Here is a 57671-nt window from a genome sequence, read left to right on the forward strand (position 1 = left end):
ATAAACATAAGGGGTATCATGTTATGAATCCCATGGGGTTTGATTCCTTTGGTCTTCCTGCTGAGCAATATGCCATTCAAACAGGGCAACATCCTGCCATTACTACAGAAAAGAATATAAGCAAATACAAAAGGCAGTTCCGACAAATGGGCCTAGATTTTGATTGGGATAGACAAATAAATACCAGTGAACCAACTTATTATAAATGGACACAGTGGATATTTTTACAACTATTCAACGCTTGGTATAATAATACCACGCAAAAAGCTGAGCCTATAGAAACTTTGCTACAAGCTTTTACAAGCAATGGTAATCATACTGTAGAAGCTGCTTGTGATGAAGATACGCCTCTTTTCTCAGCTCAAGAGTGGAATGCTTTTACAGCATCAGAACAACAAGCAAAATTATTGCACTATCGGTTGGCTTACTTGAAGTATAGCATGGTAAATTGGTGCGAGACATTGGGAACTGTTCTAGCCAATGAAGAGGTAAAAAATGGGTTTTCTGAAATAGGAGGTTACCCCGTTACCAGAAAGAAAATGAAACAGTGGAGTTTACGAATGACTGCTTATGCAGAGCGGCTCCTGGAAGATTTAAGCAGCCTAGATTGGCCTCTTCCCACTAAAGAAATGCAACGCAATTGGATTGGTCGTTCTGAAGGGGCAGAAATTACTTTTAATGTACAAGGAGCATCCAATCAAACCATTAAAGTATTTACTACACGACCTGAAACCATTTTTGGAGCCTGTTTTATTGCACTAGCGCCTGAACATCCTTTTACAAGCTTTATAGCCAATACAACAGGAGATACCCTACTTATCGATTATATCCATAAAGCTAGAAATCAATCCGATCGAAACCGACTAGCAGCCCCCACCTCTTTAAGTGGTATGTTTCTGTCCGCTTATGCGATTCATCCATTTACAGGAGCTAGGCTCCCCATATGGGTAGCAGATTATGTACTCCCTAACTATGGAACTGCTGCTATAATGGGTGTTCCTGCACATAGCAGACAAGATTATCTTTTTGCACAATCTTTTAAGTTGCCATCCCTACCTGTTATAAAAAGTGATAACCCACTAGAAAGTGAGCCTTATGAAGGAACAGAGGGTAAATTGATTAACGCTAGTTTCTTAAATGGGCTATCTGTTCCAATGGCTTTTGCAAGCATTATACAGGAACTTGTAAGAAAGAAAATAGGAAAATATAAGATCAATTATAAAGTTCGTGATCCTATTTTTAGTAGACAGCGCTACTGGGGAGAACCTTTTCCAATATATTACAAGGAAGATGGATTGCCTTATGCACTTTCGGAAGATCAATTACCATTGGTTTTACCAGAAGTAAGTAGTTATCAGCCTAATAAATCTGGAGAACCACCCTTAAGCAATGCTTTAAACTGGACCACACCAGAAGGATATCCTTTAGAGCTAACAACCATGCCAGGGTGGGCAGGGTCTAGTTGGTATTTCTTGCGTTATATGGATGCCTATAATGCAAATGATCTTGTAAGTAAAGCAGAAGAGGAATATTGGAGCCCTGTAGATTGCTATATAGGTGGCGCAGAGCATGCAACAGCTCATCTGCTTTATGCACGTTTCTGGACCAAAGTACTCTATGATTTGGGACATATTCGTAGGAAGGAGCCATTCGACAAATTATTTCATCAGGGCATGATTCTGAATTTATCTGCATTGGCTTATAGGATAAAAGATAAAAATGAATTTGTAAGCTTTCATTTAAAAGAGTCCTATGATGTAGTTGGTATCCATGTCCCTATAAAGTTCGTATACAATCATATTTTGGACATTGAAGCATTAAAAAAATGGCGTCCTGAGTTTGCAGATGCTACTTTCATTTTGGAAGACGGTAAATATATATGTGGTAGTAAGATGGAAAAAATGTCCAAATCTAAACACAATGTAGTCAATCAGGAGCGTGTTATTGCCCAATATGGAGCAGATGCTTTACGACTTTATTTGATGTTTTTGGGACCGTTAGAAGAATCAAAACCATGGGATTTGGCTGGGATAGAAGGATGTAGTCGATTTCTCCATAAAGTATGGCGTTTTGTACACTATGCACAAGATAGTTGGACTACTACTGAGTGTATCAATGCTAAGGAGATAACTAAAACCATGCATCAAACTATTCAAAAAGTAACTGAAGCCATTCAGAGGTACTCATTCAATACGGCTATAAGTAGTTTAATGATTTGTTTGAATAAGCTGTCCGCACACAAAAAAGTAGAAAAATCTATTGTAGAAAATTTTATTTTACTTTTGGAGCCTTTTGCGCCTTATATTGCTACTGAGTTATGGGAAAGTATTGGAAAAGAAGAAGTTATTAAAACATTTCCCTTTCCAGATTGGGATAAGGATTCTTTAGTAGAAACAAATTATGCCTATCCTGTTGCTATTAATGGCAAAATACGTACTAAAATTATTTTTGATTGCCCTACACCGGATACAATAATAGAAAGAGCAGTATTAATGGATGCAGTAATTCAAAAATGGCTTTCTGGGAAAACAGTTAAAAAGGTAATAATCATCCCTAGAAAAATGATCAATATAGTAACATAAGGTATAGAATGTGGATCGATATCCTCAACCAAAAAGCTAAAAAACAACCTAATTATTTTTAGCTTTTGCACGTTTCATCTACCTCGCCGCCATGGACCATTACCACTGGATGGCCCATGAGTGCCTTCCAGTTCAATAAGTCTCTCCTTTCTTGAACGACATAATACCAAGCCTTCTGCATACCATTATGAAATATAACAGTATGTTTTAAAATCGAAAGCCTAGACCCTTTCAAAAGAATTCTTGACTTTGGTCACCTACTTCCACGCCTTGTGTAAACTATAACCTAACGCAACAGTAAAATAGTATTGGCTCATCTGATTACATTTATAATGAAGTTTTGTGTATGCCTGATTTGCCTTATCCAAGGCTGAACTATTGAATGCATCAACTTTATAATGTTTTGTACGGAACAGACTCTTTAATCCTATGGCGGCCTTCATATCTATAGAGAATCCACAAGCCCATTCATAACCTGTACCGAGATACAAGGCTACATCTGTTATATTCAATAAGGTTTTTACTTCATCAGAAGGATTCATTTCTTTTTCTGAAGCCTGACCAGGCTTTTTGACCATCCAAGTTGTTTTAGGAAATAAATTCAAAGCTAAACCACCAGCTATTTTCCAAATAGCCTTATCTCTTTCGAGCTTTAATGGATATATACAAACGCCTATCGGTATCGTTATGGTATGGCGGGTAATCTTTAAGTAGTGTTCGCCTGGCTGCTGTGTTATATTTAGAATCCCTCCTTGACATAAGTAACCCACACCTATTTCCGTACCAAGGTAACCGACGCCAATTTCCGTACGGACCATACCGAAGCATTTTGGTTTTCCAAAGAAATTGCCCTTTTCTACCTTTCCTCCTAGTTCAAAGTGCTTTGGCTCTAAGGATGTCCAACAATTTCGAAAAGAGGTGCTACTGATACCAAGATTTACACCTATTTTATAGAGACTTTCGTCTTGATTTGCTTGAGCTTTATAGGGGCAACTCGTGCATGCCAGTATACTTATCAAGAGCACACTGGCTATCTGATATAGGAATTTCATTTGAAACAGTGATTTATATTTTATTTATTTATACAGGTTGCTTAGCACTGCCCAATTAAGCAGCGTATTCTATACACCATTGAAGATAACGCAATTTATTACTTATTTCCCAACTAATGCAATAATATACTAATGCAATAATATACTAATGCAATAATATACTAATGCAATAATATACTAATGCAATAATATACTAATGCAATAATATACTAATGCAATAATATACTAATGCAATAATATACTAATGCATACACTTTAAAGGTAGGCATTTAAAAGATATATAGCAGCTGTACGACTATTAATTAGCATCGATCCGCTCGATACCGAACAAAAACAGGTTGTTCCTTGTGACATTGCTACCAAGGAATAGTTAAACAGCCATCCAATTATGCAACCGTTTAGTAAGCCGCTAATATGTGCGGCATTGTTTATTTAGCTGTCTATGAAGCTACCAACGCTGATTGCGGAATAAGAAAAGAGCCTATGCTTTTTTTCTTCGAGGAGGATCTTTTGTTGTGGTACTACTTCGCTGCTGCATAAAGTTAAGTATATTTTATATCCTAAACGTTTTCTCCTGGAGAATTCCATGAGAATCCCATTTTACTGGTGATTTTCCTTCAGGTTTCTTTTTTTTAGCGAAATACCTAACGGCCATCCAATTATGCAACCGGTTAGTAAACCGCCAATATGTGCGGCATTGTCTATGCAGTTGTCCATAGAGCCTTGTAATAGGTTATACCCAAGAAAGAATAATGTGTTTGATAAGAGTTCTTTATTCAATTCTTTATCAAATGTTTTAAATAACAGTAAGGTAACTAATACACCATACAAACCGAAAATAGCGCCGGAAGCACCAACGCTGATGGTTTCCGGGTGCCACCACATACTGATACTGCTTGCAAGCATGCCGGTAGCTATATAAGCAATCACATACTTAAACCGTCCAAGTAGTGGCTCTAACAAGGCACCAACAGAAAATAGTGATAACATATTGCATAAAAGGTGCATGGATCCGCCATGAATGAAAGTACTCGTAAGTAAGCGCCACCATTGACCATTCCCAATGGATGGTCCATGATTGGCCCCCCAGTTTAATAGGTCTCTTGCCTTGAACGATGTAATACCAATTCCTTTGCATACCATTATGAGGTATAGCAGTATGTTTAAATCGAGGATGATGGGGGTTACAAAAAAATCTTTCCTGGGAATAAGAAAAGAGCCTTTACCTTTTTTTTCTTCGAAAGGATCTTTTGTTTTGGTATCTTTTTGAAAAGTTGCCATGTCTGTTTCATTTAATTCCACACAAAGAATCGTAATAGCAAATCTTGAAAATTAGTGCTATCAAATTCCTGTTGTGCTGATTGTACCAATGCGTTATATTCAGTTTCCTTTTTCTCTTTACTTAGCACATTGCTGATTGTTTTTGTATACTTTTTCCCAAGCCAGTAGGGAGATCCTTCTTTTGCACTATCGGTCCGACTGGTAAAAATTGGAAGTGTTACATAAATGCATAAATCCAAATCTTTGTTTTCGATATCGGTAGTAATGTTTATGTTGTAACCTATATGCGTTTTGTCAATGTAATAGTGATCAAGCGAATAGTATTTTGTTGATGCCGATTTTTCAAACAGTGTAATGTTATCCAGCCGTGTTAATTTTCCTGTTACTGTTACCAAGTATTTTTGAACAAAAAGCGTTGGTATTCCTGTAGCCAGCTAGGCAACAAAACAAAAAGTTAAATGTTTACAATGTAATAGCTCGATTCTAGGTTTTAACCATATGTATATAAGCATCCCGGATAGCACCATCGTAAGCCAAAATACAACTAGCTCTTCTTTTTTAACGGAATAAAGTTTGTTTGGATAAACAGTAACCAATGCCAAGCAGCTGTACAATACTAAAAAGCCAATGGCAATAGCCAGGAAAGGGAAGTAAACAAGTGTAAACGTAACATTACTTTTTGGGGTGCTCATTTAAAAAGCAGGGTATTTTTTTGTTTTTTTTACTGAATATATGATAAAAAATTAATTTTCACCTTCATAAACTATTTCATCTGCCTAATAAAATCCATGTCCATTTTTACTGTAAAAGATAAGCCACTTCACTACTGCACAAAGTAAGGATATTTATATCCTAAACACTCTCCCTCTTTTTGGAGCATGTTATGGAGAATCCCATAGTTCTTTTAAATACAACCTATTGTTTTCAGAATCAATTTCGCCAGCAATTGTCATAAGTTGTTGTCCATAGGTCAATGGCTCATCTGCCAATTCGTTTCCCCAGCCGGGTTTTTCCATAATCATAATCATAATATTGTATAAAGCCATATCATTAAGGAAGACGCTTTTATTTTTTGTAGCCTTTCTCAATAGGCTATTAGCAGATTCGATTATATGCGTGGTATAAGTAACGAATACCTATTGTAAACGGTTTTTGATTTGTGGCGTAAGGCAGAGGCGCCTAGTTATCCGGGTTCCTTCATACGGCTTTCCGATGATCAATGCGAATGGCAACATAAGCATGAGGTATGGCAATAAAAAATGGAGAAGCCTTTATTACGCGCTGTTTTGATCACGGAAGAACTGCTGAATTATTTCTGGTTCACAGAAGTAATGTTTTGTTCCTTTGATTTCTTCATAATGCTGGTGTCCTTTTCCAACTACTAAAACGATATCGTTCGGTTGGGCAAGCAGGCAAGCAGTTTGAATGGCTATCGTTCTGTCCATTACAATCAACAGTTTGGTACGGGCTGCTATCGGTACGCCTTGCTGCATGGCATATATAATTTCCTGTAGGTCTTCCTCACGGGGATTATCACTGGTAAATATAGCTAAATCACTATGATCCACTAATAGTTTGCCGATGAGCGCTCTTTTTTGTTGGTCGCGGTTGCCCCCACAGCCCATGACAGTTAACAATCTGCCATTAGCAGGCAATAGGGACCGCAAAGTAGTCATCACTTTTGCCAATGCATCTGGTGTATGCGCATAGTCTATAATGACTTGGGGCTGCTTCCGATGCTGCTTCTTTTTTTCGTTTTCTGGCACGGTTATCTGCTGGCTTAACTTGTGCGGTCCACTGGTTATACAATTCATCCTACCTAAAATGGGTGGAATAGCCGATAAAGCGAGTAAGCTTTGTTGGCTATCCCATCCTAATAGCTGTGCCATAGCATAAGCCGCCAATATATTGCTTGCATTGAATAGACCAATCAATCGAAACCAAATCCGTTGTTGCGCTATTTCCATTTCTAGGCCCTGTAGCGTATGCGTGATAACTTTGGCGCTAAAGTCTGCCGCATTGCCCACTGAAAAGGTAAATTTCTGCGCTTTACAATTCTGTAGCATAATAGCACTATTGCGGTCTTGTTGATTTACCAGCGCAAGTGCTGGAGCAGGGAGCCTATCAAAAAGCTTTTTTTTAGCTTTAATATAAGCTGCAAAATCAAGATGGTAGTCTAGATGCTCATGTGTAATATTAGAAAAAATAGCAGCAGTACAATGCATACCTGCTAATCTTTCTTGTACAAGCGCATGGGAGCTAGCTTCCATAAAGCAGTACCCACAGCCTGCCTGTACCATTCGCTGTAACGCTGCTTGCAGCTGTAAAGCATCTGGTGTGGTATGGCTAGCCGGATAGATCTGATCCAAAATTTTATTGTGTATGCTTGAAAACATACCTGCTTTATGGTTCATTTGTCTGGCCATACCATGCAATAGGTGTACGATAGTAGTTTTGCCATTGGTACCTGTAACAGCTATTACTTTTAATTGTTTGCTAGGATGATCATAAAAATTTGCGGCCATTTTACCTAAAGCTTGTTTGCTATCCTCAACCACAATATAGGTGACAGCTTCCTGTAGCACAGTAGGTAAAACAGTAACTACAATGGCAGTGCTACCGGCTTCTACAGCAACTGATATATATTGATGGCCATCTACTTGGGTACCTGTTAGGGCAATAAAACAGGTATGGGCCATTGCCTGTCGGCTATCCAAACAGAGCGCAGCAATAGGCTTATCTGTGGAGCCTACCACTTCTTTTACTGTTAAGCCTACGAGTAATTCTTGTAATATTTTCATGGTTATTATTGTATGGTAATAGTAATAGATCGATTCGCTTCTATTTTCTGATAGGGAGGGAGCGATTGTTTGCATACATTGCCTTGTATCGGTCCTACTACGGTAACTTCTAACCCATGCTTTTCTAGTAAAAAGAGGGCATCCCGTAGTTGCATGTGCAATACATTAGGAACTTCTTGAGTGGAGGATACTTCCCTAGCAGGTTGACAGGTAGCATGCGCCGCAGTTACAGCTATGGTTCCCCATGATACCCCCTTCTGTAGGGTAGTAGGGAGCGGCAGCTGTAGGGATTGGTATAAGAAAACCAATTCATTGATAGCGCCCTTATTGGAAAGTTGCAGCGGTTTGGTTGCTTGGATTCCCCCTAAACCATTAATGGGAATTCTTGCTTGCAAGTCTTTGCCTGCTAGTCTATCTGCGATATCCTTAAAGATAGGGGCCGGTACTTCTGCCCCAAAGCGTGTTTTTTCACCTTGGGGACTGTCTACCATAATAATACAACTATAGCGGGGATTATTCGCGGGGAAATAACCGGCAAATGAGGTAAGGTGATTATTGGTATAGCGTCCATTTACTAATTTTTCTGCGGTTCCTGTTTTGCCAGCTATTTTATAAAACCCATGTTTAATGCGCTGGGCAAGGCCCCTTTCCACGGTTCCTTCTAGCATAATTTTAAGCTTACCTAATGTTTCCTCTGAACAAATCTTCTCTTTTAAGGTAACAATGGGCGTGCGTTGAATGGTTCCATCCGCTGTTTGTATAGATTGCACCAACCTAGGTTTAACCATTTTGCCCTTATTGGCAACGGCATTGTACAATGCCAAGAGCTGCAGAGGGGTTAGTTGAATATTGTAACCAATGCTTAACCAAGGCAGGGTAATAAGGCTCCAGGATTTACTTTTAGGGGTAACCATATAGGGCCTTCCTTCCCCCATTAATTCAATACCTAGCGGCCGGTGTAGATTCAGCTGTTCAATATAATTAATGAATTTCTGAGGATTTGTACCAAATTGTTGTTGGGTAACTAGGGCAAAGCCCACGTTAGAAGATTTTTCAAACAACTCCTGTAGGGTAAGCAGGCCATACCCCCCTTTTTTTACATCACGCATCCAGCTATTATAGAATTTAACCTTCCCCTCACCGGTATCAATAGGTTCTGTGAGCGCCCATCCTGTTTCTTCTAATAAAGCCAGCATGGAAACCAATTTAAAAATAGAACCCGGCTCTATACTACCCTGATGTCCTACTGCATAGTTATAGGCTTCTATGTATTTTCCGGATGGCATGCGGGATAAATTTGCCATAGCTTTGATAGCGCCTGTAGCTACCTCCATGACGATAGCGCAACCATGTTGGGCATTGGTTTGCTCTAGGACAGTTTGCAAACTATTGTGTGTTACATCCTGTAATTGAATATCAATAGTAGTAGTAATATCGCCCCCATGCATAGGCTGTACCGTAGTATGTCCCTCCACCGGTTTCCAATTTCCGCCTGTTATTTTTTGGTAGAGCGCTTGTCCATTGCGTCCACTGAGCCATTTATTAAAAGCATATTCTAAGCCAGTGCTAGCTGTTTCTTTATGGGTTCCAATAGTTCTTCTAGCTAATTCTTGAAAAGGGTTATAACGTTTATATTGTTCCTCAAAAATTACCCCCCCTTTAAATTTTCCTTGCCTAAAAATAGGCCATTGCAACATTTTTTTCTTCTCCTGGTAGGTAATGCATTTCCTATTTAGGCATACATATTTGCGTTTTGCGTTACGCGCCTCTGTGATGCGCATTTTGTAGTAAGTTGGGGGAGCGTCTCCATAAAAATCAGCTAATTTTTGGCTAAGCGGCACGATTGCTTGTTGAAAGAGTGCTTCTGAAACGATAGTAGGATCCAATGCAACGGTATAGAACGGCAGAGAAGTTGCCAGTAGGGAGCCATCATCCGCATAAATGTTTCCACGAGATGCGGCAATAGGTTTATAAGCCAATTGCGTAGTTTGGACACGATGATACCATATACCTTTTTGTAAAAACTGCAAATAAATTATTTTCCCTGTGATAACTAGCATAACCAGCACTACTGACAGCAGGGTTACCCTAGCACGCAATACTATATCTTTGGGGGCTGCCATTTAGGGAAAACGGAGGGTTTGATTGTAATGATATAAGGCGGTATGCTGCTTTCAACGATACCCAAAGGTGCTACACGTTTGGCTATGGTTGATTGTTTGCTGTGTAACATGTAGTTGGATTGTAGGCGCATATATTTTACCCGAAGGTCATCTACGATAGGCTGCAGCTGGTTGATGGTATATATCATTTTTTCATGGTAGTGTGCATTCCAAATATAAAACAATCCCAAAAACAAAAGATACAACAGCCGACGGGCATAATGCGTAGCAATGCGTTGACGTAAAGCAACGTTCAAATGAAAAACCTGCGTTAGCCAACCGAATAAAGTTGTGTTTTTAATAGGCTTATAAGTATTTTCTTTCATACGTATGCTATAGCTATTGAATGCATCCTAACCCCATTTGACCTTCCCAGATTTCCCGTCTCTTCTATAATTTTATGCCATACCAGTCTGCTATCCGGATAATAGTACCTATAGCAGCTGCTTGTCTTTTGCTTAAGGAAGAATACCGCATACATGCTGTATGAATCATGCTATGCTTGCTGCATAAAAGTAGTAGCTTTATAGCTGCACCCCGCTTTTTACATTGGTTGTAACAACCGCAGCAGGACGAATAGAAGCAGCTTCTCCTATGGTTACCCCAGGCATAATCTTAGCACCCATTCCAATGGTAACCCGCTCTTTTATTGTCACCTCTTCCCCAATAATACTACCCGCACCTATGCTTACCCAATCATGGATAGTTGTTTGTGGTTCAACTATAACACCATTATATAGGATGGTATAGTTTCCTATGGTTACCTCTGCTGCTAAGCAGACCTGAGCACCTATATAGTTGCCTGCACCCAATTGCATAGCATGGGTTATAGTAGCGGAGGGATGGATGGCAGAAATAGCGGTTGATTTTATTTGTGCTGTTTTTGTTAAATAGTTTAAGCAATATTGTCTTTTCTTAGGATCCCCATGGGCTAGGAAGAAGGGAGATGCTTCATGGAGTAGCGTTAAGAACGCTGGATCATTTGTACTACCTAAAATGGGGACCCCTTCTATTTCTGTGCGGTGCCATTTTTCTGTATCCTCTAGGATGCCATAAACGACTAAGTTATTTCTTTGAAAGATATCCAAGGCACCCTTTGTAAGCTTGCATAGACCAAAAATAATGATCCCCTTATGCATATAATTTAGCATATGTATATTTTTTCCTGTTATTTTTTTCTTTCTTATGGCTTCCCATTACCAACCAATCAGCTAACAATTTTTTTAAAGGCACATTGCTTGGGTTTTGTTATGTTGCGTAGGCGCTAGTAGCTTTTTAGCTGTAGTGTATAGGTGAATAAGAGCAATGTGATTCCGGAAGGATTCGAACCTTCAACCTACTGCTTAGAAGGCAGTTGCTCTATCCATTGAGCTACGGAACCGTACCATACAACTTTCTTTCTATTGCGCCTTTCCCTAATCCTAAGGAAGGGGAAGGGAAGAAGTGCGTCGGGGCGGCAGGATTCGAACCTGCGACCTTCTGCTCCCAAAGCAGACGCGATAACCGAGCTACGCTACGCCCCGTATAATTACACAGTTCTATATAGGTAATACAAATGTGCGGATGGAGGGGGATTCGAACCCCCGGTACAGAATAAACCCGTACGGCAGTTTAGCAAACTGCTGGTTTAAGCCACTCACCCATCCATCCCTACGAACGCCTTACGTATACTGGACGTTCATAACTAGTGGTGAATTTACTAAAACATAACGAAAATAGAAAAACAGTATAATTCGATCCGCTATACGCTTTCTAACGTTTGGTTTCTTGGATGATACATTTGCATCACTTGTTTAAGGTAATCTTTATCTAGATGGGTATATATTTCAGTAGTAGTAATAGAGCTATGTCCTAGCATTTCTTGTATAGCACGCAGATCGGCACCTCCTTCTAGCAAATGGGTAGCAAAAGCATGCCTAAAAGCATGCGGACTCACTTCTGCACGGATACCGGCCTTTCTTGCTACTGTTTGTACCATTAAGAAAACCATTACTCTGGTTAGGCCCTTTCCTCTTCGGCTTAGAAAAAGGCAATCATGGTATCCTGGTTTAATGGTTTTATGTGTACGTATATCTTTTATATACAAGGAAATATACTTTAGTGCTGGGGCGCCAATGGGCACCAATCGTTCTTTATTGCCTTTGCCTATAATACGTACAAAGCTTTCTTCGAAATAGATATGGCTAATGGGCAGTGTGACCAATTCAGAAACGCGCATGCCTGTACTATACAAGGTTTCTATAATAGCGCGATTGCGTATGCCAATGGGTGTGCCATCTTCTATTGTCTTTAGCATCGTGTCGATTTGCATGGGGGATAGAATAGTAGGGAGGGAGCGACCCAGTTGCGGGTGTTCTATATGCAGCAGCGGGTTTACCACGGGATGCTCCAGCGCTATAAACCTATAAAAACTACGCAATGCGGACAGTAATCTTGCTTGGCTAGCAGCTTGTATGTTAGCTGTATGTAATGTTTCTAAAAAGGCACGGACATGTAAGGGCGTAACAACAAGTGGAGAGAGGCGTTGTTGTGCTATAAACTGTGCAAATTTCCTTACATCAGTTAAATAAGCTATAATAGAATGTTCAGAAAGCGAACACTCTAAACGTAAATAAATTGCGAATTGTTGTAGAAATATTTTCCATTCATCTGTCATATAACCATAGGAAACCCTTATCTCCCTCATTTTTCTGTAAGGGCGCAAACCTTAGGTGGCTCCCCCTGCAGGACTCGAACCTGCGACCCTTTGATTAACAGTCAAATGCTCTAACCAGCTGAGCTAAGGAGGAATTTCGCACATGCAATTTGCTCATTTTTTTGGATAAAACCAAAATTATACCCTACTACTATGCCCTTTTATACGCTTTTTAGTTTATTTAGTACTTTTACGCTAAAGCTGAGTAGTCAAAAAATAAAACAAAGATACTTATATTTGTTTTAATTGATTTAATATATTGAATTCACATGAGGTATAGTATAAGCCGTTTACTGGAGAGGTGGGCACAAAAGTTAGCCATTGCGCTGGTACATCGGTTAGGTTGGAGCATACACAACCTATCCCATCCAACAGTTAAGAAGGCAGTTGTCGTATTGGCGCCGCATACTAGCAACTGGGATTTCTTTTACGGTATGTTATTTAGATTTAGTTGTCCCTCTCTACCCATTAGATTTGCGATTAAAAAAGAGGTGATGTTTTTCCCACTTTCCTACCTTATGAAGGCATTAGGTGCTATTCCTATAGATAGAAGCGGTCAGCAATTAGGTAAAAAGCAATCCAGTAGGGTAACTTTTATGGTAGAGTTGTTCAATAGAGCGGATAAACTTTTATTAATCATTGCGCCAGAAGGTACAAGAAAGTGCGTAAGGCGTTGGAAAACAGGGTTTTATAGGATAGCTGAAGCAGCCAATGTTCCCATTATTTTAGGATACATAGATTATGCACAAAAAACGATGGGATTGGGCCCTTTTTTTTATCCTACAGGTAATATAGAAACAGACATAGCAACCATACAAGATTTTTATAGGCCCATATCTGGTAAACATCCGGAGCAGGGGGTACGTTGACAGCAGGCGATGGGGACCGATTTGTTTTTGGGAGAGGAGGCGTAGCGCGTTAACTATTTTTTGCGGTACCAGGCATTGGCTTTTGAAAAGAGGAAGCGTAAACCAGAACATGTAGTAAGAAAATTGTATATTTCGTGCTAATTAACCTAGGTTATAAGTTTACGGGGTTATAGCAGTTAGAGCTGATTTTACAATATTAGTATTACTTTATATAACACATTATAGTATTATGATAGAGCAAGAAGAAATGGGCACCAAGCACACAGGTTGTTGTGACGGGTCAGGTAGGCAGGACGATACAGGTTGTTGTGACGGGTCAGGTAGGCAGGACGATACAGGTTGTTGTGACGGGTCAGGTAGGCAGGACGATACAGGTTGTTGCGGCGGGTCAGGTAGGCAGGATGATTCAGGTTGTTGCGGCGGAGGGATGATGGAAGATGATGGCGGTTGTTGTAGGGGAGATTCGGTAGAGGATGCGTCAGGTTGTTGCGGTAATATCCTTGATTCAGAGATCCCAGATGGCTCTCAGGAGGCGCATTTAGAGTCAGATTCATTGGAGCAGCTTCAAAAGATAGTAGAGGAGATAAATGACAAATATATTCGTCTTTATTCTGAATTTGATAATTTTAAGAAACGTACTGCTAAAGAGCGTATGGCGCTTATAGACAAAGCCAACGAACAAGCGCTGAAAGAGCTTTTGCCTATTATAGATGATTTTGAGCGTTGCCTTACTGTTTTACAAAAAGACAAGGAAGTTGTACAGCAGGCCACACAGGAAGGTATTCAATTGATCCACGATAAGCTAATGCGCTTCCTGCAAAAGTTTAACGTGGAAGGGATGCAATTAGAACCAGGCACTCCATTCAATGCTGATTTACATGAAGCGATTATGCAGCAAGTTGTAGAGTCGGAGGAGATGAAAGGGAAGATCATCTCAGTAGTAGAAAGCGGTTATTTGATTAATACCTATGTATTGCGATTTGCTAAAGTTGTAATTGGAGTATAATTTTTACAATGGAAAAAGATTATTACAGTATACTAGGCATAACAAAGCATGCCACAGCTGATGAGATTAAAAAGGCTTATCGTAAGATAGCCATGCAATACCATCCTGATAAAAATCCAGGAAACAAAGCTGCGGAAGAGAAATTTAAAGTTGCAACAGAGGCCTATGACGTTTTGAGTAACCCAAGAAAGAAAGCAAAGTACGACCAATTTGGTGCAGAAGGGGTACAAAGTGGAGGTAGCTATGAAGGTCATTTTTATGAAGGTGACCTGAGTGATTTGTTTGATAATTCACCCTTTGGAAGTTTTTTTGGGGGGGGGAAGCATGCAGGTCGGAAGGAGCGGTATGGGGAAGATTTACGTATAAAAATCAAGCTAACCCTTAAAGAGATTGCCAATGGTACGGAGAAAAAGGTAAAAGTTAAGCGTTACATGAGCTGTGGTACATGTAGTGGAAGTGGAGCGGAAGGGGGAACTGCTATGGAGACGTGCGGTGCCTGTCAAGGGAAAGGTAGTGTACGTAAAGTAACTCAGACTTTACTAGGGAATATGGTTACAGAATCTACTTGTGGCCGTTGTTGTGGTATGGGGAAACAGATCAAGACACCTTGTAGCAACTGCCAAGGGCAAGGCAGAAAGTTAATGGAGGACCTTATTACCTTTGAGGTACCGGCAGGCGTAAGAAAAGGTATAGAGCTTACCCTACGCAACAAGGGGAATGTTCCACCGCGTGGCGGAATGCCAGGCAATTTAATTATTCAGGTGGATGAGGAGGAAGATGACTATTTAAAACGGGAAGGGAATAACATTTGCTATACGTTGCACATCAGTTTTGTAGATGCAGTGTTAGGTTGTGAAATGGAAGTTCCCACTTTATATGGCAGTGTTCGGGTAAAAATTCCAATGGGGACACAAAGTGGGAAAGTACTTAAGTTAGGTGGGAAAGGAGTTCCCAATATAGATGGCTATGGTTTTAAAGGAGATCAGTTGATTTTTGTACAGGTTTGGACCCCGCAAGAATTAACCAAAGAAGAAAAAGAGCTCTTGCTTTCCCTTCGGCATGCGCCTAACTTTATACCCAAGCCCAGTAAGAAGGAACAAAGTTTTTTTGAGCGAATTAAGTCTTTTTTTCAAGGGTAAGCTATACAAACAGCTCTTTTTATAGCAACCATTACGATGAGTCAATTTATAGTTTCTGCGCGGAGATACCGTCCTACTCATTTTAAGGATATTATGGGGCAATCCCATATAACTACTACTTTACAGAATGCCCTAGCGTATGGAAAGCTCGCTCATGCTTTTCTTTTTTGCGGTCCACGCGGTGTAGGAAAAACGACCTGTGCACGTATTCTAGCCAAAGCAATCAACTGTCTACACATTACAGAAGAGCGGGAACCTTGCAACGATTGTAGGCATTGTGTAAGCTTTAGCAGTAGTAATCCTATGAATATCTATGAATTAGATGCCGCTTCTAACAATGCAGTAGAGGATATTCGCGAATTAGTGGATCAAGTACGCTATGTTCCCCAGATGGGCAAATATAAGATATACATTATAGATGAGGTCCATATGTTATCTAATGCAGCCTTTAATGCCTTTCTTAAAACATTGGAAGAGCCTCCTAGTTACGTTTTATTTATATTGGCTACTACAGAACGGCATAAAGTGCTTCCTACTATTCTATCACGTTGTCAAATATTTAATTTTAATAGTATCAAAATAGAGGCTATTGCTGATCAGTTAGCATCCATAGCTATGCAAGAATCTATTGCCTATGAAATGGCTGCCTTACAACTTATTGCACAAAAAGCGGAAGGTGCCATGCGTGATGCACTTTCCATGTTTGATATAATAGCTACAGCTACGGGTCAAAAGGAAACCATTACGTATGCTGTAGCAGCTGCTCATTTGCAACATTTGGACTATGCTTATTATTTTAAATGCACGGAAGCCTTTGTAAGGAAAGATATTCCTACGTTGCTTTCCATTTATGATGCTGTTTTACGTGCTGGGTTTAACGGACGTCATTTTTTAGTAGGGTTGGGCGAGCATTTGCGTAATTTACTAGTCTGTAGAGATCCCGTTTCGCTTCCGTTATTAGAAGTTCCTGACCCCATCAGGCCACAATATGCTGAATATGCTGCTAAATGCAGCATGCATTTTTTATTAGATGCCTTAGCGCGCCTCAATCAGTGTCTATTGCATTACCAAGCCAGTCAGCATAAGAGGCTGCATGTAGAGCTTTTTCTTATTGAGCTAGCAGCAGGCACTCCAACAGTAGTACCTGCTGGAACAGAGGGTACCCCCCAAAAAAAACAGCTTCCCTCTGAACCCAATAGGTGCAAGCAATCCGCTGCAGCGGTGCAGGAAGCGGAATCTTCTATGCCATGCAAAAAACCCTCCAGTAATCCTTTACCAGGCGATAGGGTAATGATACAAGAAGCTGTAACAGAGCGGCTTCCTACTTTAGCAGATCTCAAAAAAACATTAACCGGAACGGAAGCATTGGATACTGTTGTACAGATATCTCCTCTACAAACGAAAAAAACGCTCCCTCTATTGGGGGAAAAGGTAGCAATAGTGTTAGCTGATTATAAAGAATATCTTAAGAATAAGGGAGATTTAGCTGCCTATCAGCTTATGCGTCAGCCAATAAAAGTAGAAGGTAGGGTTATTTCTATTACATTGATTCATCCCGTTCAAGAAGCCATGCTGCAAAAGCTTAAGGGAGATCTTTTAAATTTCCTGGGTGAGGCGTTACAAGATTCTGATATAACCATTCAGGGTGTTTTGGTAGAGGAAGTTGTCCCTAAAAGGCCCTATACGGATCAGGAAAAGTTGAACTATTTAGGTAAAAAAAACGCTGCTATAGCCTTTCTACAAGAAAAATTAAGGTTAGAACTTACGTATTAGGGATGTTGCGCAAAGCATTTTAAGCAGGCGTAAAAGGTCTTTCCATATCTTTAGCCATTGATTTCAGCTGGGTAAAATGAAAATTATCTATAAATTAATGCCTAGTGCATGAAGTATTTTTGCGTAAGTGTTCGCAGCGCTCTCTTCTCTTTAGACTAAAAGTAATGCATTATTGGTTGAATACTTAAGCTCGTTTTATAATTATACGAGACAGTAGCCAGTAGGCTTCCTATTTTATAAAATAAAAAATAGTATTTTACACGGGCATGTTATAAGCAGATACCCTAACAAAAAAATTTTACTAGCTATGCTTATTAAAAACACTTTTTCTCTGTTTTTTTTAATCTTTTGTTGCATCTGTAATGTAAAGCGAAGTAAAGCCAATGTTTGGTATCAAGACAAAGCTTCGGTTTGTAGGGTAGCAGCTGTAGCCGCTCAACAATCCAATAAGGAGGCATGTGCATATGCCAAGTCTTCTTATATAGGGAAAAATAGATGGCCGGTTGCATTATGCAATAGCCAATGCTGATATAGATACTATAACAAGGTTACTTAAACAAAATGTGGATATAAATGCCTATGATGCAAATTACACTACGCCCTTACACCAAGCAGTTTATTATGGTCATATAGCAATCGTCCAACTACTCATTGATAAGGAAGCTGCTATCAATAAACAAATATTGTATAACAATTACTCATCAATACGTGGTTTTACACCGCTCCATATAGCCATATGGAAAAGGGATATAGCCATGGTAGCGTTGCTTTTAGCCAAGGGAGCTGACCCAACCATTACCACAGAAGAACAAACGTGTGGTTGCTGCGATACGCCATTACATAGAGCAGCAGCAATAGGCCAGCTAGATATTGTAAAATTATTGATAGAGAGAGGGGCTGATATAAATAGAGAGAATAAAAATGGATACACACCGCTGCATAAGGCAGTCCAAGCTGGTAATTTACTGATTGCGCAGTTGTTCATAGCTAGAGGGGCTAATGTAAACATAAGAAGGCAAGATCCATGTTGTCAGACCCCACTGACTATAGCTGCTGGGAAGGGAGACCGCATCATGGTACAATTGCTATTGGATAATGGGGCAGCTATAAATGTAATGGATTGGGATTATAGTCGTCCATTGAGTGCAGCCGCTTGTAGCGGTCATTTATCCATTGTACAGCTATTGATTGAGAAAGGAGCCGATGTCAATTTAGGTTGTAGGGATGAAGCTACCCCTTTATATAGGGCCGTTCAATATAGTCACTCGGAAGAAGTCATACAATTTTTAATTGAAAAAGGGGCTACCATAAATGAATACTTATTACATGTAGCAGCAGAGAGAGGCCATTTAAAAATCGTTAAATGTTTGCTTAAGCAACATTGCCCTATCAATAAAACCAATCAGGATGGCTATACACCATTACATATTGCAGCCCAATGTGGGCATGCGTCAATTGTTACCTATTTGCTTAATAAAGGTGCCGATTAGGCGTAGTGGAACAGCTAGGCAGCATTGGATGCAATAGATAACCGCTGCATAAATTTACGAATGGCGTGGTTGAAGCATTTTTTCGCAAATGCGTTCCATTTCTTCTAACCAATGCAGGGGTCCTTTGTTTCTTTTACCCCATGGAATATAAAAAGTTAAGGTTTCTTCCGCTATACGTTGTTGATCTTTCGACTTTTGAACACCCAATGTGCGCAAATTATGCAACCTATCTGCTAGCTTAATTTGTATGACCCTACTATCCTTGCATTTATTTAATAGTTTTATATTTTTATTTTTACTTAATTTCCACTTAAATCCACTGGTATTATAATGGGTAACTGTATCCACTATAGTAGCCACTTCCATTCCATACATCAGTGCTATTTGATTTAACGTAATAGGGGTATCCTCTACAACATCATGCAATAATCCAGCTAAAAGTGTTATAGAATCCTGGGTAACCTCCAGCAATATTGTGGTTACAGTCATCGGATGGGTATAGTAGGGATCCCCCGATTTACGAACAACTAACCCATGGGCATTTTTAATAAATGAAATAGTTTTGATTACAACTTCTTCTGAAAGTGCAGTTACTTTAGGCAACAAAGTTATGAGCTCTTTTTCTTGTGCTAAGCTCTTAGCTGTCTCCGCTAACTTATTTTAACAACCAAATCAGCAGGCTTATAGTTTTTAAAGCGCATCACTTTGTCTCCCTGAATAGGTAATACATAAAGACAAGTTAAACTTGATTCATTTTCTATAATTTCAACATAACCACCATGTGCTTCCGTGATTTGTCTGCTTTCTATTTGGTAAAATGTTTTTGCTGCAGTAGGCAAAGGGGCATTAACCATTCCGGAAACAATATAAACAGGCAAAGCGGTATGTACTATTGTATCCGTACTAAAGCAAAAACACAAAGCAGGTAAAACCAATGGCACTTGATTAGATAATTTATCCATTGCATAACCATACTGTAGTGTAGTGTCCCTAATAGACAAACTTACCATATGATCTATAGCTTGAGCACTTTTGCTAATTTCCCATAAATTTAGCATAATTAAACACTCAAACAATGCTGGATCTGCTGACAGCTGCGTTGTCTTTACCTGGTTCCGCAGCAATAATTGTACAGGTTCTCCTATGGCTTGTATGTGATCCAGAACTTTTAAAATAGTGGACTTAAATGATACGGTTGTTATACAATTTGAATCAAGTTCTATACTATTTTCTATTTTAGATTTCTGCAAAAACAGCTCATGAAAGCCGTGCATGCTTTGCCGAAGCATAGCTATATCCTGGATAAGTTCTTGCTGACCATGTTTAACCAAATAATCATGAGAAGCTTCTAATTTTGCTATCATTTCCTGGAATAATTGATTTCCGTAGTAGCTATCTATTCTGTGACAATTGGCTTTATTATAAATAGCTTCTATTCCAATAGCATGCGCATAATTCCTTGCTAAGTTCATAACCTTGAACTTAGAAGCTGATAGGTCACGTAAATATTTATATGTACCAAACCCTACTACAACAGCTGTAGTAAGGAGCATAGCCAAGACATGCTCCATAGAAAGCATCGTACCATTAAAAAGCCTTACAATGTGTCAATATAATAATAATACATCAAAAGAAATCAGACGAAGTAGCGCAAACGACCGCTATACTTAGACACCTCCATAAAAGAATGCTCTTGCATGGCGCAATATAATAGGAAATAGTTCTTTATTAGGTGTTGCCTTTGTTGCTCCTTTAATAATGGTTCCACCTACAGCACCTACACTATGGCTATCGGTATGCTTAAGATGCTTGGGATAAAATTCAAATAAATATTGTACGAGCTGGCCAGCTGCTGTTTTCCCTTCCCCCATAGGAATGGATAGGATATAATTCAAATTTGCAGGAATTTGATTGTTTAACATAATCAAATGACCTTGGGTAGAAACCATGTCATGGTCATCATTGAGCGCTATAGCACCCAGTCCACTACAGTTGAAAATAAATTTTTCATGGATGTCATTAAATAGTGTAATCTTTCTCAATTCAAATGTAATGTTCGGTTGTTGTTTTAAAAAGTCATACAAATTGCTTAGCATGACTGCTACATCTATAAAAAGACTCTCATCATAAGCTACCAATGCTCTTGTAACGCCATTGTTAAAATCAACTATAACCGGTTGAGGTGGCTGGATGATTTGTCGATGAACAAGAGGTTCATAGTTAGCCATTTCATTTTTAAAATAGGCAGGGAGCAGCTTAGCTCCCTCCTTAAAATCGCTATGCGCTTTACAAGCAATTGTTTTGTAAAACCAATAGCTATCAATCGTTATACCGCTAAGCACTGCTGGGTCTATGCTAGCAACAGCTGTTTCTAATGGTGGTATAAAAAGCGCCCCTGCATAGCATGATGTTATATGATCAAAATGCTCCGCAATAATTGTAATATGCGTATAGCCTCTTTTTTGCAAATAATAAGCGGTATATAAACCCAAAGCCCCTGCACCAATAAGGGCTATAGGGGTGTCTTTTTGCAATTCCCATCTTTCTGCTTGATTAACCAATAAATCAACAATATATTTTGCGGAACCAGGCGCTAAAGACCATCCAAATGTTTCATGCCCATAGTTATGGGCAATAACTTTCTGATTTTTTTCTACTATGCTTATATTGGGTCCGTCTAGCCTGCTAGGTCGATAGCAACAGATAGCATTTCCTAAATCTTCTGATTGTAAGCTAGGAAGTATGATTTTTCTAATTTCTGGCTTATGCATGTCATGGTTCGTTAAATAGTTGGCACAACCATATAGACCCATTAGCATACTACCATAAGCAAGCCTAATTTTTATAGGTAGCTGCTTTATCATCTGTTTCTTCCTGATACAAAGTTTATACAATCCTTTAACAAGCTACTTTCCCTACCTGCTAGGCTATAGCCTTCTTTTTTAATAGCTATTTATAAAATATATTATATAACATTAAAGCAAAAGATTCGCAAACATTCAAACCAAATAAAATAGAATAGAGTAGAATATTTTTGAAAATCCACTACTATGGAAAAAGTATAACTTAAATTTGCTTATCTTCCTCTGAAGGGAAGTATAGCTAAAAAGACAAAAAATTACTTTCCTTATAGGTATCAAAGGAACAATCATGTGTTTTAAAAGTGCCCATAATACGAGGACAAATAAGCATAGCATCAGCCGATCAGTTATGGTAGGTATGCTATTGTTTATAGGGGGCTGTAATAAATTTACTACAAGCATGCTGCATTCAGATACACAAGAAGCAGGTAGTGTGGAAAATAATCTCATACAAAACGTACCAAGCAAAACAGCTATTAAAGTTTTGGATTTAGCTTCTGTATCACACGATCAACAAGAAACATATCTCAAACAGATTGCCCAATGGTACTACGACGAATGGGGCAAATATTGTGCGTCGGATAAACCAAACGTACAAAGTTTTCAAATAGAAAAAAGCGAACTAGTAGCCAATCAATTACCTGTAACGCTCATAGCATGCGAAGGTACGCCCCCTACAGACAAGCTGGTAGCGGTAGTCCGTTTAAAAAAGGATGCGATAGAAGATGCCAACAAGGAAAAGATATTCCCAGAAGGAACCTATGCATTATCTGGCCTATATGTTGCTAAACATTACCGCGGTAAAAATATTGGCAAAACCCTAGTGGCTCAAGCGCTAACTATAGCCATTAAGCAATACCACGCAGAAGCTTTGGGTTTTTTTAGCCATTCGAAAAAAGCACAAAGTCTATATGAACATTATGGTATTCCACTATGTGGTAGGAGGAAAATACATGACAAAGAAGCAGCTCTATACTTCATGGATAATCCTGCGCTTCTTCTACAAAAGTTGAGCATGCCCCCTTATGAGGAAGGAACATAAAAATTTTTTCCCTAATGGTCTTAACTAGGCGCTATATTTTTAATACAAGCTACTCCTTAAGCGATCACATGCTCCTTTACATTTGAATGGATGGAGCTATCCTTGTTAGTATCCTCTAGCATAGCTTCAATGGCATTTGGATCTGCATTAAATTTTTTTTCATCAATAGTAGCTACATAAGCTAGTGCCTTTTTTTCTTCTTCAAGCAGTGCTAGTTTAAGATACTTAGCTAATCTTTCCGAATTATTAAAGTAATCAGCAGATAAATTGTCAAAGCCAAGGTATAGGTATATCCATCGCATTCTTTCTTCTGTGGGCATCAGCAGCATATCTACTGGCTTCTTACCAATTTTATTGACCATATGTAAGCTATCCTTAGCGCCATGCTTTAGCAGCTGTTTTATATTGGTAAGGTCTCTTCGAACGCATGCTAAATGAAGTGCAGTATCACCATATATGGTTTGGTCATTAATATGTGCTTTAATAGCTGGATGCTGTTGGATAACATTTATAATACATTGTTGTACATCATGCCCTTTTAGCAATAAGAAATGCAATGCATTCTTTCTATCTCTGTAATTGTATACAAATGGATCTGCTTTAAAAGTACGTAAGTACATTAAAGGAAGCATTTGGTCTACAAGATCTCTCCCATTTGAAATGACCTGCATTAGAAGGGTGTTACCGTTATCTAATTGCAGTTCTACACTATCTAATTTTGTATTATCATTTACATCAATGCCTTGCTTGTAAATAAAATCCAATATAGTACGGTATACCTGTAGCTGCTTTTTACTGAATTCCTTTTCTCTTCCTTTACATTTTCCAAGTGTAAGCCAACCGGTTACCTTTGCAAATAGGACGTATCTAATATGTGGATTCCATAGATCAGTTTGTGCCAATGCTTTTACTTCTTGTAAAGTCAAATTATTACTGATATTGTGTAGGAATGTATCATCTACACTAATTTCCTTACCTTTTGTCTTTATAAATGTAATCAAGTTTTGACCTCTTTTTTCAACAGCAGTATGTTTGGAGGAAGCATCTTCCCTAGCCTCATGCGATCCTTGTATCTTAACGGTATTACTTGCAAATGCCCCAAAAGGATACAAAAAGAAAAAAAACAATAAACCGTTCCGAATGGATTTTATTTGTTTCATTTTCATTATTGTTGTGTTAAAGTTGAGTGAAATTAAATAAATGAACAATTTTTCTTGTTAAGAATAAGCAACTTAAGCAAAAATAAAAAATATACTTTTTTATACGCGCTTGATTTAATCAAGGAAATACTATTTTATTATTTTTAATCAATAAAAACATGATTTACTGTTTAAGCTGGTTGAGATAATGTTTTTGTATGTTGTAATTTCTCGAGCTGTTTTTCTATCGCGCTGTCTTCTATTTTTTCAAATAACACTACAGCTTTTGCTAACGGTTCTCCTGCTTTTATGAGATTACTTATATCAGTAGCACCCCATCCATTTTCTTTCAATCCAATCATATTAGCTATTGTAGTACTGGTTTTAGGTAAGAAAGGGTTCAATAATAAAGCAAGCGTGGCAATAAGCTGGAGGGCATGGTAGAGTATGGTTCCAGCGGCTGTTGGATCGTTTTGGATCATATGCCAGGGTGCTTGCGTTGTTAGGTATTTATTGCCCAATGTAGCATATCCCATGCATAGTTGCAGTGCTTCCTTAAACTTGAATTGCTCAATCGATTCCCCTACCCTTGTAAAAGCAGTACGCAATGTGTTCAGTAGCGTTTCCTCTGCAGCGGTAGGTGCCAGATTAGCAGGCACTGTTCCATCAAAGTAACGATGTACCATATGGAGGGTTCTGTGTACCAAATTGCCTAAGTTTGCGACCAATTCATTATTATTTTTTTCTTGAAAATCTTTCCAAGTGAAATCACTATCCTTATTTTCTGGTGCAATGCTACAGAGCACATAGCGCAATACATCTGCTCCATTCGGAAATGCTTCCAAATAGGTGTGAAGCCAGACAGCGTGGTTGCGTGAAGTGGAAAATTTTAGTCCCTCTAAGTTGAGGAATTCGTTAGCCGGTACGTGTTTGGGTAGAATAAATGTGCCATGTGCTTGCAGCATAACAGGAAATATAATACAGTGGAAGACAATGTTATCCTTCCCAAGGAAATGGATAAGTGTTGTGTTGGGATCTTTCCAGAAAGGTTCCCAATCCACTTGATGGATTTGGGCCCATTCTTTGGTAGCGCTGATATACCCAATCGGTGCTTCAAACCATACATAGAGCACCTTATCTGTTCCTTCAGCGAGTGGAAGCGGGACGCCCCACGTTAAATCACGGGTAATAGCACGTGATCGCAATCCTTGGTTAAGCCAGTTCTTGCATTGACCATATACATTAGATTTAAAGTCTTTATGTTCTTCTAAAATCCATTTTTTAAGCCAATGTGTATATTTATGTAAGGGAAGATACCAATGCATGGTTGGTTTTAAAATGGGTTTTGCACCGCTAATAGCAGAAGTAGGATTCTGTAGTTCCTCTGGACTTAAACTTGTACCACAAGCTTCGCATTGGTCTCCATAGGCACGCGCATGTCCACAATATGGGCAACTACCTATGATATGACGATCAGATAAAAATTGGGCTTCTATAGGATCATAATATTGTTCTTTTGTATGCTTTTCAAAGACCCCTTTTTGATGAAGTGTCGTAAAAAAATCAGCCGCAGTTGCATAATGCAGGGGAGAGGTCGTACGAGAAAAAATATCATAGCTAATCCCTATGGCCTCTAGTGATTTTTTATTTAACGCATGGTACTTGTTTACAATTTCTTGAGGCGTACTCCCCTCTTGTTTAGCTTGGACGGTTATAGCTACACCATGTTCATCTGAACCACTGACGAAAAGGACTGTTTCTTTTTTTTGCCTTAAATAACGTGCATAGATATCAGCAGGTAAATGGGCACCTGCTACATGACCTAAGTGAATAGGTCCATTGGCATAGGGAAGTGCAGCTGTAATCGTATAGCGTTTGGTTTCGTTCATAGATGCTCTGGTAAATAATACATGCTTAATCAATATAGCTATATCTTTTTGCTTTTTTACTATTTTATTCTATTTTAAAGGTTAGTTTTTCTATTAGGTTTAGATACTATTGTTTTTTATTATCTTTCCTTACATTCTACGTGCCAGTTGGCCCGTATGGGATGTAGGCAGGGTAAGCTTAGGTGTGTTCTGAGCACTATACAAAAAATATATATAAATTTACAGTTTAAGCGAAGTTCCTTCTTGTTATAAAAAGGGATTCCCTTTAGGAAGGATAAAGCCCCTGTTGCTTGTATAGGGTTTAACATATGCCTACTGCTTATCTTGATAAGGTTTGATTTAGACCTTGCGTGCGTTAAGTAAGCAGGTCATATATGTCTTTATAGTTTAACGTGTTAAGTTTACAATTATGTATTGGACTCTTGAATTGATATCTTATTTAGAGGATGCCCCTTGGCCAGCTACTAAGGATGAATTAATAGATTATGCAAAGCGTTCGGGCGCTCCTTTAGAGGTAATTAGTAATCTGGAAGAGTTGGATAATGATGATTACCCTTATTCTTCTGTTGAGGAAATATGGCCTGATTATCCAACAGGGGATGATTTTGTTTTTAATGAGGATGAATATTAAGAACTTTAAATCATCAGGAAACAGATAGGCTTATGAGCGTATCATGGCGTGCAATATCAGGAAGGGGAGTCTTGACTTGGTACCTTTGGCAGGGCAGGCAGCATTGCTAGTGACTTTTAAACAGTAAGGTATGTTACGGTGGGTACATTTACCAGTTAAGGTTATCCTATTTTTGTCGGTTTCACTTCCCTTTCAATTGGCAGCTATGGATGCCATTGATGAATCAGCCCTAGTTGATAAGTGCGTACAAACAGCGAAGCGTTTCCCTATAGAAGTAGCTATGGATCTAGAGGGAGGTCCTTTGCTTACGTTAACGCATGACATTTTATGGGGATGTGGGCATAAGATGAACCATTATCTTTTTTTCAACAAGAAAAGTGGGTATGGATTAGACTATAGGTTGCCTACTGTAGAGGAGATCCCTCTGATAATAGGGGGGCAGTGCTATAAACAAACAGCTAAAACGTATGCTTTTTATCTGAAGGACATATGGTTTAGCTGTCCGTTTGCCCCGTCAAAACTAAAACGAGGGAAGCCTACCTATTACTTTGCGGCAGTTAGTGGCTATGATAAACAATTTACGAAGCAGCCTGCAATAGCTGGTTCTGGTTTTGGTATATCGTATATGGATTCTCGATTGTTTTTATGTAAGCTAGGATTGGTTTCAGATGCTTATCAAGCAAGTAGGGGAGGGGTATATACGCTTCATAAAGGGGAACATTTACCCAAAGGGGGGGCTATAGAGGTAACGTATGGCTATCAAAAGGTGCCAAAAAATACCCAGCTGAACAGGCATTATGTAGCCATAAGCGGTATTAAAAATATAGTGCATGCTTCCTGTAGATACCTCTATGTAGCGTTTGCGACTGCTGCATTTTTACATAGAAATCATTGGGAAGAAGGAATACTTAAAGGTACCTTAGCCTATGCCCCTCCTCTGTTGCATACGGGGCGTAATGCTATTACGCCTTTTATACGTATGGATTATATAGCTGGATATCGGCTGCCTAAAACGAAACGATTGGCTATTTTCTATCGCGATCCAGAAGAACTAGAACTTCCTGATAAGGCTGACCTTGCGGGCATTACCCAGCCCATTCATGCACGGTTTAATCTAGCGTTGCATAGTAGGCTGCATCGACCGATTAACTATGCGTTTATTCGCTTTGCATTGCTTGGGTTTGTTAACTTTATAGCATTGTATGGCCGAGACTATGCATTGCTCAATAGTACGCTGGTTGAAGCGTATGGCATTGGTTTGCGCTTGGCGCATAATACCATACGGGAGTGGCCAACAATAGAATGTAAGATAGGTTATAGCCCTCTATTTCAACAGTTGGTACCCTCCATTGGATTAGCCATTTGTACATTCAAGAATTTATCAAACCCTAAGCCGATGCTTGTGGCTTACAGTTAAGGTAAAAGTAACCCTATGGTGGTATTTACTTTAGAGGTACTTTATCAAAAATACCTTTTAGTACGGTCTGTTACGATTGATTCAAGGCATGTTCCCCCTGGGGCGCTTTTTTTTGCTATTAGAGGGCCTCGCTTTAATGGCAATGCTTTTGCTAGGGAGGCATTAGAGAAAGGGGCAAGCTATGCTATTATAGATGACCCAGCCTATGCAGGGGTATCTGCTGCTTGTATTTTAGTAAAGAACACGCTCCTAACGCTCATGCAGCTGGCTGTTTACCATCGCTTGCAGTATGGCAAACATTTTCCCTTTATAGCCATAACAGGCTCTTATGGCAAGACTACTACCAAAGAACTTATATACAGCGTCTTGCGCACTACGTATAGTACGGTGGCAACGAAGGGAAACTTGAATACCTCTATTGGTGTATGCCTAACGATTTTAGCTATGCTACCAGAAACGGAAATAGCTGTAGTAGAGATAGGAGCTACCCAATTGGGTGATGTTGCCTTATGTTGTCAAATAGCCCAACCTACTTATGGACTTATTACTGCTATTGGGGAAGCCCATTTGGAAGGATTTGGTAGCATAGAAGGGGTCATGCAAGGGAAGGGGGAGCTATATGATTACTTATATGCTACGGGAGGTAAGCTTTTTTTGAATACGGCTCAGCCCTTATTGGTTGCCTTAAGTCAGCGTTGTAAGGATCCGATTACCTATCCACAGCCTATGGATTTTGCACCGCTTGATTTAGTAGCGGAAGATCCTTACTTACACTATACCTCTCCAGGAGGTAGCATCGTAAAGACCCATCTATTGGGGAGGCCGCATATACATAATATAGCAGCTGCCCTTTGTGTAGCCAGCTATTTTCAGCTGCCTAAGGAGGTAGCGAATCAAGCCATCCAAGCTTATATTCCGCGCAACCGTAGAATGGAGCTGGTGCAGCAAGGAAGCAATCAGGTTATTATGGACAGCTATAATGCAAGTCCAGCTTCTGTTCAAGCAGCATTGGAGACATTGTTACAACTACAGGTAACCTATCGGGTGGTTATCTTGGGTGATATGGCCGAGCTAGGTAGTCAAGCTGCTATTTGGCATGGTAGAATTGTTGAGCAATTAGTACACCCTGGATATGATTTAGTTTTATTGTGTGGAATCCTTTTTACAGCTGCTGCTCGGCAACACCCTGCTGCTAAAATACATTGCTTTGACAAGGTAGAACAGCTAACACATTATTTGGCCGATTGTTGTTTTCAGCATAGTGGCTTTTTAGTAAAAGGTAGCCATGCATGGAAGTTAGACAGCTTACTAGCATTTATACGATAATAGTATGCTTTATTCCTCTTGGGTTTCGCTGGTTTCACTTTCTTGTTTTGTAGAAAATGGATCGCTGCATGCATCTAGGTAGTGTTTTTGCGTATGCATAGCATCCAATAGCTTAGAGGCAGACCTGTATTTTTCTAAATGGTAATACGTATAGTACAAAGCTTGTGCTACTACTTTATCTTTTTTATTCTGTGTACGAGCTATTGTTAAATAATGGGCCGATTGCTGTAAGCATTTTTGTAGATGAATGATCTTTTGCATTTGTTTATGTTGGGTTAGTGCCGCTGTAATTTGTTGTTTAATCAGCAAAAACAAAGGAGCTGTATAGGGTATGGTATTTGCTTTAATTTGATCGCTTATACGGGGACCTCCTAGCCAGTTCCTTGTTTCCGCATGGCAATCCATTATTTCATAGGCAGACGTAGGGTAATAGATCGCTGCATAGCGATCCACTACAGGAAGTGTTAGTCGAGGAATTACCCAAACCAAAGGTTGAGTACCCTTATGAAGCTGTGCCGGTTGCTTCTGTGCAATCAGTTTGCGGATGGTTGTATATGTTTTTATCGCTTCATTATACCACAAGATACCCATCTGCCGCCACCCTGCGTATTGCCTGGGAAGTGCTTTTAGCATTTGCTGGTAAAAATAGCTTGCCTCTTCTATTCTATCCTCATTTTGAAGAAAATAAGCATACGCATATTGCTTATCCCATTGGTTAGGTTGTGCCAGCATAGCCTGGCAGAGTAACGATTCGTAGAGCGGAAGCTGGTTGGTCGCCTTATACAAGTTATATTGCTCTTCTAGCAGGCTATCCTCAAAGGGAAATTGGGTTAAGCCATGATCCAATAAAGCAATGGCTTTATCAAAATCTTTAAGCTGATTGCCATATATATCTGCCATGGCTCGTACAATGGCAGGTTGGGGTTGTTGGCATTGCCCATAGGTTGTATAGGTATGGAGTGCGGCTTCTGGTTGTGCATTACATTGCTGTACAATAGCCATGTAGAACAAGGGGGTAGTTTCTTCGGGTAGTATCCGTCTACAGACTGTAAAATGTTCAATGGCTTGTTCATAAGCATGCTGCTTAGCATATCGGATTCCTCTTTCTAGGTACAGCTGCCATAGAGCAGCTATATTAGCTGAGGCGAAGCTATAGAATTGGCTAGCAGGTTGGCTTAATTGTTTAACTTTTTCATAAGCCATTAAAGCTTCATCCAGTAAAAATGAAGCAGAAGTTACGGATGCAGCCGTAAGGGTATGCTTTAGCATCTGCTCATAAATCCGTCCTTTATAATACCACGTAGCAGGGTGCACAACCAATGTACTATCCTGGATAGCTTCCTCTATATGCAAGCAGGCTTGCTCTAATTGCGTAAGGGGAGGAGGTAGGGCTGGTTTATCTATTGGTTCTACAGCTGCTGTAACTAGCGGCTTTGACAGCGGACTATCAGCAGGCTGTGGCGGTATCTTCTCTTCAGCAGCAGCGGTTGCTACCTGTTCTTGGCTGGCTTTTTTTTGTTTTTTGTTCGCTTTAGGCTTTTTAACCTTTTGTACGGTTTCTAACTGCTTGATGATCTGGCTGATAGCAGCAGGTATGGCTCCAAGCCGATGGGGCATTGCTATGCCAAGCAATAGGACGGTAAGTCTGTACAATAAACTCATTTATAAATCATTATTAGGATATTACTAGCTATTATTCTTCCCTTACTTCTTCCGTTGCTCTATCCATTTCCTTTTCGTCATTGCATAGAGGAATTCCCTCCTTGTCCGCTGCTATTACTTCCGCCGTTAGAGGCAGCTGTTCTTCCGTACAGCGTATGCTATTTTCCGTTTTGTCTGTTATGGATTTATTAGGTATGGGTTCTTTACTATCCGCATTATCTGTCTGTTCGAATACATCTATTTTGGCTACAGAGGCGATGGCATCCCCTTCTCCCAATCGAATCAAGCGGACGCCTTGCGTAGCCCTTCCAATAAGTGGCAATTCCCCTACTTTTATTCGAATGGTTATACCAGATTGATTAATAATCATTAATTCATCCTGGTTTTTAACCGCGTGAATGGCTACCAGGTTACCTGTTTTTTTAGTGATATGCATGGTCTTTATACCTTTTCCCCCTCTTTTGGTAATACGGTAATCCTCTAGGGAAGAACGTTTCCCATATCCATGCTCAGACACTACCAATAAATCCAAATCTGCTGTAGGGAAAGAAGCCATACCGATAACCTGGTCCTGTGCATGGGCCAATGTAATACCTCTGATGCCAGAAGAAACCCGCCCCATAGGACGTACTTCCGTTTCATGAAATTGAATGGCTCTTCCAGATTCAAGCGCTAATACAATATGATTGGATCCATTGGTTAAGGTAACCTCTAGGAGGCAATCCCCTGGCCGAATTACAATAGCTTGAATACCATTCGTACGTGGGGTAGCATAAGCCCGTAGAGGCGTTTTTTTGATGATGCCTTGTTTGGTACACATAAGCACATAATGGGTATCTATATAGGCATCATCTTTTAAATTCCTAACCTGAATGATACTGCGTACCTGATCGCCAGCTGCTATCTGGATTAGATTTTGAATGGCCTTCCCTTGTGTATTTTTTTTATTTTCTGGTATGGTATATACCCGCACCCAATAGATTTTACCATACTTGGTAAATATAAGTAAGTATTGATGTTCAGTTGCAATGAATAAATGTTCCGTAAAGTCATCTTTCTTAGTAAGCACGCCCTTAGCACCTATTCCCCCCCTACCTTGCACACGGTAATCGGCTAATGGTGTTTTCTTAATGTAGCCTTGGTTAGAAACCATGATAACCATTTCATTATCTGGAATCATATCCTCCACTGTGAATTCATCCGCATCGTATTCTACCGTTGTCTTACGTGCATCCCCATAGCGATCCCTAAGTTCCAGTAATTCCTCCTTAATCAGCTGCATACGGAGCATTTTATCAGCCAAAATAGCTTGGAGACCCGCAATAAGTTTAGTGACTTGTGCGTGTTCCTCTATAATTTTATTTCGTTCGAGGTTGGTTAAACGCTGCAAGCGCATTTCCAAGATAGCTTTAGCTTGTGCTTCACTAAGCGAAAAAGCCTCTATTAAGGCTGTTTGTGCAATATTTGGGTCTTTTGACCCACGAATTAGGGCAATAACCTTATCTAAGTTTTGTAATGCAATAAGGTATCCTTCCAATAGATGTATGCGTTTTTGCGCTTGCAGGAGATCGAAATTGGTTTTACGCACCAATACATCATGTCTATGCGCTACAAAATGCGCAATAAGCTCCTTAAGATTTAAAAGGTTAGGCCTGCCTTCTACTAGCGTTACATTATTCACACTAAAGGCATGCTGCAATTGGGTTTGCTTGTAGAGATTGTTCAGTACAATGCTGGCTATGGCATCCCGTTTGAGTTCATATACAATACGCATTCCCTCTTTATCCGATTCATCTCGGATATCTGCAATACCCTCTATCTTTTTTTCATTAACCAGCTGTGCTGTTTTTTCAATCAACATAGCTTTATTAACCTGGTAAGGTATTTCGGTTACGATGATCTGCTCTTTGCCGTTCCCCATTGCCTCAATAGTAGCTCTTCCCCGTAATAGAATACGCCCCCTGCCCGTTTCAAAAGCTTGCCGTACCCCACTATAACCACAAATAATACCCCCTGTAGGAAAATCTGGCGCTATGATATGTTCCATAAGGTCCACAACGGTCATAGCAGGCTGGTCAATGTAGGCTATAATAGCTGTAAGCGTTTCGTTTAAATTATGAGGGGCCATGTTGGTAGCCATACCTACTGCAATTCCAGAAGAACCATTTAAAAGCAAATTAGGTAGCTTAGCAGGGAATACCACCGGTTCCTGTAAAGATCCATCGAAATTAGACTGGAAATCAACTGTTTCTTTATGGATTTCCTTCATTAATTCCTCTGAACTTTTCATCAAGCGTGCTTCGGTATACCGATGGGCAGCTGGGGCATCGCCATCGATAGAACCAAAGTTACCTTGTCCTTCTACAAGCGGATAGCGGAGGGACCAATTTTGTGCCATACGTACCATGGCATCGTACACAGAAGCATCCCCATGTGGATGGAACCTCCCTAATACATCTCCTACAATTCTAGCAGATTTCTTATAAGGTTTATTGTGTTGTAAGCCCAGCTCGTACATGCCATATAAGACCCTTCTGTGTACGGGTTTTAAGCCATCTCGCACATCGGGCAATGCTCTGGCAACAATTACAGACATCGCATAATCGATGTATGCATCACGCATTTCATCTTCGATGTTTATGGGAATAATGCGATCCGTTGTTAGGTCATCCATAAATAGCGGTTAAATAAGTAGATACCTTACAATAAAGATACAAATAAAAGAGAGAAAAGACTAGCTATTTGCATTGCCTGTCTGGTGAAAAACGTTTATTTTGTGCGACTTAGCTGGCTTCATTTTATTTTACCCTTTTTAGGGAAGGGCAGCTATTGTTAGGCTATCCTTTATAGGTAATACATTAGCTACTGTAGAGCGGATAGGGGATAGGTTGCATAGAATAATTTTATCAGTTGAGATAAAGCAAAAAGTATTAGCTTGGTTTGCAATTAAGCAATTTATACGTTACCTTCTTTGGAGGAAGTTATAGGAAGCATTTGGCAACAAGTAGGGGGGCAGTAATTTTCTAGAGGGGATATAACGATTTACGGGCATGGCAAGTGTAAATAAAGTAATTCTGCTAGGTAATTTGGGAAGGGATCCGGAGGTTCGTCATTTAGAGAATGGCCGTTTGCGGGTTCAGCTTATTTTGGCTACGCATGCTAATTATAAAACAAAAGAGGGCGAGCGGGTAAGTCATACAGACTGGCATGAAATTGTTCTATGGACACCGCATGCAGAGATCGCGGCTCAATACTTAAGCAAGGGGAAGCAGGTATACATAGAAGGGAAATTAAGTCGGCGTGCTTACGTAGATAAGGAGGGGCAGCATAAGTATACTACCCAAATTGTCTGTCAGCAGTTGGTATTATTGGGAAATAAGGCCAATCATGCGGGAGAGGTGGAGGTGGTCCATCCGCGGCATAAGCCCTATGAGGATGATATGGGAGAGTTGCCTTTATAAGCCTTTATAAGCGTGCTTTCAATCGTTTCAATAGGACAGAAGCATTTAAAAAGCCTTCCTCTTTTCTTGTTTCAAGGGAGCGTTTAATGATAAACGTTAACAATTGGGTAGGATTTAGGCCAATGGTTGCTGCTTGATGAAACAGATGAGAAGAGGGATGTATACCTACTGTGGTATTGGGATCATTTAAGAAAATCTGATTCTCTTTAGTTAAGAATCCATCTATACGGGCATATACTTGGCAGTGCAGCAGTTGGAAGGCGGCGGTTACTACGGCACGGATAGTTTGTAACAGAGCTGGTTCTACGTTTATGGGCGTTTGTTTCCCTATTATGCCGGGCAGGTATTTTGCTCTATAATCAAAAAGCATTCCTCCTTTTAGAATTTCAGTAGGGGGTAGTGCGATGGGTTTTCCTTTTTCATCTTCCAATACCACGCAAGAAAACTCTCTTCCTTCTATATAGGCTTCTAGGAGGATAGCTGTTTCTGCTTGTGCACTCATGAGCCATAGGGGTTGTTTGGTATTTTGAAAATGGGTTTCTATATATTCCAATAGGGTAGCAGGCTTATAGAAAATTTGTTGGTCAATCAGCAAGGGAAAGCCTATACCGTTACGTATATCTATAAGTTTGTGCAGCCATTCTTTTTTAGCCATAGTTTGCCAGGTAGTATAATCGAGTTCCTCCATAAAAAATGCGCTATTGAGGGCAGCAGCAAAAGCAGTCGGGTCTGCTTCTTGTACAATGGTTACCCCTATGGAAGAGCCTTGTTTACTGCTTTTCACGACAAAGGGAATTCCTATTGTAGCGATGACTTGTTCCAGTAGACCATTTGTAGTGTTAGTAGCGGTAGTATGCAGCCATTGCTGCTGAGATAAGGGATAGGAGGGGGCTACTAAAAAACCTGCATTTTTTAGCAATGGTTGCTGTACTATTTTATTCAATCCTAGTGCAGCAGGCAATAAGCCAGAGCCTGTATAAGGCATTTGGTACCATTGCAATATACCTTGTATGCTACCATCTTCTCCATACGGTCCGTATAAACAGAGAAAGGCCACATCAAAGTAGCTTGCGAATTCCTCGGGGGCTATTTTTTTTCCTATGGTTGCAGTGTAGGCTTCTGCTTCATCCTTACTAACGCAAGACTCCACATACAATGGAATTCCCCAAAAAGTAGTGTTAGGAGCGGGAGGGGGGTAGCATTCCCTAATGCTACCATGATAAAGGTATTGCCAGTGGATCAATATAAAATTCCCCAAGCTGTCTACAAAAACAGGCACAGGCTCAAAGCAGTTGCGATCCAAGTAATCATATAAGGTACGCCCCCCCAAGAAAGAAGCCTCCCGTTCCCTAGAAGCTCCCCCAAAAAAGAGACCTACCCTAATAGGCGTACTTTTCATCTTATTGTTGAGATACGCGTGAATCCATTTTTCCTTTAGCAAAAACCTTAGTAAGCCATTTGCAATGGTTTAGTTTGATCGGGCAGTGTATCCTTTTCTATTGTTTTTGTTGGCGGGTAGGTGGCTGTTTTACGCAGCTGTTCCATGGCATATGCTTTATCAATGATCACCTCTTTTTTATCTGGATCAGAAGGTGCGGTATACATTGCCTCATGCATGATACTTTCACAAATGGAGCGGAGGCCTCTGGCTCCTAGTTTCAAGACAATAGCTTGTTCAGCGATGAAATCCAGCGTCTCCTCTGTAAAGATCAGCGTTATATCGTCCAACTCAAATAGTTTGGTGTACTGCTTAATTAAAGCATTTTTAGGTTCCGTAAGGATACGCCGCAAATCATGCTGTGTAAGCAAGTTGAGTCCTTTTATAACGGGGAGACGACCTGTTAATTCAGGAATAAGGCCATAGCCCTTTATATCTAACGAAGAAACATATTGCAACAAGTCTTTTTCTGCTATTTTAGTGGTGGGTTGTACAGAGGAAGCGAATCCTATCGATTGGTGATTGATGCGCTTATTAATAGTCCTACTGATACCATCAAAGGCACCACCGCAGATAAAGAGAATTTTTTCTGTATTAACAGCGGCCATTCTCTGATCCGGATGTTTTCTTCCCCCATGCGGAGGTGCATTCACAATAGAACCCTCCAGTAACTTTAGCAAAGCCTGTTGTACCCCTTCTCCGCTTACATCACGCGTAATAGAAGGGTTATCTCCTTTGCGTGCAATTTTATCTATTTCATCCACATAGACAATACCTCTTTCCGCTGCTGCCACATCATAATTAGCTGCCTGTAGTAAGCGTGTAATAATACTTTCTACATCTTCTCCTACGTAGCCCGCTTCTGTTAGCACTGTTGCATCTACAATACAGAAAGGCACCTCTAATAACTGGGCTAAGGTACGTGCCAGGTAGGTTTTTCCGGTACCTGTTTCACCCACCAGAAGGATATTTGATTTTTCAATAGTTACCCCCTCCGAATCATTATACGGTTGCATTAGCCTTTTATAGTGGTTATAAACCGCAATAGCCAATGCCTTTTTTACCTCATCTTGGCCAATTACATGGGCATCTAATGCTGCCTTTAATTCCTGTGGCTTTAAGAGGTTAGGCGGCTTAATTTCATGGAGTAGTGTATCTTCCTTTTGAAGCTGAATAACTTGTACAGCTTGGGTTACACATTGGTCACAAATACGCCCTTCTGGTCCTGTAACCATCATGTTGACCATCTCACTACTCTTCTTACAAAAAGAACAATAGGTTTTCATAGTTGTAGCAATAGGTATTGCTTTATGTTTGTTTTTTTTCTAAAATGGAATCAATAATTCCATAATCTTTTGCTTCTTTTGCGCGCATCCAATAGTCTCTATCTGAATGTTCTTCCACGGAAGTATAATCTTGACTGGTGTGCTTAGCTAGAATAGAGTAGAGATCTTTTTTAAGCGCAATAAGCTGTTGTATAGTAATCTCCATATCAGCTGTTTGCCCTTTAGCACTGCCTAGTGGCTGATGGATCATGATTCTAGCATGCGGAAGCGCAGATCGTTTGCCTTTAGCCCCGCCAGCTAGCAATACAGCCGCCATAGAAGCAGCCAATCCCGTACAAATGGTTGCCACATCAGGTGAAATATATTGCATGGTATCATACATCCCTAGTCCTGGGTATATAGAGCCTCCTGGGCTATTGATATACAGTATGATATCTTTTTTAGGGTCTACTGATTCTAAGAAAAGCAGTTGCGCAATAATAATATTTGCGATAGTATCATCCACAGCAGTCCCCAAGAAAATAATGCGATCCATGATCAACCTTGAGAAAACATCTACTTCCCGAAAATGAACGGGCCGTTCTTCGATTACTGCTCTGGTCATATTTTCACAGGTAGAAACATAACCATCCAGCTGCGTAGCCGTAGCATACCTGTTCTTAACCACAAACTGCTTAAATTCTTTTTGATCTAGCATAACATACAACTTAAAATCTAATCCACTTAACCCTTTATATGGCCGAATCTTCCCATTTACATGATCCCCTTTGTTTTCGAGGTCCGGTAAAGAAAAGTTACTAAAATATAGTGTAAAAAATAAAAAGAAAAAAGTTTAAAGGGGGCCGTATAGGTTTTTTCATCTATTATGGGAGAAAATCATCCTAATTGTTCCAAAGGTAGAAATTTATTTAATATATTTCAAACAAATTAATGCTATGCCATAGGGTAATTTTCTTATTTCTTATCATCTTATGCTCAATAAAGCAGCTGGTCTGTTCCTATTACAGTAAGTTGCTATTATACCGTATAAAGCAAAAGGGTTGGCAAGCCTGTAATGTAATAATGTATTACATCTGTTTTGAATAGCATTTCACAAAGGCAAGGCTATCGGTTAAGTTCTTCGAAAGAACTTAACCGATAGCCTTATGAATCAGCGCGTAGAGTTATACCTGGATATCTTCTTTTCCTTTTCATTTCTCCATGAGATCCATTGTAAGATTCGGCTTCTCTATTTTAAGAGAGTAAGGCTGGTGAGTGATTCTAGTAAGTGATTTACGAGAATCACTCCGATTTATTTTCCTTGTTTAGTTTGGCTTTACTTGCCTCAAGCTTATTTTAAATACTCAACCAAATCTTACTGAGAAAGTTATAAATTTTTGCTCTTCTTACTATTGGTGCTGATTGCTCTTCTTCTGTATTTGCTTCTTCTTCTTCTTCTGTATTTGCTTCTTCTTCTTCTTCTTCTTCTGTATTTGCTGCTGCTGATTGATTTTCTGTATTTTCTTCTTTTTCTATTGCTGCTGCTTTTTCTTCTTCTGTTTTTGGCTCTGCTGCTGGTTCTTCTTCTACTGCTTTTGCTTCTTCTTCTTCTGTATTTGCTGCTGCTGATTGATTTTCTGTATTTTCTTCTTTTTCTACTGCTTTTGCTTCTTCTTCTACTGCTTTTGCTGCTCCTACTACTTCTGCTCCTACTGCTACTACTGCTCCTACTGCTCCTACTACTTTTGCTCCTACTGCTCCTACTGCTCCTACTACTTTTGCTCCTACTGCTACTACTACTTCTGCTCCTACTGCTCTTGCTCTTTTTACTCCTTCTACTATTGTTGCTAGTTTTCCTTTTTCTTCTGGTTTTGGACCTTCTATATTTGGATCTTCTTGATTTGCTGCTGGTTGATCTCCTGTATTTTCTTTTTCTGCTTTTGCTTCTTCTTCTTCTGTATTTGCTTCTTCTTCTGTATTTGCTGCTGCTGATTGATTTTCTGTATTTTCTTCTTTTTCTACTGCTTTTGCTTCTTCTTCTACTGCTTTTGCTTCTTTTTCTACTGCTTTTGCTTCTTCTTCTACTGCTTTTGCTTCTTTTTCTACTGCTTTTGCTGCTTCTTCTACTGCTTTTGCTGCTGCTGCTGCTGCTTTTGCTACTGCTGCTTGTGCTGCATTGTCCCTGTTTTTTATATTTTCACAATTCGATGCGAACGTCAGCGTGGAAAGAAACAATAAAGGTACAATGTTTTGTATATATTTTTTATTTTGCATATATTTAATAGTATAGTTATGTTATATGTAAAGTTTAAAACGACTGTTTACAAAGCGTAAGTAACAGGCAACTTTTTTGTTGCTCCATAGGTATATGCGTAGTACTTGCCTAGTGAGGGTAGTGGTAATACCCTAATGGCCTTAGCAGTACTATGCATTTGTTCTAATTTTGCTCTCTGCTAAAAGTTCGAGATTAAGGACTAAAGTGCATATCTCCCTATTACTTGTAGCAAGTTTAAGAAATTATTTTGTAAACTCCTAATAAGTTGCGGGTAGGTAAGTGTATATTTGAGATAAGTTTAACAATTGCCATCGTTGTATTTGTTAGTAGAGGCAAAGCCGCAGCTGGCTTATTATACATTAAAATATTACAGCGCGCTTTGAACAGCGTTAGACAGTGAAAAATAAAAAATACCATGCTTGTTTATTGCCATCTTCTATGAGACCAAAGCCAAAGCGCTGGCTGCATTACAATGGCTTGCTCTAGTGGTTTGGTATATAAATGTACGATGGATGCAACCGGCAATGAAGCAGGTTGCTCGGCTAGTAAAATGGGTTTAACGCTGTAGTGCCCACGCTTGATTTTATTTATTTGTATATAAAAAAGCGGATAATTGCATTTTTTTGCTAGCCTTGCTGCTGTGGGCTCAATACTGCTAGAGGTGTACTTTCTGCTAGAGGTGTACTTTTTAGACACGCAAGCACAACACCTGGATCATAACCATAATAATAAGCTACTGTTCCTATCCCTACTACTGTTCCTATTCCTCCTACTGTTTTTGCTATTTTTACTGATTCTGCTGCTTTTAGTTTCAAGGAATTCACCCAGCTTCTCCAGTTCCACATTTTTGAACCTTCTGCTGCTTTTTCTTCTGTTGTCTCTTCTGTTGTCTCTTCTGTTGTCTCTTCTTTTTTCTCTTCTGTTGTCTCTTCTTCTTCTACTGCTTTTGCTGCTTCTTTTCTTTCTTGTGCTGCTTTACTTGTTTTTTGTATTTTTATTTTATTTTTCTGCATATATCCTTGCTGTTTTTCTGATCGGCAGCGTTCTTTAGAAGCATTACATGCGAGCATTGTTGTAGAAAGCAATAATAAAAGCGCTATACCTTTTTTAAATCTGAATACCTTTTTTAAATCTGAATGTTGCATAATCCTTAATATGTTTAATTGTTAATTATTAAATAACTTATACACGCTCCTCATAGGAGACATGCTACTTTGAGAGAAAAATTTTTTATTTACTTCCTTCTGAATATGAAATAAAATGTAAGTACTTCTTTCTTATATTCCAAATGAATTAATATTATTCAGTGCTACAGAACAGTATTTTTATACTTTACGCCCGCAAATAGGAAACGGCTACAACCCAAGTAGGTGCAGAAATAAGTGAACTTCCTTTGCTAGGGGAAGTGGATACTACGGGGGAAAATGTTTTAAATGATGCTTTCAGTATATGGATCAATCTTTAGCAGAAGAGATATATCTTTTACACCGTAGCTATTTTGTAAAATTGTATAACGTACGTTTGTACAAATTGTGGTGTAGAATATATGCAGTGGCAAGGGAAATCTGGTACCTGTCAGACATGGCGTTTACTAGCATCATAACTGCATCAACTAAACGCAGTGTTCTGCCTGGTATAACGGAAAATAAACCATCTATTTCTATCAACCAGCCTATAAAGATAGAGGACATATCCGTAGCTACTTTAACTCCAGGTGGATAGCAATGCATATTTTTAGTACTTTCCCTAAAGTATTTAAAGTTTTTATTTTAGTTTTTTTTTTTATAATCTCGGAAAGTTATTATAGTTATGTAATAATCGTTTTAAGATGAAAAAACTTATTTGATACATTATAAATTCTGGGTATATGCACCAGATTAAGCGTATGCTAAATAAAAATAGAAAGAAGGGCATTGCGCCTTTATTGCTTCTTGCTGCAACCATGTTAGCAGTGGATTGTAATAAGTTATTGCCCCACACAGATTAATCTGTTTATATGCATCAGAATATATTGCTTATTACCATTGAGGACAGGAGTTTTGCACATAGGGCAGTTAAAATCAGTAAAATTTTTCATTAATATTTCTTGCAGACAATCCAAATAAAAAGCATGCCTACACTGCTTTCCCTATTTCGGCATACCCTGGATTTCAAGGTTTTGCTTTTTTAGCGTCCATTTGTTCAAGGCATACCGCACAGTTATTTTCTTTTACTTTTTCTGCTGATTGGACTTGTTGTTTTGCTTGCTCTGTTGTATTCCTGTCAGGAATGGACGCTTTACTATAATTTCCTGCTAGCACTATGGTAGAAAGAAGTAACAAGGACATAATGCTTTTTTAAAGGTGATGGCATATGCTTTAAGCATTTAATTGCTACAAGGATTTATCAATCTATAATTTTTCTCTATTTTTTTTAGGAAACCATATTGGGATGTCTTTCATATCCATTGCTTCGTTTTCCAAGTGCAGTATCCTTTCTGCTAGATGACTCCCTTCCTAATACAAGCGTGATGGCATTTGGGGTGTACGGCTTTTGGTTAAGCAACGTATGCTGACATATGCAATGCCTGTTATAAAAATCTTCATTTAACCGAAAGCAATTTGAAGTGCTTAATAGCTTTCTATTTACTCCCCCTCCCAATAAATTTAGGTTATTACATACAATGGCGTAATATTGTCTTTTAGAAATTACCTATATCAGCTATTGCATGTCCCAAATCGCTTATTATTTTTGTTAGGTGATTCCATGAGAATACAACAATAGTTGATTCTTCTCTTCATAGGGGAAATGACCTCTTCCCATCGTGCCATCCTGATGCGGCATGGAATAGGATGGCATGTTTACGTGGCATGTCCTCTAGGCTCAGTCATTCTGTAATATACATAATTCGTCAATCTGTTTTGTATAGAATTACGAAAAATGGGGAACTATCGGTTAAGTCCCTTTTAGCTACTTAACCGATATAATTCCGTGCATAAGCGTTTGCCTGCTTTATATTTTCTTTTACTATGCCTCTTAATATGAGCTCCAGAAAGGAATATACCCCCTGTTTCCAAATTCATTTTTTTATTCTTCATTTCCTTCTTTCCCTATTTCATTTTCTCCCTCATTTGCTGCTTTTTTGTATTATATACTACTTTTTCTTGTTTTTCTTCTTGCTGCCTTTCTTGCTTTTGTTGCTGCCTTTCTTGCTTCTGTTGCTGCCTTTCTTGCTTCTGTTGCTGCCTTTCTTGCTTCTGTTGCTGCTTTGTTTGCTTCTGTTGCTGCCTTTCTTGCTTCTGTTGCTGCCTTTCTTGCTTTTGTTGCTGCTTCTGTTACTGCTTTTGTTGCTGCATTTCTTGTTTCTGTTGCTGCATTTTCTGCTTCATCTGCTGCATTATTTGCTATTTCTGCTTTTGTTGCTGCTTTTGTTGCTGCCTTTCTTGCTTTTTTTGCTTTTGTTTTTGCTGTTTCATTTGCTTCTCTTCTTGCTTCTGTTACTGCTTCATTTGCTTCTGTTACTGCTTCATTTGCTTCTATTGCTGCATCGCTTGCATTTTTTGCTGCCTTTCTTGCTTCTATTGCTGCTTCTGTTGCTTTTTTTATTGCTGCATTTCTTGCTTTTTTTATTTCCGCATCTTCTTCTTCTTCTGTATTTGCTGCTGCTTCTGATTTTCTTTCTACTTCTTCTCTGCTTTCTGGCTTACTAAATACTATGTTGCTTGATGCTTTTGCTTCTGTCTGTTGATGTTTTGGTTTTTTTTCTCCTCTTACTTTTCTTACTAATGCTCCTGCTCCTAGTACTGCTGTTCCTAGTGCTCCTACTCCTAGTACTGCTGTTCCTAGTGCTCCTACTCCTAGTACTGCTGTTCCTAGTGCTCCTACTCCTAGTACTCCTGTTCCTGTTGGTTGTTTTATTAGTGCTAGAGCTGTTGTTTCTAGTAGTTCTATTTGTGGTGTTCTTGTTCTTTCTGCTTCTATTATTTTTGTTATTTGTGGTGGAAAAGGATTAAGTGCTCTTATTGCTTGTTCTATTGTTAGCAAAGGCTTAAGTATTGGTTGTTCTATTAGTGCTAGATCTGTTGTGTTTACTGTTTCTACTGTTTCTGCTAGATACGAAAGCGCATCTAGACCATAATAATAATAATAATAATAAGCTCCTGCTACTGCTCCTATTCCTACTACTGTTGCTGCTATTTTTGCTGATCCTATTGCTTTTAGTTTTGCACTTGCTGCTCTTGCTAGATACAAAACCGCTTTTCTTACTCCTGCTAGATACGAAGCTGCTTCTGGTTTTCTTTCCTTTTCCTTTGTCTCTAGTTTTTCTTCTGTTTTTGGATCTGCTGCTGGTTGTTCTTCTTCTGTTTTTGCTGCTTTTGCTACTGCTGCTGCTTTTGTTGCTTCTGCTACTTCTTCTGTTTTTGCTGTTTTTGGATCTGCTGCTGGTTGTTCTTCTTCTGTTTTTGCTGTTTTTGCTGCTGCTACTGCTTTTGCTACTGCTGCTTGTGCTGCATTGTCCCTGTTTTTTATATTTTCACAATTCGATGCGAACGTCAGCGTGGAAAGAAACAATAAAAATAAAGGTACAATGTTTTGTATATATTTTTTATTTTGCATATATTTAATAGTATAGTTATGTTATATATGTTACATGTAAAGTTTAAAGCGACTGTTTACAAAGCGTAAGTAACAGGCAACTTTTTTGTTGCTCCATAGGCATATGCGTAGTACTTGCCTAGTGAGGGTAGTGGTAATACCCTAATGGCCTTAGCAGTACTATGCATTTGTTCTAATTTTGCTCTCTGCTAAAAGTTCGAGATTAAGGACTAAAGTGCATACCTCCCTATTACTTGTAGCAAGTTTAAGAAATTATTTTGTAAACTCCTAATAAGTTGCGGGTAGGTAAGTGTATATTTGAGATAAGTTTAACAATTGCCATCGTTGTATTTGTTAGTAGAGGCAAAGCCGCAGCTGGCTTATTATACATTAAAATATTACAGCGCGCTTTGAACAGCGTTAGACAGTGGAAAATAAAAAATACCATGCTTGTCTATTGCCATCTTCTATGAGACCAAAGCCAAAGTGCTGGTTGTTGCATAATAGCTTGCTCTAATGGCTTGGTGTATAAATGTACAATGGACGCAACAGATAAGGAAGCAGGCTGTTTGGTGAGTAAAATGGGATTAACGCTGTAGTATCCGCGTTTGATTTTAGTTATTTGAATATAAAAAAGCGGATAATTGCATTTTTTTGCTAGCCTTGCTGCTGTGGGATCAATAGCAGTGGGTTGGTTTAAAAAAGCAATGGTATCTTTTTGTGTTAAGGGGACTTGGTCTATGAGTAGGGTAATGGCTTGTAAGGGTCCGGTATAGGTTAAGCAATGCCGCAACAATGCACGAATAGGTAATGCCTTGCGCTGGAACCGATTGCGTAAACGTAAGGCAATGGTATCTACACTTTTCTGATGTAACGGTTGATAACCCGCATATAATGTATAATCTGTTTGAAGCGCTAGGGCATTGGCTGCCCATTCCCAATTGCCAAAGTGACCCGCTACGAACATAATGGATTGCCCCTTCCTATAAAAGGATGCTAACGGATGCAACGGATTGATCACTACCCGCCTATTGAGCTCTTTGGGTGATAGGGTTAAGGCTTTGATATGTTCTATGAGTAAATCACATAACTGCTTGTAAAAATCTTTGGCCATTTGTTTTCGTTCGGCTGCTGTCTTGGTTGGAAAAATGCGCGCTAAATTCTGCTCTACTACTGTTTTCCGATAACCAATGCCGTAGTAAATGCATAAATATAATCCATCTGAAAATAAGTACAATAGACGCAAGGGCAATAGTGAGAATAGATAACATATGGGGTATAAGAAAGACATCTCATTAACGCAATAGTAGTAAAACGTTCTATACAAGCTTTATTTTGTTTTCTACTTGGCTAACCTGCGCGGTAACCATTCCATTGGATTAACATCCTTTAAACAATGTGCCATAGTATGAAAGTATACAGGCGCTTTGCCAAAAGTAACAAGAAAAATGTAAATTCTTTACTAGAGGATCCTTATTAAAAGAGCATGTTCTATGGTACGTAGTAAGGCAGCATGCAAAAAGCATATTAGAAAATGACGGAAATCGTTTAGCATTGCATTGCTTTTTCAATAGTACGGCTCCATAGCGCTACTTTCTCTAGGTAGGCAGCTGCTGCAGTAGCCTCTGTGCTGCGTATTTGTAAACTTTCTACTAAGCAATCAAATGCTACCATAGCTAATAGATCTTGTTGATCTTGAATACGTAGCTTTTTTTTGTAGCTGCTGATGCGCTCTTCCAATAGCTTACTAGCTTTTCTCACGGCTGCTTCATTAGCCGATGCGACCTTCATAGGATACATGCGGTCTGCAATTTTAATTTTTATGGAAAGTGCTGTCATGGCTTAGGTTTGTTCAAAATAGGTCAAACAGAAATCTATATCTTTGATACATACATTAATTTGTTGAATAAGCTGCTGCTCCCATGAATCGAAAGAGGATACGTTTTGGGTAGTTTTGTTCGGTTGTATAAATGAGTCTGGGGAGTGTTGTGCATCTTGTAATTGGCTTTTGAGTAATGCATTTTCCTTGGTCAATTGTGCTATGTGTTGTTGGTAGGCTGTATGGTTTTCTAGTAATGAGTTAAACAGCTCTTCAAAATGCGTTATAATATGCGCAGCTTCCTCAAGAGTAGCTGTTTTATTTTCTGATGATGGCATGGAGATCACGTTCAAGGCATTGAATGATTTGATGCATGATTTGATCAATGCGTGCATCAGCTAGCGTTTGCGCTCTATCCTGCAGTGTCAAACTAAGCGCATAAGCCTTTTTATCTGTGGGCAAAGGAGGTCCCTCATACACATCAAAAAGTGCTATGCTTTTAATTTCTGTATGTCCTTGTTTTAGAATCAAATGTTGGATTTCTTGGAATAAAACAGCATGGTCTATTAACAAGGAGAGATCCCTTGTAACAGTAGGAACTTTTGCAATAGGTTCATATAACTTATGCAATTGGCTAATGGCCAGCAATTTTTTCCAACAGATAGCTGCAAAGAAAACAGGCTGCTTTATAGGAAACTTAGCTAGCATAGTGGGAGCAACTTCCCCGAATAGCAGGAGGGGGACTCCTTGATGCGTGGCTTGTACGGCCTGTACATAAAATGGATGCGTTATGCTTGCATAAGACAATGCTATCCTCCCTAATTTTTGCGCCAATTGTTCTAGCGTAGTACGCAAAGTAAGTAAGGTTACAGGACCTAATTGACGCACCCAGTTTTTAGGTTCTATTTGACCTGTTAGCCAGATTCCCAATTTTTTTTCTTCTTTATATTGGCCATTTTCTTGTCTATAAATGGTTCCAAATTCAAAAAGCTTTATATCCTGTTGGCGGTGGGCTAGGTTGTAGGCTATAACTTCTAACCCGCTAAAGAGCAAGGTAGGGCGTAGTATGCTTGCGCTGCTACTAAGTGGATTCAATAAGGTAATTGCCTCTTGGTCTGCTAGGTAAGCTTCTTTGAGTAGGGAATTGGTCCATATTTCATAGTATCCCTGTGCGACCAGTAGTTTACTGATTTCTTGTTCTATTTTATAAGCATAGTTTGTAGCAGTTAAAGGGGCTATGTAGGTAGTAGACAAATGGGTGGTAGGTAGGAAACTGCTATAACCATATATGCGTGCAATTTCTGCAATAAGATCAATTTCCCTTGTTACATCTACTCTGTAGGGAGGTACCTTAGCTGTAAATCCTTCAGCTGTTTCTGTTTCAATGGTTACTTCTAAATCTGTTACAATTTGTTTTATAGTGACTGGCGCAATAGAGAACCCTAAACAGTGTTGCACCTGCTTGTAGGAGAGTGGAATGGTACAATGGGATATAGGAGTAGGATAAAACTCAACTATTGCACCTAGGATAGCAGAAGGGATCAATTTTTGTAACAGTAAAGCAGCTCTTTTTAATGCATAAAGCGGCATGTTAGGATCACTACCGCGTTCAAACCGAAAGGAAGCTTCTGTATGCAAATGATGGTATTGTACGGCGCTTCGTATAATGGCTGGGTTAAAATAGGCACTTTCTATAAAGAGATGTTGGGTTTTAGCTGTAACACTTGTGTGCAGCCCTCCTAAAATACCAGCCATGGCTATGGGCGTTGCTCCGTCACAAACCATTGGTTCATGACCTGCTAGTTTCCTTTCTACCCCATCTAAACCCATGAATAGCGTACCAGCTGGTAAAGGCGTAACGTTGATTGTTTTATTTACAATACTATCATAGTCAAATGCATGGATGGGTTGTCCCAATTCATGCAGTATGTAGTTGGTTATGTCTACTACATTATTAATGGACTTTATGCCAATATGCGCTAACTTGTTGCGTAGCCAGGCAGGAGAAGCATCTATAGTTACCTGTTTAACGATCAATCCACAATAGCGAGGACATGAAGTTTGGTCTATGGAACGTATGGTAATAGGAGGTAAGCCAGTAACAGTAGAAGCAAAAGCATCAACGGTAGGGAGATGAAGCGGTAGATGTAAAATAGCTTTTAATTCCCTTGCCACACCCAAATGAGAACAAGCATCTGCCCTATTAGGCGTAATGTCAATTTCTAGGATCTCATCCACTTCTTCTTTAAAATAATCCCTAGCTGCGGTTCCAGCAGATGGGGTAGTATCCACTAGTAGGATCCCTTCTTCTGTTGCTGCTCTCTGTAATCCAATTTCACTGGCAGCACAAAGCATACCTTCAGACCATTCTCCTCTAATTTTTCTTTTTGTAATGTGCAAGGGCGTTTGGTTCAGCGTATTGTAAATAGTAGTGCCAACGGGCGCTACTACTACTTTCCATCCAGCTGTCACATTAGGGGCACCGCAAATGATGGTAAGCGGCTCTGCTAGTCCTACGTCTACTATGGTTTTTTTGAGCCTATCTGCGTTGGGGTGAGGTGCACATTCTACCACTTCTCCAATGATAAGCCCTTCCAGTGCACCCTGAATGGTAGGACGTATTGCTGTAACTTCTAAGCCGCGTTGGGTTAAGTACTCGGCTACTGTTGAGCTACCCAAAGAAAAATCTATATAGTCTTTTAACCAGTTTAGAGATATTTTCATGCCTTTAAATTACAACTGTTGCACAATTATTGTATGATACTAATGCGACCAATATAAATGTTAGTAATGGAAAATGATATGCATTGTAGCCTACTGTTTCATTTCTATCGATGTTAATTAGTGCGGATAATTTACGCGTGCCAATAATTCCAGTTTATAGCTTTCCCACGCTGTAATGGCTTTTTGGGCTACACCGGAAGTGATAGCTGCTTGTGCAACGGCTGTAGCGACATGGGTTAGTAGACGAAAGTCCATAACTTTAGGTAATAGGTATGTTTTACCAAAGTGTATGTTCGTGCCATAGTATTTACGCATGATAACAGGAATCTCTTCATGGGCTAATGTTTGGATCGCCTCTACAGCTGCTCGCTTCATAGCTTCATTAATAGCCGTAGCCTGCACATCCAATGCACCTCTGAAAAGATAGGGAAAGGCAAGTGCATTGTTAATTTGATTCGGATAGTCCCCACGCCCTGTGGCAAAAACCACATCTGTTCTAGCAGCCATAACAGCTTCATAAGCGATTTCTGGTAGAGGGTTGGATAAGCCAAAGATAATAGGATTTTTGGCCATTTTTTTTACACTTTCCGCCATTAAAATATTTCCAGAGGAGAGCCCTATAAAAACATCCGCGTCTACTACAGCATCGTGTAGCGTATGTACAGGGCGGTCTGTAGCAAAAGGTTCTTTGATGGGATTACTTTCTGCTCTGTCCTTACGAATGACCCCTTGTCTGTCGCATAGTATAATTTGTTCAGGAAGCACGCCTAGTGTTAGGAGCAGCTTAGCCGTAGCGATAGCACTTGCACCTGCTCCACTAAAAACTATCTGAACCTGTGTAAGCTCCTTATTTACTACCAGTAGAGCATTTAGTAAAGCTGCGCAAACTACAATGGCCGTAGCATGTTGATCGTCATGCATAACAGGTATGTCTAGCGCTTTGCTTACCTTTTCTTCAATTGTAAAACATTCAGGTGCTTTAATGTCTTCTAAATGCAAGGCCCCAAAAGTAGGCGCGATGGCCTTTAGAAAAGCTATAACTTCTTCTGGATCAGTCACATCTATTTCAATATCAAAAGCGTCTATCCCAGCAAAATGCTTGAATAACATTGCTTTTGCTTCCATAACGGGCTTAGCCGCCAATGGACCAATATTACCATAACCTAAAACAGCAGTACCGTTCGAAACTACACCTACTAAATTGCCCTTACCTGTGTAGTGGTAAACCTTTTCATGGGATGCCATAATTTCTTCACAAACAGCTCCTACACCTGGGGTATAGGCAGTATTGATATCACGCGGTGTGGTTAGGAATTTGGTAAGAGAGGTTCCGATTTTCCCAGCGGGAAATTGGGCATGGTACGCCAAGGCTTCTTCCTTTGTAACGGTAGTTTTAGACATAAATGTTCTTAATTTAAATATTATACGATGGTCTGTTTATAGTCCTGTTGTTTAACTGGCAAGGTATCCATCTGGGTAGAGGTAAGTGATTTAAGCTACACCATTAAATTTAGTAATTATGTACGTTATTTAAATAGCATAGTTGGCTAGAATAGGTAATTAAAGGAATAAACATGAATAATTTGGGCAGTATACAAAATATAATCCTTATTATCAATAAAATTATCCAATAAGTTTTAGTTTTATCGGTACGCTAATTTGACGGATCGGTATGGTTGGCAGCTGACACAGGTTTGCATACCTTTGCAGGGTAAGCACGCGCAACCAGGCTCCCTATAGAAGAGCGACCTCCTTGTAAAAGGTAAACGCTCGCAAATTCCTTCAGGCTAAACCATAGCTTTAATTTTCGCAAGCACTTCTTCTGCATGTTTCGATACCCTTACTTTAGGCCAAATAAAAGCAATACTTCCTTCTTTATCAATTAAAAAAGTAGACCTTTGGATACCCATATACTTTTTACCTAGAAAAGATTTTTCCACCCATACGCCATATTGCTTACAAATATGTGAATCTACGTCAGCAATAAGTGCAAAGGTTAAGGCATGTTTTTTTTTAAAACGTTCATGTGAAGCAGTATCGTCTGTAGATACCCCAATGATAACCACGTCTAATGCTTTAAATGCAGCTTGCAGATCATTAAAGTTTTTTGCTTCAGCAGTACATCCTACTGTATGATCTCTAGGGTAGAAATACAATAGGACCCATTTACCCTGCAATGCTTTGAGCGTGCCCTCTCCCTTATCCTGTGTAGGTAAAAAGAAATCAGCTGCTTTATCTCCTATGCTTACTAACATTATGTTTACATTTTATTTAGATCCTATCTTTTCAAGATGGGTAGCGGAGCAGTTTCTAGGAAAGCAATATTTCCTGTAGGTCATACCGCTATAGTAATATAAAAAACCTTATGTTATTGCTTCTTGGGCAAGATGTAATGACTTTTACTGTTTCAATGAGCGTGTGCGTGCAAGCAGAAATAGACATAGCGTTTATCCAGATCGCAGCTTTTGATCGATACCTTTACGCTATCTCCCAATCGGTAGCATTTTTTTGTGTATTTTCCTATAATCTGGAACTGTTTTGCTTCAAAGCGGTAGACATCATCTGTAAGATCTGCCAATCGCACGACCCCCTCACATCCATTGGTTACAATTTCTATGTAGAGGTTCCATTCCGTTATGCCACTAATAATGCCATCAAATGTCTCATTCTTTAGATTTTGTAGAAACTCTACTTGTTTATATTTTATAGAAGCTCTTTCTGCGCTAGCTGCGATGTATTCTCGTTCTACCGCATATTGACAGTTTGCTTCCTCCAATACCATCTGTTCGCATAGCCATTTACCCTTTAAGTAAAGTTTTAAAAGGCGATGTGCTACTATATCTGAGTATCTTCTAATAGGTGAGGTAAAGTGACTATAATGGGAGAAAGCCAATGCAAAGTGGGGATTTGGTTTGGTTGTATATAAAGCTTTTGCCATAGAGCGGATGGCGAGCGCTTGTATAATAGGCTCTTCTGGTTTGCCTCGGATAGCCTCTTCCAAATGATGCATTGTTTTAAATATAGGTCGGTTACCTGGTTTAATGGTATAGCCCAATTGCTGTACAAATAGAAAGAATTCGCTTAATTTGCTTGGATCTGGTTTATCATGTGTCCTATAAATAAAAACAGGTGCTATTTCGTTCTTTTTTTCATTCTTTTTGCTTTGAATTTTTTTTGCTACATAAGTAGCAACCTCTCGATTGGCTAGTAGCATAAACTCTTCAATAAGCTTATGGGTTTCTAAGGTTACTTTTGGTACAATCTGCAATGGCTTACCATTGGGATCGAGCGTAAAACGCAGTTCTCTGGTTTCAAAGTTTATGGCACCCTTTTTAAAACGTTTTGCCCGCAGTTGTTTGGCTAAAGCGTTTAATGCTACTAGCTCTTGATAGAACGCAGCTGTTTGGTTATCCAAGGTTGCTTGGGCTTCTTCGTAAGTAAATTGCTTATGGGATGTAATAACGGTTTCACCGAACCATTTATTATGCACTTTTCCCTGATCATCTAGTTCAAAAATAACGGAAAAAGCTAATTTAGCGCTACCTGGGTGTAAAGAGCAGAGTTCATTGGAAAGTAGTTCTGGTAGCATAGGGATACAACGGTCCACTAGGTATACAGAAGTATTACGCTTATAAGCCTCTTGATCAAGTAAAGTAGCTGGCAATACGTAGTAGCTTACATCCGCAATATGGATACCAACCTGATGATAGCCATTGGGCAATTTTTGATAGGAGAGTGCATCATCTAAATCTTTCGCATCAGCTGGATCTATTGTAAAAGTAGGTATGGCACGCAAGTCTCTTCTTTTGGTTATTTCTGTTTCAGGAATAGCAGTAGGGATAGTTTGTATACTGGCCAATACTTCCTCCGGGAATGTATTACATAGGCCAAATTCAGCCATAATGGCATGCATCTCTACCTCATGGAGGCCTGCCTGTCCCAGATGCTGCACAATAGTACCGGTTAGCTGGTTGTCTATACCATGGGAAGCAGTTAGTGCAATGACTGCTTTATCGTTTTCTTGTAAAGACATACCCTCCGTTTCTTCCAATAAAACTATATGCGTAACATGCCGTTGCGTGATGGTAGCTTGCGCTTGTTTACCAGTTGAAACCACACGTCCAATAACAGGGGTAGGGTTGCGTTCCATAATTTCCACTACCACACCCTCTGGCCGATGGCGGCGTTTGCTTGCGCACAAACGTACCTTTACCAAATCTTTATCTAGGGCAGATAGTAAATCTTTTTGAAATACCAATATATCTTTTGGTTGATCGGGAGCTATAATGTAAGCATATTCAGCTCGTACATAATCTACCCGTCCTATTACATAGGTAGATTGCTGCAACCATTGGTAGCGTCCTTTATTGATTTTTTTTACCTTACTATGGTGTATAAGATCTAACAAAGCTTTTTTTACGGCTGCTTTGTCCTTTTTTTCTGTAAGCTGTAGGAGGGTACAGAGCTGCTGAAAGGTATAGGATTTATCTGGAGCTTTTTTTAAAGCTTGTAAGATTTGTTCAGCCTGTTGTGCTGCTTCTTTTTTATTTGGCGTATTATGCATAATTCTAATCATGGTTATACCCTTTTAGGTATGAAAAAACATACCACATGCCAAGGCTTGTGCCCTTCTGGGAATAGGTGCCAGAGCCTGGGACTATATGCCAAATGTATATAAGCAGTTAGCCTAATATAGCATTAGCTTACTATAAGTAGAATGGGCTAGTTATAATTAACCTTGCAGGGCTAGAAATTCCACAAATTCCACTTAAAATAAAGGTAACGATATTATGCTATAAAAGCAGTAGGGAAACCATTGTAATAAAATAAATTATTCAAGAAACCATTATGCAAAACGATAGTAACGAAATGAGTACTATTAATCCGTGGAGTGGTTTCTTGTCAAATGAATAGGCAAAATAGGTACGCTACGCTTTGGATAGTTTGGCAGGTAACAAAGGGAAACTGCATGGGTTAATACGCTATGTTTTTGCTTACATATTTTTCCTTTGTAATTGCATGACAGAATCAACTGGTTTAAGTTACTGATCGATGCGTAGTATTGCAGTTTATTTATAATAAATTTCATTGTAAATGAGTGTAATTAAAGAGATTTTAGGCTACTATTGGCGTCAAACGGCATGGGAGGATTGGCGGAGTGCTGCTGCTACCCGCTTGCTGGTAGTAAGTTTATCTCCATTAACATAGCAATAATTTTAATTTTATAGGTGAGTAGGTTAACAATAAGTTGTTTTACAGCACGATGTATTGTATATTATCTGTATGCTTGATTATTGTGCCTAATTATTGTGCCTATTTAGCTGAGGTTGAGTTGTGGTTTGCTTTTTTAAGCAAAGTATATTATTTAAATATAGGCCCTTATGCAAAATAATTTTAAATAAAATATTAGTAAGATTATTATTTATTGTTAACCAGTGGAGTAGTTTTTTGTCAAATGAATAGGCAAAATAGGGGGAGCAACTGCGGCATCATATCGTAAATCAATTAAATACAGAAGATAAAAAAGCTATGCTCAATTAGTTGATTGTTATACCGAGCACTTTAAGCAGTTCGAGGTACTTTGTGATAATGATGCGGTCTTTTTTATTATTAAGGACCCAATGAAAAAAGCTGCTGTTATTGAAGCATTAAAAAACAATAAAACAATTACAGCGATTGCCTTATGCAACTATTGTCTTAGCGCTGAAAGTGCGGAAGTGTTACTTAAAGCATTTTAGCATACCAAGATTTGGCTATTTGTGGATAGTGTTGATTTTACTTAGTAGCAAACGTTTCTAAGGCCATCTCTGCTTCTTCTTCAGTAACTTCAGTGTAAATTGGCTTTAAGTTACCAGTTAATGACTTTTTATGTTTATAAGAAACATATTGCAAGCTGTTTCTAATTTGGTGCACAATACAGACTTGATGTTCAGTTTTAGGGTATACAGCAGCGATGGCTTCAGATATACCTGATAAATTAGCTGTACAAGTAATTAGCATATCGTTCATACCACGATTTTTGAGCTTTGTTAAGTTTCCTAACCAAAATTTATCTCCTTCATTTTTATTCATTCACAGTTTTAAAACATCTTTCATGCCTAATCTGTCTATACCTAACGTGACATAGACTGCCTTATTAGGAATATTGCGTAATCTGCTTAATCTGTTCTGTAGATAATCCAGTTAGTGAGCTAATAGCTTCTATAGGGTAACCATGCTGAAGCATAGCCTTAGCTATAGAAAGGGCTTTTGCCATTTCTCCCTCTGCTTTACCTTCTGCTTTACCCTCTGCTTTACCTTCGTTTCTAGCTTTCTCTAGCGTATTCGCTTCTATCCTTAACCATTTCAAGCGATCTTCATAAGCCATTCTTTCCTCAGCAGTGAAGTTTATCGTATCTAAAACATGCAACGCCTTTTTTAAGCTGTTGCTATTTAACGGTTGGGGCAAATTATCTTTGTTGAGTAAGTCATGTCGGGTAAGAAAAGCTATCCAAATGTCTAACGAATTCTTTATTTTTTTTAATAATGTTTCTAGGTCTTCCTTTGGATCGTTACTGAACTTAATCAGCTCTATGGTATGCAATTCCAGATCGGTAAAGTAGGGCAGTCCACTCTCTTGTTCTCTGATATGGAATACATTATGATACTTATTGCTATCTGTTATAGAAATAAAATTAAGAATATGAATTCCTATTGCTTTGTTTAAAGAGGAGTAAGTCTCAGAAGATTTTAATTGATCAGTATACAGCTTAGCCCAATAATATAAAGCGCGTTTATCATAATCTGCCTCATCTGTAATTTGAATTTCTATATTAAACCTTTTCCCTGTTTCTCCTATGGCTTTCACATCTAGTATGGATAGTTTATCACTTCTAAAATTTTTTGGGTTATAGGGATTTAATAGGGTAAGATCTACCACTTGGTCCTCCGAAGAAACAGTAGCATTTATTAATGCAATTAATAAATCCTTATTTTCTTCTACCCCAAAGATTTTTTTAAAGGCCAAATCTATTTTTGGCGTAATTTTTTCCATACTTTATTCTATTTTTTAGTTGTAAAGCGACAGCTTGTATAAGCGTAATACATGTTGTAAGATAATAGTTTTCTATAGAATGTAAGGGGAGTGTCTAAATGGTTTAGCCATTGCAATGGCTGGTACGTTTAATGGACAATATGCGTTCTATTGGGTTGGCAAGATTCGCTTGGTAGGGAAGAGGATATTTACAATACTTACTGACTGCTTGCTACAATGCATCAATGCTGTCTATAGTATTGCTGGTATTTCATTAGGAATATTGCGTAATCTGCTTAATCTGTTCTGTAGATAATCCAGTTAGTGAGCTAATAGCTTCTATAGGGTAACCATGCTGAAGCATAGCCTTAGCTATAGAAAAGGCTTTTGCCATTTCTCCTTCTGCTTTACCTTCTGCTTTACCCTCTGCTTTACCCTCTGCTTTACCTTCTGCTTTACCTTCGTTTCTAGCTTTCTCTAGCGTATTCGCTTCTATCCTTAACCATTTCAAGCGATCTTCATAAGCCATTCTTTCCTCAGCAGTGAAGTTTATCGTATCTAAAACATGCAACGCCTTTTTTAAGCTGTTGCTATTTAACGGTTGGGGCAAATTATCTTTGTTGAGTAAGTCATGTCGGGTAAGAAAAGCTATCCAAATGTCTAACGAATTCTTTATTTTTTTTAATAATGTTTCCAGGTCTTCCTTTGGATCGTTACTGAACTTAATCAGCTCTATGGTATGCAATTCCAGATCGGTAAAATAGGGCAGTCCACTCTCTTGTTCTCTGATATGGAATACATTATGATACTTATTGCTATCTGTTATAGAAATAAAATTAAGAATATGAATTCCTATTGCTTTGTTTAAAGAGGAGTAAGTCTCAGAAGATTTTAATTGATCAGTATACAGCTTAGCCCAATAATATAAAGCGCGTTTATCATAATCTGCTTCATCTGTAATTTGAATTTCTATATTAAACCTTTTCCCTGTTTCTCCTATGGCTTTCACATCTAGTATAGATAGTTTATCACTTCTAAAATTTTTTGGGTTATAGGGATTTAATAGGGTAAGATCTACCACTTGGTCCTCCGGAGAAACAGTAGCATTTATTAACGCAATCAATAGATCCTTATTTTCTTCTACCCCAAAGATTTTTTTAAAGGCCAAATCTATTTTTGGCGTAATTTTTTCCATGCTTTGTTCTATTTTTTTAGTCGTAAAGCGACAGCTTGTATAAGCGTAATACACACTGCAAGATAATAGTTTTCTATAGAATGTAAGGGGAGTGTCTAAATGGTACAGCCATTACAATGGCTGGCACGTTTGATGGACGATATGCGTTCTATTGGGTTGGCAAGATTCGCTTGATAGGGAAGAGGATATTTACAATACTTACTGACTGCTTGCTACAATGCATCAATGCTGTCTATAGTATTGCTGGTATTTCATTAGGAATATTGCGTAATCTGCTTAATTTGTTCTGTAGATAATCCAGTTAGTGAGCTAATAGCTTCTATAGGGTAACCATGCTGAAGCATAGCCTTAGCTATAGAAAGGGCTTTTGCCATTTCTCCCTCTGCTTTACCTTCTGCTTTACCCTCTGCTTTACCTTCTGCTTTACCTTCTGCTTTACCCTCTGCTTTACCTTCGTTTCTAGCTTTCTCTAGCGTATTCGCTTCTATCCTTAACCATTTCAAGCGATCTTCATAAGCCATTCTTTCCTCAGCAGTGAAGTTTATCGTATCTAAAACATGCAACGCCTTTTTTAAGCTGTTGCTATTTAACGGTTGGGGCAAATTATCTTTGTTGAGTAAGTCATGTCGGGTAAGAAAAGCTATCCAAATGTCTAACGAATTCTTTATTTTTTTTAATAATGTTTCTAGGTTTTCCTTTGGATCGTTACTGAACTTAATCAGCTCTATGGTATGCAATTCCAGATCGGTAAAGTAGGGCAGTCCACTCTCTTGTTCTCTGATATGGAATACATTATGATACTTATTGCTATCTGTTATAGAAATAAAATTAAGGATATGAATTCCTATTGCTTTGTTTAAAGAGGAGTAAGTCTCAGAAGATTTTAATTGATCAGTATACAGCTTAGCCCAATAATATAAAGCGCGTTTATCATAATCTGCCTCATCTGTAATTTGAATTTCTATATTAAACCTTTTCCCTGTTTCTCCTATGGCTTTCACATCTAGTATAGATAGTTTATCACTTCTAAAATTTTTTGGGTTATAGGGATTTAATAGGGTAAGATCTACCACTTGATCCTCCGGAGAAA

Annotated in this window: 48 protein-coding genes and 4 tRNA genes (2 of these 52 cut by a window edge); 14 read left to right on the forward strand and 38 right to left on the reverse strand. The window is 39.0% G+C overall.

Annotated elements, in window-relative coordinates; all coding sequences use genetic code 11:
- Positions 1-2582, forward strand: the 3' portion of a protein-coding gene (gene leuS / locus DK880_RS04050; RefSeq protein WP_320409224.1) for a leucine--tRNA ligase. It extends 244 nt beyond the left edge of the window; 2582 of the gene's 2826 nt are visible here — the last part of the coding sequence; its start codon lies off the left edge, out of view; the stop codon is at positions 2580-2582.
- Positions 2583-2839: 257 nt separating this feature from the next.
- On the opposite strand, the gene DK880_RS04055 is transcribed toward leuS, so the two are convergent.
- From DK880_RS04055 to DK880_RS04115, 13 genes are all read right to left on the reverse strand, one after another.
- Positions 2840-3634 carry a porin family protein gene (locus tag DK880_RS04055; protein WP_109997521.1) on the reverse strand — a complete coding sequence of 265 codons (795 nt, stop codon included), beginning with the start codon at positions 3632-3634 and terminating at the stop codon, positions 2840-2842.
- A gap of 600 nt (positions 3635-4234) precedes the next feature.
- Positions 4235-4915 (reverse strand): rhomboid family intramembrane serine protease, encoded by a 681-nt coding sequence (locus DK880_RS04060; RefSeq protein WP_204082256.1) that lies wholly within the window; start codon positions 4913-4915, stop codon positions 4235-4237.
- Positions 4916-4926: 11 nt separating this feature from the next.
- A complete protein-coding gene (locus DK880_RS04065; protein ID WP_109997523.1) occupies positions 4927-5310 on the reverse strand; it encodes a hypothetical protein in 384 nt (127 codons plus the stop codon).
- 486 nt (positions 5311-5796) lie between these two features.
- Positions 5797-6003, reverse strand: a complete 207-nt coding sequence (locus tag DK880_RS05250) for a hypothetical protein (protein ID WP_162534192.1) — start codon at positions 6001-6003, stop codon at positions 5797-5799.
- Positions 6004-6189: 186 nt separating this feature from the next.
- Positions 6190-7716: a UDP-N-acetylmuramoyl-L-alanyl-D-glutamate--2,6-diaminopimelate ligase gene (locus tag DK880_RS04075; protein WP_109997525.1), complete on the reverse strand. Its 1527-nt coding sequence runs from the start codon at positions 7714-7716 to the stop codon at positions 6190-6192.
- Between the two features lie 5 nt (positions 7717-7721).
- Positions 7722-9815, reverse strand: a complete 2094-nt coding sequence (locus tag DK880_RS04080; RefSeq protein ID WP_204082257.1) for a penicillin-binding protein — start codon at positions 9813-9815, stop codon at positions 7722-7724.
- Positions 9816-9817: 2 nt separating this feature from the next.
- Positions 9818-10204: an FtsL-like putative cell division protein gene (locus tag DK880_RS04085; protein ID WP_109997527.1), complete on the reverse strand. Its 387-nt coding sequence runs from the start codon at positions 10202-10204 to the stop codon at positions 9818-9820.
- Positions 10205-10402: 198 nt separating this feature from the next.
- Positions 10403-11029: an LbetaH domain-containing protein gene (locus DK880_RS04090; protein ID WP_109997528.1), complete on the reverse strand. Its 627-nt coding sequence runs from the start codon at positions 11027-11029 to the stop codon at positions 10403-10405.
- A 157-nt stretch (positions 11030-11186) separates the two neighbouring features.
- Positions 11187-11259, reverse strand: a tRNA-Arg gene (locus tag DK880_RS04095).
- A gap of 67 nt (positions 11260-11326) precedes the next feature.
- Positions 11327-11401: transfer RNA gene (locus DK880_RS04100), tRNA-Pro, on the reverse strand.
- Positions 11402-11438: 37 nt separating this feature from the next.
- Positions 11439-11528: transfer RNA gene (locus DK880_RS04105), tRNA-Ser, on the reverse strand.
- A 91-nt stretch (positions 11529-11619) separates the two neighbouring features.
- Positions 11620-12564 (reverse strand): site-specific tyrosine recombinase, encoded by a 945-nt coding sequence (locus DK880_RS04110; RefSeq protein ID WP_239302518.1) that lies wholly within the window; start codon positions 12562-12564, stop codon positions 11620-11622.
- Between the two features lie 26 nt (positions 12565-12590).
- A tRNA-Asn gene (locus DK880_RS04115) sits at positions 12591-12667 on the reverse strand.
- Between the two features lie 175 nt (positions 12668-12842).
- Between DK880_RS04115 and DK880_RS04120 the strand changes: the two genes are divergently transcribed.
- The 6 genes from DK880_RS04120 (at position 12843) to DK880_RS04145 (ending at position 18850) form a co-directional block, all read left to right on the forward strand.
- A complete protein-coding gene (locus DK880_RS04120; protein WP_109997529.1) occupies positions 12843-13442 on the forward strand; it encodes a 1-acyl-sn-glycerol-3-phosphate acyltransferase in 600 nt (199 codons plus the stop codon).
- A 229-nt stretch (positions 13443-13671) separates the two neighbouring features.
- The gene (locus tag DK880_RS04125; protein WP_109997530.1) at positions 13672-14448 is read left to right on the forward strand and encodes a nucleotide exchange factor GrpE; all 777 of its coding nucleotides are present in this window, start codon (positions 13672-13674) and stop codon (positions 14446-14448) included.
- 8 nt (positions 14449-14456) lie between these two features.
- On the forward strand, positions 14457-15587 hold the full coding sequence (gene dnaJ, locus DK880_RS04130) for a molecular chaperone DnaJ (protein WP_109997531.1): 1131 nt from the start codon (positions 14457-14459) through the stop codon (positions 15585-15587).
- A gap of 36 nt (positions 15588-15623) precedes the next feature.
- Complete coding sequence (gene dnaX / locus DK880_RS04135) at positions 15624-17360, forward strand: DNA polymerase III subunit gamma/tau (protein ID WP_109997532.1); 1737 nt, start codon at positions 15624-15626, stop codon at positions 17358-17360.
- 307 nt (positions 17361-17667) lie between these two features.
- The gene (locus tag DK880_RS05255) at positions 17668-17889 is read left to right on the forward strand and encodes a hypothetical protein (RefSeq protein ID WP_162534195.1); all 222 of its coding nucleotides are present in this window, start codon (positions 17668-17670) and stop codon (positions 17887-17889) included.
- Complete coding sequence (locus tag DK880_RS04145; RefSeq protein WP_162534196.1) at positions 17864-18850, forward strand: ankyrin repeat domain-containing protein; 987 nt, start codon at positions 17864-17866, stop codon at positions 18848-18850. Before DK880_RS05255 ends, DK880_RS04145 begins: the two co-directional genes overlap by 26 nt.
- A 54-nt stretch (positions 18851-18904) precedes the next feature.
- Here DK880_RS04145 and DK880_RS04150 read toward each other — a convergent pair whose 3' ends face one another.
- The 3 genes from DK880_RS04150 to DK880_RS04160 all read right to left on the reverse strand — a co-directional run bounded on the left by DK880_RS04150 (position 18905) and on the right by DK880_RS04160 (position 21714).
- Positions 18905-19456, reverse strand: coding sequence for an HD domain-containing protein (locus DK880_RS04150; protein WP_162534197.1), 552 nt, complete (start codon positions 19454-19456; stop codon positions 18905-18907).
- Between the two features lie 44 nt (positions 19457-19500).
- A complete protein-coding gene (locus DK880_RS04155; RefSeq protein ID WP_162534198.1) occupies positions 19501-20421 on the reverse strand; it encodes a hypothetical protein in 921 nt (306 codons plus the stop codon).
- Positions 20422-20517: 96 nt separating this feature from the next.
- Positions 20518-21714, reverse strand: coding sequence for an FAD-dependent oxidoreductase (locus DK880_RS04160; protein WP_162534199.1), 1197 nt, complete (start codon positions 21712-21714; stop codon positions 20518-20520).
- A gap of 286 nt (positions 21715-22000) precedes the next feature.
- Here DK880_RS04160 and DK880_RS04165 point away from each other — a divergent pair, with 286 nt between their 5' ends.
- Positions 22001-22753, forward strand: coding sequence for a GNAT family N-acetyltransferase (locus tag DK880_RS04165; RefSeq protein WP_109997538.1), 753 nt, complete (start codon positions 22001-22003; stop codon positions 22751-22753).
- 56 nt (positions 22754-22809) lie between these two features.
- Here the strand turns inward: DK880_RS04165 and DK880_RS04170 are convergent, their stop codons facing one another.
- Entirely contained in the window at positions 22810-23913 is a 1104-nt protein-coding gene (locus DK880_RS04170; protein WP_162534200.1) for an ankyrin repeat domain-containing protein, read from the reverse strand.
- A gap of 170 nt (positions 23914-24083) precedes the next feature.
- A complete protein-coding gene (metG, locus tag DK880_RS04175) occupies positions 24084-25814 on the reverse strand; it encodes a methionine--tRNA ligase (RefSeq protein WP_239302520.1) in 1731 nt (576 codons plus the stop codon).
- Positions 25815-26190: 376 nt separating this feature from the next.
- Here metG and DK880_RS04185 point away from each other — a divergent pair, with 376 nt between their 5' ends.
- From DK880_RS04185 to DK880_RS04195, 3 genes are all read left to right on the forward strand, one after another.
- The gene (locus DK880_RS04185; protein ID WP_109997542.1) at positions 26191-26412 is read left to right on the forward strand and encodes a DUF2795 domain-containing protein; all 222 of its coding nucleotides are present in this window, start codon (positions 26191-26193) and stop codon (positions 26410-26412) included.
- A gap of 130 nt (positions 26413-26542) precedes the next feature.
- On the forward strand, positions 26543-27829 hold the full coding sequence (locus tag DK880_RS04190) for a hypothetical protein (protein WP_109997543.1): 1287 nt from the start codon (positions 26543-26545) through the stop codon (positions 27827-27829).
- 15 nt (positions 27830-27844) lie between these two features.
- Positions 27845-29155 (forward strand): UDP-N-acetylmuramoyl-tripeptide--D-alanyl-D-alanine ligase, encoded by a 1311-nt coding sequence (locus DK880_RS04195; protein ID WP_109997544.1) that lies wholly within the window; start codon positions 27845-27847, stop codon positions 29153-29155.
- Positions 29156-29164: 9 nt separating this feature from the next.
- On the opposite strand, the gene DK880_RS04200 is transcribed toward DK880_RS04195, so the two are convergent.
- Together DK880_RS04200 and gyrA are read right to left on the reverse strand one after the other, a co-directional pair.
- Positions 29165-30817: a tetratricopeptide repeat protein gene (locus DK880_RS04200; protein WP_162534201.1), complete on the reverse strand. Its 1653-nt coding sequence runs from the start codon at positions 30815-30817 to the stop codon at positions 29165-29167.
- Positions 30818-30848: 31 nt separating this feature from the next.
- Positions 30849-33491 (reverse strand): DNA gyrase subunit A, encoded by a 2643-nt coding sequence (gene gyrA, locus DK880_RS04205; protein ID WP_109997546.1) that lies wholly within the window; start codon positions 33489-33491, stop codon positions 30849-30851.
- Between the two features lie 376 nt (positions 33492-33867).
- Between gyrA and DK880_RS04210 the strand changes: the two genes are divergently transcribed.
- Positions 33868-34278 (forward strand): single-stranded DNA-binding protein, encoded by a 411-nt coding sequence (locus DK880_RS04210; protein WP_109997547.1) that lies wholly within the window; start codon positions 33868-33870, stop codon positions 34276-34278.
- A gap of 4 nt (positions 34279-34282) precedes the next feature.
- On the opposite strand, the gene DK880_RS04215 is transcribed toward DK880_RS04210, so the two are convergent.
- The 5 genes from DK880_RS04215 to DK880_RS05265 form a co-directional block, all read right to left on the reverse strand.
- Entirely contained in the window at positions 34283-35677 is a 1395-nt protein-coding gene (locus DK880_RS04215) for a D-alanine--D-alanine ligase family protein (RefSeq protein WP_109997548.1), read from the reverse strand.
- A gap of 47 nt (positions 35678-35724) precedes the next feature.
- A complete protein-coding gene (gene clpX / locus DK880_RS04220) occupies positions 35725-37002 on the reverse strand; it encodes an ATP-dependent Clp protease ATP-binding subunit ClpX (protein WP_109997549.1) in 1278 nt (425 codons plus the stop codon).
- Positions 37003-37024: 22 nt separating this feature from the next.
- Positions 37025-37699, reverse strand: coding sequence for a ClpP family protease (locus DK880_RS04225; RefSeq protein ID WP_109997717.1), 675 nt, complete (start codon positions 37697-37699; stop codon positions 37025-37027).
- 638 nt (positions 37700-38337) lie between these two features.
- Positions 38338-39255: a hypothetical protein gene (locus tag DK880_RS05260; RefSeq protein ID WP_162534202.1), complete on the reverse strand. Its 918-nt coding sequence runs from the start codon at positions 39253-39255 to the stop codon at positions 38338-38340.
- Between the two features lie 627 nt (positions 39256-39882).
- Entirely contained in the window at positions 39883-40401 is a 519-nt protein-coding gene (locus DK880_RS05265) for a hypothetical protein (RefSeq protein ID WP_162534203.1), read from the reverse strand.
- Between the two features lie 401 nt (positions 40402-40802).
- On the opposite strand from DK880_RS05265, the gene DK880_RS05715 reads away from it, so the two are divergent.
- Positions 40803-40859: a hypothetical protein gene (locus DK880_RS05715; protein ID WP_420886312.1), complete on the forward strand. Its 57-nt coding sequence runs from the start codon at positions 40803-40805 to the stop codon at positions 40857-40859.
- Positions 40838-40978 (forward strand): hypothetical protein, encoded by a 141-nt coding sequence (locus tag DK880_RS05270; RefSeq protein ID WP_162534204.1) that lies wholly within the window; start codon positions 40838-40840, stop codon positions 40976-40978. The genes DK880_RS05715 and DK880_RS05270 overlap by 22 nt, the downstream gene beginning before the upstream one ends.
- A 428-nt stretch (positions 40979-41406) precedes the next feature.
- On the opposite strand, the gene DK880_RS05275 is transcribed toward DK880_RS05270, so the two are convergent.
- From DK880_RS05275 to DK880_RS04330, 13 genes are all read right to left on the reverse strand, one after another.
- The gene (locus DK880_RS05275) at positions 41407-41583 is read right to left on the reverse strand and encodes a hypothetical protein (protein WP_162534205.1); all 177 of its coding nucleotides are present in this window, start codon (positions 41581-41583) and stop codon (positions 41407-41409) included.
- Between the two features lie 799 nt (positions 41584-42382).
- Entirely contained in the window at positions 42383-43852 is a 1470-nt protein-coding gene (locus DK880_RS05280) for a hypothetical protein (RefSeq protein WP_162534206.1), read from the reverse strand.
- 433 nt (positions 43853-44285) lie between these two features.
- Positions 44286-45122, reverse strand: a complete 837-nt coding sequence (locus DK880_RS04280) for a lysophospholipid acyltransferase family protein (RefSeq protein ID WP_109997553.1) — start codon at positions 45120-45122, stop codon at positions 44286-44288.
- 257 nt (positions 45123-45379) lie between these two features.
- Complete coding sequence (locus tag DK880_RS04285; protein ID WP_109997554.1) at positions 45380-45670, reverse strand: cell division protein ZapA; 291 nt, start codon at positions 45668-45670, stop codon at positions 45380-45382.
- Positions 45671-45673: 3 nt separating this feature from the next.
- The gene (locus DK880_RS04290) at positions 45674-45988 is read right to left on the reverse strand and encodes a hypothetical protein (protein ID WP_109997555.1); all 315 of its coding nucleotides are present in this window, start codon (positions 45986-45988) and stop codon (positions 45674-45676) included.
- Positions 45969-48374: a phenylalanine--tRNA ligase subunit beta gene (pheT, locus tag DK880_RS04295; RefSeq protein ID WP_109997556.1), complete on the reverse strand. Its 2406-nt coding sequence runs from the start codon at positions 48372-48374 to the stop codon at positions 45969-45971. Before pheT ends, DK880_RS04290 begins: the two co-directional genes overlap by 20 nt.
- 117 nt (positions 48375-48491) lie before the next feature.
- The gene (locus tag DK880_RS04300; RefSeq protein WP_109997557.1) at positions 48492-49775 is read right to left on the reverse strand and encodes a malic enzyme-like NAD(P)-binding protein; all 1284 of its coding nucleotides are present in this window, start codon (positions 49773-49775) and stop codon (positions 48492-48494) included.
- Positions 49776-50161: 386 nt separating this feature from the next.
- Positions 50162-50629: a thioredoxin-dependent thiol peroxidase gene (bcp, locus tag DK880_RS04305; protein WP_109997558.1), complete on the reverse strand. Its 468-nt coding sequence runs from the start codon at positions 50627-50629 to the stop codon at positions 50162-50164.
- 152 nt (positions 50630-50781) lie between these two features.
- Complete coding sequence (gene rnr / locus DK880_RS04310) at positions 50782-52950, reverse strand: ribonuclease R (RefSeq protein WP_109997559.1); 2169 nt, start codon at positions 52948-52950, stop codon at positions 50782-50784.
- 1199 nt (positions 52951-54149) lie between these two features.
- Entirely contained in the window at positions 54150-54446 is a 297-nt protein-coding gene (locus tag DK880_RS04315) for a transposase (protein ID WP_204082258.1), read from the reverse strand.
- 64 nt (positions 54447-54510) lie between these two features.
- Positions 54511-55407 carry an Rpn family recombination-promoting nuclease/putative transposase gene (locus DK880_RS04320; protein ID WP_109997560.1) on the reverse strand — a complete coding sequence of 299 codons (897 nt, stop codon included), beginning with the start codon at positions 55405-55407 and terminating at the stop codon, positions 54511-54513.
- A 253-nt stretch (positions 55408-55660) separates the two neighbouring features.
- A complete protein-coding gene (locus tag DK880_RS04325) occupies positions 55661-56581 on the reverse strand; it encodes an Rpn family recombination-promoting nuclease/putative transposase (RefSeq protein WP_109997561.1) in 921 nt (306 codons plus the stop codon).
- 254 nt (positions 56582-56835) lie between these two features.
- Positions 56836-57671 carry the 3' portion of an Rpn family recombination-promoting nuclease/putative transposase gene (locus tag DK880_RS04330; protein WP_109997562.1) on the reverse strand. The gene runs 97 nt beyond the window's last position, so only the last 836 of its 933 coding nucleotides appear in the window; its start codon lies off the right edge, out of view — the gene reads right to left on this strand; it ends in the stop codon at positions 56836-56838.

The sequence above is a fragment of the Candidatus Cardinium hertigii genome (assembly GCF_003176915.1).
Lineage (GTDB): Bacteria > Bacteroidota > Bacteroidia > Cytophagales > Amoebophilaceae > Cardinium > Cardinium hertigii_A.

Bases quoted from the DNA above. Each gene is read 5' to 3' on its own strand.
- DK880_RS04055 (WP_109997521.1), bottom strand. From the start codon at position 3,634: ATGAAATTCCTATATCAGATAGCCAGTGTGCTCTTGATAAGTATACTG.
- DK880_RS04060 (WP_204082256.1), bottom strand. From the start codon at position 4,915: ATGGCAACTTTTCAAAAAGATACCAAAACAAAAGATCCTTTCGAAGAA.
- DK880_RS04075 (WP_109997525.1), bottom strand. From the start codon at position 7,716: ATGAAAATATTACAAGAATTACTCGTAGGCTTAACAGTAAAAGAAGTG.
- DK880_RS04085 (WP_109997527.1), bottom strand. From the start codon at position 10,204: ATGAAAGAAAATACTTATAAGCCTATTAAAAACACAACTTTATTCGGT.
- DK880_RS04090 (WP_109997528.1), bottom strand. From the start codon at position 11,029: ATGCTAAATTATATGCATAAGGGGATCATTATTTTTGGTCTATGCAAG.
- DK880_RS04110 (WP_239302518.1), bottom strand. From the start codon at position 12,564: ATGAGGGAGATAAGGGTTTCCTATGGTTATATGACAGATGAATGGAAA.
- DK880_RS04120 (WP_109997529.1), top strand. From the start codon at position 12,843: ATGAGGTATAGTATAAGCCGTTTACTGGAGAGGTGGGCACAAAAGTTA.
- DK880_RS04125 (WP_109997530.1), top strand. From the start codon at position 13,672: ATGATAGAGCAAGAAGAAATGGGCACCAAGCACACAGGTTGTTGTGAC.
- dnaJ (WP_109997531.1), top strand. From the start codon at position 14,457: ATGGAAAAAGATTATTACAGTATACTAGGCATAACAAAGCATGCCACA.
- dnaX (WP_109997532.1), top strand. From the start codon at position 15,624: ATGAGTCAATTTATAGTTTCTGCGCGGAGATACCGTCCTACTCATTTT.
- DK880_RS05255 (WP_162534195.1), top strand. From the start codon at position 17,668: ATGCTTATTAAAAACACTTTTTCTCTGTTTTTTTTAATCTTTTGTTGC.
- DK880_RS04155 (WP_162534198.1), bottom strand. From the start codon at position 20,421: ATGGAGCATGTCTTGGCTATGCTCCTTACTACAGCTGTTGTAGTAGGG.
- DK880_RS04160 (WP_162534199.1), bottom strand. From the start codon at position 21,714: ATGATAAAGCAGCTACCTATAAAAATTAGGCTTGCTTATGGTAGTATG.
- DK880_RS04165 (WP_109997538.1), top strand. From the start codon at position 22,001: ATGTGTTTTAAAAGTGCCCATAATACGAGGACAAATAAGCATAGCATC.
- DK880_RS04170 (WP_162534200.1), bottom strand. From the start codon at position 23,913: ATGAAACAAATAAAATCCATTCGGAACGGTTTATTGTTTTTTTTCTTT.
- DK880_RS04185 (WP_109997542.1), top strand. From the start codon at position 26,191: ATGTATTGGACTCTTGAATTGATATCTTATTTAGAGGATGCCCCTTGG.
- DK880_RS04190 (WP_109997543.1), top strand. From the start codon at position 26,543: ATGTTACGGTGGGTACATTTACCAGTTAAGGTTATCCTATTTTTGTCG.
- DK880_RS04195 (WP_109997544.1), top strand. From the start codon at position 27,845: ATGGTGGTATTTACTTTAGAGGTACTTTATCAAAAATACCTTTTAGTA.
- DK880_RS04200 (WP_162534201.1), bottom strand. From the start codon at position 30,817: ATGAGTTTATTGTACAGACTTACCGTCCTATTGCTTGGCATAGCAATG.
- gyrA (WP_109997546.1), bottom strand. From the start codon at position 33,491: ATGGATGACCTAACAACGGATCGCATTATTCCCATAAACATCGAAGAT.
- DK880_RS04210 (WP_109997547.1), top strand. From the start codon at position 33,868: ATGGCAAGTGTAAATAAAGTAATTCTGCTAGGTAATTTGGGAAGGGAT.
- DK880_RS04215 (WP_109997548.1), bottom strand. From the start codon at position 35,677: ATGAAAAGTACGCCTATTAGGGTAGGTCTCTTTTTTGGGGGAGCTTCT.
- clpX (WP_109997549.1), bottom strand. From the start codon at position 37,002: ATGAAAACCTATTGTTCTTTTTGTAAGAAGAGTAGTGAGATGGTCAAC.
- DK880_RS04225 (WP_109997717.1), bottom strand. From the start codon at position 37,699: ATGCTAGATCAAAAAGAATTTAAGCAGTTTGTGGTTAAGAACAGGTAT.
- DK880_RS05260 (WP_162534202.1), bottom strand. From the start codon at position 39,255: ATGCAAAATAAAAAATATATACAAAACATTGTACCTTTATTGTTTCTT.
- DK880_RS05265 (WP_162534203.1), bottom strand. From the start codon at position 40,401: ATGCAACATTCAGATTTAAAAAAGGTATTCAGATTTAAAAAAGGTATA.
- DK880_RS05270 (WP_162534204.1), top strand. From the start codon at position 40,838: ATGGCGTTTACTAGCATCATAACTGCATCAACTAAACGCAGTGTTCTG.
- DK880_RS05275 (WP_162534205.1), bottom strand. From the start codon at position 41,583: ATGTCCTTGTTACTTCTTTCTACCATAGTGCTAGCAGGAAATTATAGT.
- DK880_RS05280 (WP_162534206.1), bottom strand. From the start codon at position 43,852: ATGCAAAATAAAAAATATATACAAAACATTGTACCTTTATTTTTATTG.
- DK880_RS04280 (WP_109997553.1), bottom strand. From the start codon at position 45,122: ATGTCTTTCTTATACCCCATATGTTATCTATTCTCACTATTGCCCTTG.
- DK880_RS04285 (WP_109997554.1), bottom strand. From the start codon at position 45,670: ATGACAGCACTTTCCATAAAAATTAAAATTGCAGACCGCATGTATCCT.
- DK880_RS04290 (WP_109997555.1), bottom strand. From the start codon at position 45,988: ATGCCATCATCAGAAAATAAAACAGCTACTCTTGAGGAAGCTGCGCAT.
- pheT (WP_109997556.1), bottom strand. From the start codon at position 48,374: ATGAAAATATCTCTAAACTGGTTAAAAGACTATATAGATTTTTCTTTG.
- DK880_RS04300 (WP_109997557.1), bottom strand. From the start codon at position 49,775: ATGTCTAAAACTACCGTTACAAAGGAAGAAGCCTTGGCGTACCATGCC.
- bcp (WP_109997558.1), bottom strand. From the start codon at position 50,629: ATGTTAGTAAGCATAGGAGATAAAGCAGCTGATTTCTTTTTACCTACA.
- rnr (WP_109997559.1), bottom strand. From the start codon at position 52,950: ATGATTAGAATTATGCATAATACGCCAAATAAAAAAGAAGCAGCACAA.
- DK880_RS04315 (WP_204082258.1), bottom strand. From the start codon at position 54,446: ATGAATAAAAATGAAGGAGATAAATTTTGGTTAGGAAACTTAACAAAG.
- DK880_RS04320 (WP_109997560.1), bottom strand. From the start codon at position 55,407: ATGGAAAAAATTACGCCAAAAATAGATTTGGCCTTTAAAAAAATCTTT.
- DK880_RS04325 (WP_109997561.1), bottom strand. From the start codon at position 56,581: ATGGAAAAAATTACGCCAAAAATAGATTTGGCCTTTAAAAAAATCTTT.